We start from the raw sequence: 55,394 nt of genomic DNA on the forward strand, positions 1-55,394 counted from the left end.
CTGCGCGATTCCCCCTACGACGAACAGGATGCCGCCTGCAGCGTTGAACTCCAGGCTGCCAGGACCAAGGGTAAGGTGCAACACGCCAGCTATGGCGGTGGCAGCGGCTGCCACATAGTACAACGCGCTAGAGTAGGCCATGTTAGTTACCGGATATTTCAGAATGCGCTACGGCGGTATATTAAAGCCACATACGCACGCACAAAAATATCTGCCGTTCAAAGGCTATTGCTAGATACTATAGCTAATCTTGACGATTATTGAAATAAAAATAAAAACTAGCGACAAGTCCAAGCGTGAAAACCAAGGGGAACCATAATGCTTAATATAGAAAAGTTGCGAGAGCTCACTCGTATTGGATGCACGAAACATCGGCCTGCGCAACATCGAGGTCGCCGATACCAAGATATGCTCAATTGACGGCGAGAACGGGAAGCTGATTTACCGCGGATTTGACATACTTGACCTTGTAAACCATTCCACCTTTGAAGAAACGTCTTACCTCCTGCTTTTTGGCGAGCTCCCAAGCCCGGAGCAGCTGACAGACTTTGGCCGCAGGCTGCGCGAGGCGCGCGGCATACCCGAGCCGATGATAAAGAGCATGAAAAACCGTCCCAAGAGGGCGCAACCGATGGACGTGCTCCAGTCGTGCGTTGCCGAGCTTGCAGACTATGACCTCAACATCGATGATTTCTCAAAGGAGGCGCACACGAGGCGCGCCATTACGCTCATTGCAAAGATCCCCTCAATCGTTGCGGCATGGAACCGCGTACGGACCGGCCAGCACGTGGTCGACCCGATGGAAGAGGGCTCTCACGCAGCCAATTTCCTCTACATGCTGAGAGGCGTCGAGCCGTCGGCTGAGGAGGCCAAGGTGATGGACATCTGCTTCATACTGCACGCCGAGCACAGCTTTAACGCATCCACTTTTGCGGCACGCGAGATATCGTCTACGAGGGCCAGCATGTACGCGGCAATAAGCGGCGCGGTGGGCGCGCTGTCCGGCGAACTGCACGGCGGCGCAAACGTGCAGGTCATGAAGATGCTTTTAGAGATAGGCGACCCGGCAAACGTGGAAAAATGGGTTGCAAGCCGCCTGTCGTCGGGAGGCAGAATAATGGGCATGGGCCACGCAGTGTACCGCACCACGGATCCCCGCGCCGACATCCTCTCAAGGCTCTCAAAGGCGATTTCAAAGGAAAAGAACAACAAGTGGTTCGAGATAACCGAGCGTGCCGAAAAGGCGACAAAGAAATGGATGCTTGAAAACAAAGGACAGGCAATCTATCCAAACGTGGACCTCTACAGCGCCTCAATATACTACAGCATGGGAATCCCGATGGACCTCAACACACCGATATTTGCAATATCCAGGATATCAGGCTGGGCGTCGCACGTCATCGAGGAAAAGTTTGCAGAGGCGGCACCCAAGCCGGCGCTCTACCGGCCAAAGGCAGTGTACATCGGCCGGTACTGCGGCCCTATGGGCTGCGAGTACGTCCCGCTTTCAGAGCGCAAACAACAGCAGCAGGTCGCCTAGTTGCCGGCAACAGACCTTGCCTTCATCCACTCTCTTGCCCTGCGCTCTGCCATGTGCTTTTTCAGGATGATAAGCGCCATCTCGTAGAACGTGACGCCGTTTCTGCGCGACTGCATGTCTATCCATTTCAGGCCTTCTGCAAGCTCGGGATCTCCCTCGGCGCTGACTACGAGGTCGTCAACAATCTTCATAAAGTTCTCGTCGTCGGCTTCGCTTGCAATCATGTCAGTAATGTCAGGTAGCCGGATAGCGTTTTGATGCCGCAGTTCAAGCAGTATTGACACACTGCACATATTATTTTGACACAAGCAGAAAAGCGAATAATCGAGCAAATGTTTGCAGAATACCGAAAATCATGCTCGATTTTGAAAATTTCGCATTGCGCCTTCAAATACTTAAATAAGCCCCCGGTTTGATTTGTATGTCAAATGGTTTCTGGGAATGAGGCGAGGGGCCCCGATGGAGGCTCTTGCTAATTGAGAATAAAGTTTGGTTTTACGCAGGGTCTCAACGTTGCAAGGCTTGGCCTTGACGAGACCCAGATCCTCACAGCAGCGCAGATGGCAGACAGGCTGGACTATGACTCGGTGTGGGCGATGGACCACTCTAACGTGCCGCAGTGGAAGAACGCAGTGGTAAACGACGCCTGGCTCATGCTTGCAGCGATAGGCGCGGTGACAAGAAACGTCGAGCTTGGGACGTGCGTCACCGACGCAATACGCAGGCACCCGTCCGCAATAGCGCTGTCGACGATTACGCTTGACAGGATAACAAACGGCAGGGGCGTGCTTGGCATCGGCGCCGGCGAGGCCCAGAACGTCGTCGACTTTGGAATCGAGTTTTCCAAGCCGGTCACGAAATTCAGGGAGCAGCTTGAAGTCATTGAAAAGCTCTTCGAGTCAGACCCGGACAACCGCGTCAACTACGAGGGCCAGTACTACAAGCTCGTAAACGCCTGCCTGCAGGCTGCAAGCGTCAGAAAGCCAAGGCCGCCCGTGTACATTGCCGCAGGCGCGCCAAAGACGCTTGAGCTGTGCGCCACGTACGGCGACGGATGGATCCCGATCGGCTACACGCCAGAATTGTTCAAGGCGCACGCCAGCATCATCAAGGATCACGCAAAGAGGCTCGGCCGCGACCTTTCAGGCTTCCAGTTTGCAAACGACGTCGACATTTACTTCTCCGAAGACGGCGAGGAGGCATGGAACAAGATGAAAAATGCAGTAAAGGTCAGCCTCTACAAGCCGGAGCTGCTAAAAGTGCACAACATCCCCCAGTCGTCCGAGTTTGACTTTCGCAAGTATTTCACAGAATACACGATGGACAAGCCGGAACTGATGGAGGCGATGAAAAAGGCAGCATTGCAGATCCCAGACAGCGTCGCCCGCACCGCCATAGGCGTCGGTTCACCCGATGACGTGATAGAGATGCTGGAGCGCTTTATCAAGGCAGGCACGAACCACTTTATCATCAGGTTCTGGGGAGACGGCTACTTTAAGAACATCGAGATGTTTGGCAAGAAGGTCATCCCCTACTTCCGCGACCAGGCACGCAAGTAGCTACGAAAAAGAGTCGAGCGATACCGTCGCTCCTCTCTTGCTCTTCTTTTCATCATCATCGTTGTTTTCTACAGGTTCTGCGTCAAAGCCCATCTTTTTCAAAGACGTGGCAAACTCTTCTGCAAAGCCGTGAAAAGTATAGACCTTGTCAGGGGCGCACGCCTTGACGGCTTGTACAAGCTCCGAGTAGTCGCAGTGGTCGCTCATTGGAAACGCATAGTCAAGGCCCATCCTGTAGCGGTAGCCCGCGTCAAGGGCCCATCCGGAAAAGCCGACCGTGACTGCGCCGTACTTGCGCTTCATTTCCTGTACGAACGCGCTTCTCCCTGACATCAAAGGGGCAACCATTATCCACGGCTTGCTCTTTGAGAGGAGGCCGCGCTCTTCTGCCTCGGTGTGCGAGATCGCGTTTTTCAGGTCGACGCCAAGGTCCAGGTACACAGAGTTCATCTTGGCAACTGAATCATGGACGTACACTGGGTCCCAGTGGCCAAACAGCTTGGTCAGCAATTGCGCCTTGCCAAGTGCGTACCCCATCAGGATGACAGGTATCCCCATGTCATACATTTCAGATATGACCTTGTTGGTCCTGTGCGTGACTTCTTCGACTGCGGGAAACTTGTAGCCGGGCCGGCCAAAAGTGGACTCGATTATCAGCGTGCTTGCGTGAGGCATCTTCGCCGGCTTCATGAACGCCCGCTCGCGAATCGAAAGGTCGCCGGTGTAATAGACGTCCTTGTCGTTTATCAAAAGTCCGCGTGAGCCAAGTATGTGGCCCGTGTCGACAAGCGTAAAGCCGTCGTGTTCTTCTTCGCCTTCGATGCTGTAGCCCCTTGCCCCTGCAAGAAGCGACGTTTCTTTTGAGACAATGAGGCGGGATTTGCTTTTCTTGCCCTTTCTGTGCATGTGGTCGATGTGGGCGTGGGAGACAAACGCATAGTCGCAGTCCGATGCGCGCGACGGGTCAAGCGCAATTGTGGTGCCATCCTTCTGGCGCACAGTTATTCCCGACTTGCCGTGAAATATCGAAGAAGGCATCCCGAGCTGTCATGCCTAGATTGAATTGCTATTTTAACATTTATCTAGAGACGTTTAAGAATGGGCCGCGCCGACGCATATTTGCTTGACGACTAACCTCGGCATACTCATCTCCGGCAGGGGAAGCAATATGGACGCCATTCTGGCAGCGATAAAGGCGGGGAGGATACCAAGCGCCAGGCCGCGAATCGTAATTTCAAACAAGCCCGATGCAGCAGGGTTAAAGACTGCATCGGAAAAGTACGGCGTACCTACAAAGGTCATACCATCAGAAGGACTGAAGGGATGGGACTATGACAAAAAACTGGTCGCCGCCCTTGAGGAAGCGGGCGTCACGCCGGAGAACGGCCTTGTGTGCCTTGCAGGGTTTATGCGCATAATCAGCCCCGAGTTTGTCAGGCATTTCAAGATGCGGATACTGAACATCCACCCCGCGCTCCTGCCGTCTTTTCCCGGCCTGCACGCGCAGAGGCAGGCAGTAGACTATGGAGTAAAAGTATCAGGGTGCACGGTGCATTTCGTGGACGAAGGCGTCGACTCGGGCCCTGTCATACTGCAGAGGACGGTGCCGGTGATGGAAGGCGACACCGAAGAGACGCTGAGCGCAAGGATACTGGAGCAGGAGCACCAGGCATACCAGGAGGCTGTCAGGCTGTTTGCAGAAGGGCGCCTGAAGGTGGAAGGCCGCAAGGTACGCGTGCTATGAGCTATTGTTGTTTTTCCTGATGGTTACCATTATTGCGCCTGCCAAGGCTGCACCTATCACCGAAAACGCAAGGTAAGGGCTTGCAGGACCAAACGCGTCTGACGACAGGCCGACCCCCACGGGCCCCACGGTCCACCCTGCGCCAAAGAGCGCCTCGTAGATTCCAAGCTTGGTCCCCATCTTTTCCACCGGCGCGTTCTTGGTCACGAAATTGAACGTGACAGGATAGAATATGCTGGTTGCGACGCCGGCAAGCACGAGCGCTATTGCAAACGACCACACCGACGCAAAGGCAAACGAGATAGCCATGCTGGCGGCCATCACCGCAACGGCTGCGGCAAGCGCGGCCCTGCCCCTGCCTGCCATGAGCCGTACAAACGGCAGGGTCGCAAACCGGGCCATCCCAAACACGAAAAACAAGAGCTCGATATTCTGGTCGGTGATGGACGCGGCCTTCATGTACGCAGGGTATATCGCTATCAGGACGCCAAACGTGACGGCGTAATAGAGCACGACGGCGCTTACCGTAGGCATCGATGCCACTTCGTGCTTCAAGTCGCCAAGCCGGAGAAGCCTGTGCCTTTCGACCTGTACGGGCCGGCCGTGCCTAAGCAAGAAAAACGAGGGGACAAGCGCAAGCGATATCGCCAGCGCCGATAGCTCAAACAGGACGCGGTAATCGAAATGCTCCAGGACCACCTTTCCAATCAGAGGTCCGGTCATAAAGCCTCCCACCCATGCTGCCGTAAAGAGCGCTATCCACTTGACGCGCTTGTCGGAAGGCGCGGTAGTGGATATTATCGCCTCGGCCGACGGCCAGAAAAACGCGTGGGCAATCCCGGAGAGGCCCCGGAACGCAGTCGCGCCAGCCACAGATGTGACCTCTGACAGCATGAATATCGCAAAGGCGTTTAGCGAAACGCCCAGAATGAGCAGGTATGCCTTGTTGGTCCTGTCAAGCAGCATCCCGCCAAAGAGCGGCACCACCATGTATGGCAAATAGTTGGCAAGGCCGATGACTCCCACCTCGGAAAAGTTGGCGCCAAGCTCCTCCTTGGCAAACACCGGCACTATCGGCGAGTGCATCCCGTACGCAATGCCCACGATTGCGGCGCAGGCTGCGACAAAGAGGATTGGCTTCATTTGGGCGATCACCGCCGCGTTATTATTTGTAGGCGGCCACCATGATGGCGCCGTCCAGCATTCCCTTGTCAAAAACCACCTTTGAAAATTTCTCGGCAAGCATCGCTTCAAGCTCTGAATTTTTTGGCCACCGCAGAAACGTGCCGTACAGCGTCGTAAATTTCAGCCCTGGCTTGCCGGCGGCCATGTACGCAAAAATCCCAAGGAAGTGCTTCAGGTAGGTGGCGACCATCCAGCGCTTGAATGCGCCGTCCGGCTTGCCAAGGTCGACGATTATGAGCCGGCCTCCCGGCACAAGGACGCGGTGCATCTCGGCTATTGCCTTTCTCAGGTCGATTGCGTCCCGGAGCGAATAGCCGCACAGGACCGCGTCAAAAGTGTCGTCCTGAAACGGCATGTGCTCAAATATGCCCGATGAAAGCGACGGCCTGTACGCGCCTGCAAAAAACGTGCGCGTGTTTGCAAGCATCTCTGGCAGCGGGTCGTACATCACAATCCTTGCGTTTCCGCCTGCTTCTGCAAGAGCGACCCTTGACATGTTGCCAAAGCCCGAGCCGGCGTCAAGCACGAGGTTTTCTGGCATAACCCTCCCCTTTATCGCATGGTGGCGGTATTCCTCGTCCTTGCCAAGCGAAATCACGCGGTTGACCTTGTTGTACACCGGGACTATGGAGCGTAGCACTTCAATGACTTCAGGCCAGTACTGGCTCCCAAGCCCTGACAAATTGCAGCAGAGATGCGGGATGTTATTATTGTATATAGCGGAAGGCAATTTAGCCAGGAGCAACAAGACGCAGGCGTGGCAAACAACAGCAGCTATCGCTGCCCGAAATGCAGCTCGCCCCATTCGGTGGGCGCAGACAGGATATTTGACGGGCGGCTGATGTTCCGGTGCGCAAGGTGCAAGATCTGCGCAATTGTACAGTCTTCCACAAGCACCGACGAGTCGTACCTGGAGTTCCTTGACAAGTGCGAAGACGGCGGCGGAGCGGCCACGACCGACGACCTCCGGCTCTTGATGGAGCAAGAGAAGATAATCAGGCCAAAGAAGGAGATAGACGCGTTTCTTGCAGGGCTGGAAGGCAAGGACCCGCTTTTAGAAGAGGTGCTGCGCTCTGACCGGGACTATGTAGTTGATTTCAGGTCACTTGAGGAGCCACCGCCGGAGTACGGGAATGACGTCAATAGTATGCCAGTCGACGAGGGCATTATCAGCGTCCTAAAGGCAAAGGGCATTGAAAAATTGTACAAATTCCAGGAGGAGGCCATAAAAAAGATCCTGCAGGGAAACGACGTCGTCATCACGGCGCCCACCGCCTCCGGCAAGACGGAGGCTTTTTGCATACCCATCCTGCAAAAGATAGCGGAGGAAGTCTCGCGCTTTGGGTCGCTCCGTGCTGGCGAGCGCGGAAAGATAATGGCGATTTTCGTGTACCCGACAAAGGCCCTTGGCCGCGACCAGATGCCCAAGATAACCGAGCTTGCCGAGCCACTTGGCGTGCGCGCGGCTGTCCTTGACGGCGACACACCAGACACAGAGCGCGCAAGGGTCCTTGAATCTCCGCCTGACATCATCGTCACCAACTTTGACGTCATACACTACCACATGATGCACAGGACGAAATTCTCAAGAGCGTTAAGGACGGCCAAGTTCCTTGTAGTTGACGAGGCGCACGTCTACACCGGCGTCTTTGGGGCAAACGTGCACCACATCATCGCAAGGCTAGAGCGGCTTGCTAGCAGCAAGATGCAGATAGCCGCCGCGTCTGCAACGCTTCCAAACGCGGCTGACTTTTGCAAGGCGCTCTTTGGCAGGGAGATGCAGGCAATCAAGGGAAGGGGAAGGCGGGGCAGGGTCAACCTTGCAATAATATTTCCGTCCCTGCGGTCGCACCGCTCCCTTGCACTTGACATTTTAAAGGAAGCAGCAGCAAAGGGCAAACACAGGACAATTGCGTTTTCAAACTCACACCTTGGCTCCGAACTGCTGGCGTTTTACGCGGCAAGGCAGGGCGTGTCGATAAGGGTGCACAGGGCCGGCCTGACTGCGTCTGCAAGGGCAGGCGTGGAGGAGATGTTCAAGTCCGGCAAGCTGTCCGCGATATCTGCCACCCCTACTCTGGAACTTGGGATTGACATTGGCGACGTCGACGCCATCGTCTCAAACATCGTCCCCGTCAACCGCCTCGTGCAGAGGATAGGAAGGGCCGCGCGTAGGGGCCAGGAGGGGTACGCGTTTTTGGCGCTTGGAAACGACCCCATAAGCCAGTACTACAAGTCGCACCCCGACGATTACCTGTCCGACCAGGAATTTGCTTACACCGACCCGGAAAACCCGTTTGTAAAAGAGTTTCAAATATTGGCTATGGCGTGCGACAGGCCCGTATCGATGGCCGAGTCAAAAGGCGCGTGGGACACCGTGCAAAAGCTCGTCTCAAGGGGGCTTTTGAGCCTCGAAAAAGAGCGCTTTGTGCCCGATTTCAAAAAGGCGATGGCAGTTTTAAACAGCTACAGCATACGCGGGATTGGAAGCAGGGTCGACATCAAGCTTGCAGGCAAAATAATCGGCGACAGGTCGCTACCGCAGGCACTTGAAGAGCTGCACCAGGACGCCATCTACTTTCTTGCAGGCAGGCGCTACCGCGTCAAAGCTTTGCACTTTGAGCGCGACAGGCAGCCGTACGCGGAACTAGAAGCAATACCGTACGACTATCCGTACTACACCAAGGCGCTCACCGACGAGTGGCCGTCGATACTTGAAGTGCACGAGCGAAAGAAGGTGTTTGGAATCGAAGTCGCATACTGCTCTTTGAAGATACAAAAGAGAGTGCTTGGCTACGCCAACGTCGAGATAGGCCAGGAAGCGGCACAGGGCAAGACAAAGGTGATGTTTGACCAGCCGCTCGAATACGAATTTTTTACTAAAGGGTTTGTGTTCCGCGCGCCAAGGCCGGAAGAGACGATGTCAAAGGCGGATGACGAAGAGTACGTGGAAATGAGCGCGTTCCACGCGTCAGAGCACGTCATAATAGAGGGGAGCGCCATGATAACGGGGGGCGCGTCGCAGGACCTTGGCGGCATCTCGCTTGGGTCGTCAGGCCTCATATTCGTGTACGACGGAAGCATTGGCGGAAACGGCGCAAGCAAGGTGCTGTATGACCGGCTGGACAAGGCGCTTGGCAGGGCGCTCCGCATACTGTCAGAATGCCCATGCACGAGCGAGAGCGGCTGTCCCAGGTGCACCTACTCGTACAGGTGCGGCAACAACAACGAATACCTGCACAAGGCGGCCGCCATCGAGGTCATGAACCGCGCGGTGGAAGGCGAGGCAACCAAAATAGGGGATGACGAGGAAATACAGGGCGACCGTGCCCTGGTTTAGGTAAACGTTTAAGAATAGATAAGCGCGCTTCTTCAATAAATTACACATGGAAGAGGTCGCTGCAGCAGCACCACAGCCGCAGGTGCGCATAAGGTGGAGTTCGCTTGTCCACAGGGGCGTCGCCTTTCCTCCCGAGCACCAGCCAAGGGGCATAACCATTTCCATAATGGGAGAAAAGATCGCGCTCAACACGGACCAAGAGGAGCTTGTGTACGCGTGGGCGAAAAAGAAGGACACGCACTACGTGCAGGACCCCGTGTTCCAGTCCAACTTTTTGCTTGACCTAAAGCCGATGCTCCCTGAAAAGTTCAGGAAGATGGACCTGAAAATTTCCGACTTTGATTTCTCGCAGGCATACAGGCTTGCCGACGAGGAAAAGGCGATAAAAGAGCGCGAAAAAGAGCGCATAAAGAACCTGCCAAGGGAGGAAAAGAAAAAGATGGCAGAAGCAAAGAAAGCCGAGCGGGAGCGCCTAAAGGCGCTGTACGGCAAGGCAATAGTCGACGGCCAGGAGGTAGACATTGCCAACTGGCTTGTCGAGCCGCCGGGCCTGTTCATGGGCAGGGGCCAGCACCCGCTCCGTGGCCGGTGGAAGCCCCGCGTCAGGCCGCAGGATGTCACGCTGAACCTTGGCGAGGACGCGCCGGTGCCAGAAGGCGAGTGGAAGGAAATCGTCCACGACCACACGTCTACGTGGCTTGCGACCTGGATGGAAAACCTCACTGAAAAGCGCAAATACGTATGGCTCCATGATTCTTCGGAACTGCGGCAGGGAAACGACAAGGCCAAGTACGACAAGGCGCTAAAGCTGGCGCAGCAGCTTGGCAAGGTCGAAAAGGAGATAATGCGCAAGATGAAGGGCTCAAACGACAGGGCCGCCACAGCCGCGTATCTCATCTTCAAGCTTGCCATGAGGGTCGGAGACGAAAAGGACCCCGACGAGGCCGACACGGTGGGCGCAAGCACGCTCCGGGTCGAGCACATAAAGTTCCCGCAGGCAAACGGCAAGCAGTACATCGAGTTCAACTTCCTCGGCAAGGACAGCGTGCCGTGGCAAAAGACGCTTGAGGTCAACTCTGACGACACGAGGGCGCTCTACGACAACCTGCGCAGCTTCATGAAGGACAAGAAACCTGACCAGCAGATATTTGACGACATCAACTCTCGCAAGGTAAACGCGTTCTTCCAGACCGTGATGCCGGGCCTGACGGCCAAGGTGTTCAGGACGTGCATCGCAACAAAGGTGGTGCAGCAGGCGCTTGTCAACCCGCCTATCAAGGTGGACAGGAACTCGCAAGAGTCAGACAAGGTGTACGTAGCAAAGTCCGCAAACCTTAAAGCGGCAATAGAGTGCAACCACAAAAAGGGAGTCGACCCAAAGAACCCGGCGGCAAAAAAAGCCGCAGAAAAGTTTGAAGAATCCATTGCAAAGAGGAAGGAGGCGATAGCCGAGCTTGAAAAGCAGGTGACGGCAGCAAACTGGAAGACAGAGATCCAGGAAAAGCGCCTGAAGGAGCGGCTTGCCAAGTTGAAAATGCAATTGAAGCTTCAGCAGGAGACCCGCGACTATAACCTTGGAACTTCTTTGCGCAACTACATCGACCCCCGCGTCATGAGGGCGTGGCTCAACTATGTCGAGCTTGACTGGACCAAGGTGTACACGGCGACCTTGCAGCGCAAGTTCAAGTGGGTAGAAGGATACAAGGAAAAGAATTACGCCAGATTCTATCCCTGAGTGGTGGTCAGAAGACTTATATCATTACTTCATGCTTTTTAAAGCCGGACAATTGTTATAATGAGAGATTCTTGTCCTTGGAGACCACCTATAGGATTTTCCATTCCAAGGATATTCGCGATCATGACGATCGCGGCCATCCTTGCTAGCGCAAGCACGGGCGGAGGAGGAGTAGCCAGTGCGCAAGTGCCGCCATCTTCATCATCACCATCGCCAGCTTATACCCACGACTCGATATTCATGGCGCTTTTTGCAAACGGCGACGCGCTGGTAGAGTACGACATACAGATAGCAAACGCTAATGCCACCACCACCAATCCTCCCGGCAAGATAAAAATCAAGCTTTTTGGCACCAACATAAACGAGCTCATCGTCACCGACCTTGATGACAGGATCCTACCGACCAAGATGCTGACGTCCGGCGAGGTAGAAATAACGCCGGGGAACGCTACGGGAGCTAGGATAAGCTATCTTACACCTGACTTGGTCAACAAGGTAGGGAGGACATGGACGTTTACCCTTCAAGCTCCAATAGAGGTGGCAGTAAAGATGCCCGCAGACAGCGTCCCCATCGACTATGGCGGCAACGTGCCGACGCTCAGCCCCATCGGGAGCCAGACCCTGCTTACATTCAAGGCAGGAACCATCCACTTCAGCTACCTCGTTGGCACGCTTGGAACGGAGGATCAGGCAGACATCACGATCAAGTTTGCCGATGCGGCCATCAAACAGGCAAAGGCAAGCTACCAGGGCATAATGCTTCCAGAGGAAGAAACGCTCCTCGCCAACGCGGTGGCGGCAAAGAACGCCGGCAAGTTTGGAGACGCCATCAAGCTGGCAACGCAGGCAAGTGATCAGGTCCAGCGAGTGATACCCGATTATACGGCGGCGCAATCAGAGATTTCGCGCGCCGGCGCGCAGATATCGCAGGCATCAAGCCAGGGCCGCGATACTTCCCGTGCGACAGCGCTCCTTGACCAGGCCAACTCGGAGTTCTCGCAGGGCAAGTATTCGGAGGCAATTTCTACAGCCACCCAGGCTGTCGCGGCATTAAACGGCGGATCGCCGCAGCAGTTTTCGACAACGCTGCTCATGATAATAGCAGGGGTGGTAGTTGCCGGGGGCGGCGCGGGCGCGTACCTGTTCTTCTTCCGAAAAAGGATGCGCAAGCCGGCGCCAGCCTCCTCTACAACGACAATGTTTCAAGATCCAGATCCCAACGGCTCTGGCGCGCAGTCCGCGCTGGAGCCGCAGCAGCAAGAAGAAGAGGGGGAGGAGGGAAGAGAAGAGCCGGAAGAAACCGATGCTATTTCAACGCAGGCAAACGCGCCCCCGTTCGAGTCTGCAAGGGCACTTGCAGGCATACCCGAGTCGCAGACAGACACCGGCCTGCTTGCAAGAATAGTCTCAAAGATAATCGAAGAAAAGCCTCACCTGAGGCCCGAAGACCGCGACGTGCTTGGGTTCCTTGCTGAAAAGGAAGGCGCGGCATTTGAGAGCGAAGTGCGCACAAGGTTCAGCCTGCCCAAGACGACCGTCTGGAGGCTGGTAAAGCGGCTAGAACGCGAGGAGCTTGTCGAGATAAGAAAGGCAGGCGGCCAGAACCTCATAAAGCTCAGGTTTGAGGGAAGGCAGGCATAGTAATGGTGCGTATAGATATATACATCATTATCGCGCGTTTTTCAAAAAATTTCCACGCCACGCTTAAATAAAACAGGGCAGACAACTACCTATGAGTTCAGGCCCCGACATCACGTCGCTTCTTTCCCTGCCCATAGAGAATTTCATCAACATGAACGTCGTCATAATGGAAGGCGACAGGTACGTGGACCAGGCCCTTGAAAAGATGAAGGAAAGGGGAGTGCGAAGCGTCCTCGTTTCCCACCAGGGCGAGGTCGTCGGCATCGTCAGCAAGACAGACATTCTGTTCAAGGTCATGTCGCAGGGCAGAAACCCCGGCAAGGTAAAACTGCGAGAGATAATGACAAGCCCGGTGCTTGCAGTGGGCCCGCACAGCACGGTGCAAGAGACGCTTGCCATGATGGACAAGCACGTCGTCCGGCAGTTGATAGTCACGGCACAGTCGGCGGTGCTTGGCATGGTATACCGCGACGACATTTTTGAGCGCATACACCTGTCTACAATGTCAACCGCTGATGCGGCATTGAAGGGGACGCCGGTGTGCATCATAAACCCAAAGGCCATTGCGTACATCAAGGACCTGAGCGCCGCGGCAGTCGTGTGCCCGTACTGCGAATTGCCTTTTGACTCTAAAGACGCGCTGTCAAAGCACATCGACAGGCTGCATACTGGCTCTGGAGTGCTTGAAGGCGACGTCCGCAGAACGTTTGAATAGTTAATATAAGCAGGGCGAAAAACCCAGAACCGCAGTACGCTTTTGTGCTGAGCGCGCGTGCCGGGGTAGCTCAGCTTGGTTAGAGCGTACGACTCATAATCGTAAGGTCGCGGGCTCAAATCCCGCCTCCGGCACTACTACCTATATTCTTTAAAAAGGACATTGTTACTGATGAGTCATAACATATTATTTTTAGACCAGAGATATCGACAATCATTTAAGAACGATCAAAGATACTTACCCATGGAAGGCACGAAAAAAAGGATTACCGTTCTTTTATCGTCGACCATTCTTGCAGCAGGACTTGTTGTTGTTGTTGCAATAGGCTCGGGATTCTCTGGCGCACTAGCTACTACTATGACAGCAACTCCCTCGGCTCCACCGGTAAACTTGAAGACCGATAACGAATCGGTAGACATCACTGTAGACTGGTCCCCACAAGAAATACAGCAGGGAAGTGCTACCGAATTTAGCATCAACTTTCAGGATCCTTCTTCAGGCGCGTCATTAGAGCATGTTAATTATAACCTCGAAGTAAAGGACGCGGACGGCAATACGGTTGAATCGCTAACGGATCTTCATTCACACACAGGAAAAGACACCCAAACGGTAACGTTTGACAATTCAGGCGATTTTCAGCTCGCGATAACAGTGATCGGAACCGGGTTGACCATGCCGTTTGACACGAGCAAAAGCGGCACTGCAGAGACACCCATAACAGTAGCAGCAGGCACATCTTAATTTTTTGTTGTTCCCGCCTACTGCATGTATCTATATCTGGCCACTACTGACTAGGCGGCATCAATAGTTCTAACGAGATACACGGAGATGCGATAAAGAGAAAAGAATCGCATTTGTCTTTGCGAGGTCTCACAGGCTAAGTAATTCTGCTTCCGGCACTTTTTTGCAAGGATTATATACGGTGCATAAAAAGTAGTCAGCCAGTGCCGTCGTAGCTCAGCCTGGGAGAGCACTCCGCTGAAGACGGAGCCGTCGTGAGCTCAAATCTCACCGACGGCACTCTTTTACTCATTCTTCTTGGTAATGTCCTTGACGAGCCTGGCAACATTATCCACGATCTTGCCCGATGCTGCAAGGTGGTTCTCTGCCTGAAATATTGCAGCTATTTCTTTTCTTGAAAGGTGCTTGCCGATGCTCTCGTCTTTTGACACTGCGTCAAGGAACTGCTCGCCCGACTCTATTGCCGCAAAGGCCACGCGCTGGATGTCCCGGTACGCATCAAAGCGCGCAACGCCCTTTTTCACGAGCGCTTCAAGGACAAACTCGGCGTAGATCTGCCCTTTTGTCATGTCAAGGTTTGCGACCACGCGCTCCTTGTTCACCTTTAGTTCTGCCACCACCTTGGCCGTCGCGTTCAGCATCTCGTCAAGCAGGATGGCGGCCATCGGGAGCGTGAAGCGCTCGTTTGCCGAGTTGGACAGGTCGCGCTCGTGCCAGAGCGGTATGTTGTCCATCGACACAGAGACAAGCGACTTTAGCATCCTTGCAAGGGAAGATACGCGCTCGCTCTTTATCGGGTTGCGCTTGACGGGAACTGCGCTGGAGCCCATCTGGCCCTTTTTGAAAGGCTCGGCAACCTCGGCAATTTCTGTGCGCTGCAGGTTGCGTATCTCTATTGCCATCTTGTCAAGCGTCGACCCAATGAGGGCCATCAGAAACTGCATCTCCGAATAGCGCTCCCTTGGGATCACCTGCGTCGCGGCGTCTACCGGCCAGAGGCCAAGGTCGCCTGCAACCAGCCTCTCCACTTCAAGGGCCCGGTCTCCCATCAGCGACCCGGTGCCAACGACGCCGCGGGTCTTGCAGAGGAGAAAGCGCTTTTTGCCCTCCTCGATGCGCTCTATGTGGCGCGCCATCTCTGACGCCCACACTGCAAATTTCAGCCCAAACGAGATGATGCTTGCGTGCTGGCCGTGCGTGCGCCCCACTGCCGGCACGTCGCGGAACTCGACTGCCCTGTCTGCAAGCGACTGAGCAAGTTTTGCCACCTTGCCCTCGATGATTGAAAACGCATCGCGCATCTGCATGCACGTTGACGTGTCAACGACATCGTTGCTGGTAAGCCCATAGTGCACCCACGGCCTGGCGCTTGCCGGAACCTGTTCGCTTATCGCTTCCACCATGGCCGCAGTGTCGTGCTCGCTTTTTGCCTCCAGTTCTGCAACGCGCTCAAGCGTGATTTTGCCGGATTTTGCGGCCCTGCCAATCTCTTTTGCCGCATCTTCGGGCACCATCTTTATCCTGGCCTGAACCTGGGCGACTGCAGCTTCAAAGTCCAGCTGGTACTGGAGGCGCTGCTCGTCGCTGAAAATTGCACGCATCTCCTTGCTACCGTAGCGTCCCGAGTCTATGGGCAGTATTGGCACAAAAGAGGGGCATGCGGCGCTGAAAATAAATCTTGCACCGGGGCTTGAGGCGTGACTACAAGTCATTAATACTTGCCAGCGCATACGAAAGGATGGGTGGAAAAATGCCAGTAGTAATGATCATGACGTGGGAAGGGGTAAAGAAGGAAGATTACGAGGCCCTCAGAAAAACAGTCAACTGGGAAGGAAACGTCCCGCAGGGAGCCATGTTTCACGTCTCTGCTTTTGACGGCAAGGGCATCAGGGTCACGGACGTGTGGGAAAACGAGCAGGACTTTAAGAAATTCGTAGACAGCAGGCTGATGCCAGAGGCAAAAAAGATGGGCCTAAAGAGCGAACCCAAGGTCGAGATCCTACCAGTACACGCGGTGTTTGCACCAGCGTACAAGCGTGCAGCAACATAGAAGCGCTTATAATAACTCCGGCAGCAATTTTGTAGCAGATTGCCAGAAATTGCTACAAGGACTGGCCTCAAGGTCAGAAAGGTCAGCGAAAAGGAATTCCGCATTGACCCGGATTCCGGACGCGGCATGAAGGTGCCGGTCAGCATTTACGCTAACGATTCGCTCATTGCCAAGATGGTGACCGACAGGACCATCGACCAGGCGGCAAACGTCGCCACCCTGCCAGGCGTAAGAAAGCACGTCGTTGTGTTGCCGGACGGCCACGAAGGCTATGGCTTTCCGGTGGGAGGCGTGGCCGCAACCGACGTCGAAGATGGCGTTATCAGCCCCGGAGGCGTGGGCTATGACATCAACTGCGGCGTGAGGCTCTTGCGCACAAGCCTCACGGAAAACGACGTGAGGCCGCGCCTGAAGGACCTCGTAAACGACCTGTTCAAGTCCATTCCTTCCGGCGTTGGAAGCGAAGGCGCCGTGAGGCTGACAAAGTCAGAACTGGACGAGCTCCTAGTTGAAGGGGTCGGCTGGGCGGTGAGGCACGGCTATGGCACAAGCCACGACGCCGAAGTGTGCGAGGAATCCGGCACGATGAAGGGCGCCGACCCCGGAAGCGTGTCTGACACTGCAAGAAAGAGGGGCGCGCCACAGCTTGGCTCGCTTGGCTCTGGCAACCATTTCCTGGAACTGCAAAAGGTTGACAGGATCTTTGACGAGCGCGCCGCAAAGGCGATGGGCATCGAAAAGCAAGGGCAGCTGACGGTGCTGGTGCACTGCGGCTCCCGGGGCTTTGGCCACCAGATCTGCACCGACTATTTGCGCGTGTCCGAGTCTGCGCTGCGCAAGTACAACATCTCGCTTCCAGACAGGGAGCTTGCGTGCGTGCCAAACAACTCCAAAGAGGGCGAAAGTTATAGAAAGGCAATGTTCTCTGCCCTCAACTTTGCATGGGCCAACCGCCAGATGATAACCCACTGGACCAGAAAGACGTTTGAGAGATTTTTCGGCATGTCAGAGGACGGATTAAAGATGGACCTTGTGTACGACGTGTCTCACAACATCGCAAAAGTAGAGCGCCACAGGATTGACGGCGAGGGTACCCGCGAGGTAGTCGTGCACCGCAAGGGCGCAACGAGGGCGTTTCCGTCTGGCATGGAGCAGGTTCCGGATAAGTACCGCGCGCTTGGGCAGCCGGTGATAATACCGGGCTCGATGGGGACTGCCAGCTGGATACTGCTTGGAGGCAAGAACTCGCTTGACCTCAGCTTTGGCTCGACTGCGCACGGCGCAGGCAGGACCATGTCAAGGTCTGCCGCAAAGCGCAGCTACACGCCAGAAGGCGTCCGGGGTAACCTGGAGTCAAAGGGCATCTACCTCAAGGCGCTTACAAAGGACGGCATGGTGGAGGAGACGCCAGAGGCGTACAAGGACGTCGACGCAGTTGCAGACGTGTCAGACGCCCTTGGCATCGCGACAAAGGTAGTAAGGCTTGTGCCCATCGGGGTGATAAAGGGTTGAGCGGCAGCGGCGACAACGACCCGGACATCGAAATCATAAAGGCGCGCAAGATGAAGGAGATGCGCGAAAAGGCCGCGGCCTTTGAAAAGGCAAAGAACGCGCCAATAGCAGAAGAAAAAAAGAAAATGAAGACGCCAAGGGAAATAGTATTTTCATATCTTTATGACAGGGGTGACGAAGTGCTAAATGCCGCCTATGCGCAGTTCCCGGCGCAGACAGAAGCCATCGTGGTAAAAATATCAGAGCTGATACTTGCCGGAGAGCTCCAATCCCGGATTTCCGGAGGAGAACTGCTGTCGTTGTTCAGGTCGGTCGGCCTGCGAGTCAGAATTGACACTTCAATAAAAGTGGAAAAGGACGGCAAATTGATATCGTTTTCAGACAGGCTGAAGCAGGATAATGAGTGATAATAATAATCCCCTTGGCACGTTCATCCTTGATTTTCAGACCACCACGTTTGAGCCTGACGCCAAGATAGCAAACGACGTGCTTTCTGGACTGCAGGCGCGCTGCGAGCTGGAAAACCAGTACGCGATAGACCCGCCGATGGAGCGCGCCGGCTGGTCGTTTGCCAAGGTTTTCATGTCCGGGCAGTTTGTCGAAAAAATCCGCGACAGGCACGGCTACGAGATTGAAAGGTCAAAGGGAAGAAAGTTTGACGACCGGTTCGTCGCGTGGCTCGCAAGCGAGTTGAAAAAACGTGGCTGCGGGGCGAACATAAAACTCGCCCCTGAAATGAAAGGGCTCTAGACCCTTCTGCCCCTTCTTCCACCGGGCTTTCTCGTCGTGTCGTGCGGGATTGGAGTCACGTCGTCAATCCTGCCGATGCGAAATCCAGCCCTTGCAAGGGCCCTGATTGCTGCCTGTGCGCCCGGGCCGGGTATCCTTGGGCCGACGCCGCCAACCGCCCTTACGCGGATGTGCAGCGCGTTGATGCCCTTGCCCTTTGCAACTTCTGCAGCTGCGACTGCTGACTTCATGGCTGCGTACGGCGACGACTCGTACCTGTCGGCGGTAACGTGGCGTCCGCCAGAGCTGAATGAAATGGTTTCACTGCCGCTCAGGTCGGTGATATGCACAAGAGTGTTATTGTAACTGCTAAAGATGTGGGCTACTCCCCACCTTGTCTGCGTAACTTCGTCTTGCTCAGACATACTGGTAGATAGTTTCGTCTTTTTAGAGGGTTAAAAATGTTGTCAGCGTCGTCCCTTCTACAGCCGGCCCACTTTCAGATAGATGGGCCAGACCACCTTCCTCTTGGCGTGCTCCTTTCCCCATGCCGCTTCTAGTTCAGGATATATCATTTCCAGGGGGTCTGACTTGTTTTCCTCGATGTATTTTTGCGTGCCTGACCAGCTATACAGGTAGCCTATCAGGTTATGTATGTCCCATTCAAGCTCTATTTGGAAATTCGGTGCCTTTATCTGTGGGAACGGAAAGGGTATGTCTTTGTACCTGTTTTCCACGTACCGGACCTCTGCCGGCCAGTACCGGCCTAGTACGTCCCTGTAGAATGTCTGCGTTATCCTGTCCACCTCAGGGCTGACAGAGTGCAGCCCGTACGCCCACGCGGCGATTACTGTGCCCTTTTTTGCGACCCGCCTGACCTCCCGGTAAAAGTCGTCAAAGCGGAACCAGTGGAGCGCGACTGCGACCGTAATCAGGTCAACGCTTGCATCCGCAAGGTCTGGCTTTTCAGCAGGAAACACTGCAAAGCGGACGTTTGGGCCTGCCCGCGCGTTTTCAATCTGTTTCTTGCTTGCGTCGCTTGCAACCACGCTATCAAAGTATCCTGCAAGGAATGCGGCAGCCTGCCCATTGCCTGTCGCGCAGTCCCACGCCAGCTCCCTGTGCTCTACAAGCCCTGCAAGGAATTCAAAGAGAGCCTTTGGATACGTGGGCCTTGATGCGGCATACTCTTTGGACTGCCTGGAGAACAGATCCTTAAAATCGACCAAAGATAGTGCGCGTATACATTTGGCAGGACCGGCTAATTAACCGGTCGCCGCAGGCTTTTTGCCGAGCTTGGCCTTGTCAAAGATAAAGAACCTGTTGTACCACCACAGCCCTGCCGCCATGGCAAGGTAGGCAATGACATAGAACGCGTTTATCATGAACAGGTCGCCGTCAAAGTTCTGCACCTGCGCAATTCCAAGCAGGGTGTCGGCCACTCCAAGGGCCATCCACCCGATAAAGATCCACGGGATCGAAGTAAGGTATCCCTTGCCCGAATTGAGGACGATGAGTATCGCTGGCATGAAAAGCGCGGTGTCAAGGAGCGGGTAGGCTATGCTTATGGCGATGGCAAGCTCGGCTCCTTCGCCCTGCAACTCTGACACGCCGGCAAGCTCTGTTATGCATAGCCCCACGAATACCGACATGCCTGCTATCACTGCCGCCACTTTGTATTTTCCAACGCCCCGGCCGTAGAACCGGGCCATGCTAAAGAGGTGGAACCCTATTGGGCCGTAGGCTGACAGCCACAGCGCGTCGGCGATGGACGGAAACGGCCTTTCTATCTGCAGGACAAGTTCGTAGTATCCCCACGTAGATTCTGCCGCGACCCACAGCACAAGCCCTGCGGCAAGCGCGAGGTACGCCCTGCCAAAAATCCCGGTAACGTTCTGCCTTGCCACTACGATTATAGAAATTACTGCCGCGGCTCCTACCGTCAGTATCCTTGAAAGGTCGCTTGTGACAACTATGGCATCTGACTGCGACGTGGCAAGGACTATTATGTTGATGGCTATAATCGCGCCAACCAGCGCAACCACTAGGTTCTTGCGGCCGCGCTTGATTTCCGTTATCTCTTTTCTTATCTCTTCCAACTAATTCATTCCTCCTCCCTCTTTTCCTTCCGCTGCCGCAGCCACTCCCCCTCCTTCTGCGCCGAGCCACCTGCTTATCTTGTCAAAGCTCTTCTTTGACTTTTCGAGGTCCTTTGCGCCATGGTTCTTTTCCAGGTCCGCCCAGGTCATGTCCAGTATCATGTCGGCGTGAGGCCCCACTATTTCCCGCAGGTTTGAATAGAGCGAGTCGATGTCAACCGTCCGCGGGTTAGAGAACACGCCCCGGCCGTCCATGTGCCACATTATCGTCTGGTATATTGAGGAGCCAAGGGACATGAGCTCCTTGTCAAAGGCGCGCCTCAGTATGACGCTGCGGTCATTCTCCATCGAAGAATGCAGACCTGCTCCTCACCATCCAGCTTTTTTGGACCTTGGCATCTACACGCTTCACACCTAACAGTGATATAGAAACTTGTACAAGTATATATCGTTATTTTGCCAAGATTGAGAGATATCCCATAGACAGGGCTGTACGAGCCCTACAGTCGGGAACACAGGATACACGTTGCCAAAGTTGCTGCCAAGGGCCAATAACAACAACCTTCTTTAGGTGCTCCTGGTGTCTGATATGTCATCAGGCTTTGCAGAGGAGAACAAGCGATTTTGCAGAGAACGTCCCGCTCTTGATCTGCTTTATTGGCCCCGATGGCAGGATAACAGACGCAAACAGCTATTTCGTGCAGGCGACGGGGTTTTCCAAGGATGAGCTGACGGGGATGCAGGTCTTTGACATTGTCACTCAAAGGGCCGGGACGATAAAAGAGACAATCGCCACCATTATCAGCAGCAGGCAGGCAAGCGTCAAGGAAATAGACGTTTTGGTAAGGAGAAAAGACGGCACCGAGTTTCCCGGGATACTTGCGGCATCAGCGTTGCCACAGCAGGATAACAGTAGCAGCGAGAGCAAGGTCATCGGCGTGGCTGTGACGGAAAGCTCCCAGCTTGCTCGTGCAAAGGAAGAGGCAGAAGCTGCAAACAAAGAGCTCAGGAGAAAAGAGAGCCTCAAAGACGAGTTCATAGCAATTGCATCGCACGAGTTGCGCACACCCATCCAGCCGATCCTGGGGCTTGCGCTCCTTGCAAAAAAAGGTCAGATAAGTCAGGAAGAGGCGTGGGATTCGGTCTTGAAGGAGGCGCGCAGGCTGACGCAGCTTGCAAACGACATACTGGACGTCAGCAGGATAGAAAACGGCACCCTGAGGTACAACTTTGCAAGGGCCAACGTCTCTGAGATAATCGAGTATGTTGTAAACGCGCTAAGGACAAGCGAGCTTGGCAAAGACATCGACTTTTCCATAGTCATGGACGAGAGTGCACGCGCGGCCTACTGCGACCTTGACAGGCAGCGCATTACCCAGGTGCTCATGAACGTTATCGGCAACGCTGCCAAATTTACGATAAAAGGCAGGGTCAACATCGAGGCCAGAGCCGACGTGAAAAATTCCCGGTACGACATCATGGTGAGCGACACAGGAGGCGGCATACCAGAAGCCGTGCTGCCGCACATGTTCAAGAAATTCATCACAAAGAGCGTCGGCGAGGGGGAAAAACATGGAAGCGGCCTAGGCCTGTTCATAAGCAGGGCGATAATAGCTGCCCACAACGGCGCAATATACCTCTACAACAACGACGAAAATGGAGCGACGTTTGTCATCAGGTTGCCGTTTGAGCAGCCCGCCGCGCGGCGGGCTTTATCTTCTCCTCCTCCCGGCGGCTAGCCGGCAATCCCGCGGCCTTTCTGGATAGCCCTCAGCCCTTCGTACAGGCCAAGCAGCTGGTCGTGGGTGGCGTTCATTTTGCGAAGCTCCCCGACGTTGACGTTTAGCTGCTCAAGGCCCTTCCAGATGCTGGTATCTTCAACAAGCGATACAAGATCGTCTATCTCAAACGGCTTTTGCATCATTTCCACGACCCTGCTAAGCGTCTTTACCGAATCTTGCAGGGTTTCAAGGACATAAGCAGACACAAAGATTATCCTCTGCTTTGGTACCAGCGCCAGTATCTCGCGGGCAACTTCCATCCCGTCCTTCTTTGGCATCCTATAGTCCAAAAGGACCACGTCAAAAGGAGCGGCATTATGGCCGCTGGTTTGCTCTAGATGACGGCTGTACTCCTCAAGGCACTCTACTCCATTATGGGTGACTATTACCTCGTGGCCTCGCTCTTCAAAAGAGATCTTGTAAACCTTCGCAATATTGGGCTCATCTTCGGCTACGAGGATTTTCAATATTATTTCTCTAATATATGCAGTTAATTAAGGTATAGCAATAATAGTAATTGCTCACTAATTTTGGCAATTTTATTCCGCTAGCTATTCAAAGAAAGCTCAATTACGGCTGCCCATTTAAGGCTAATTCTTGTTTTAAATATTCTTTTTATATTAAAAACTCATGCTACTATATTCTTTATTAGATCTAGTAAATATCCTCTATAAAAAGGCAAAAGTTTAGATAGCTAACGACAAATGTCACTATTTCTAATCCACTTTCACATACTTTTCTCAAAAAATATCAATCGAAGCTTTTATTTTTATCAATTTCCATTAAAGGGGATATAGTAATGCAGAAGGGAGTCGGTGAAGAGAGGCAACAGGGATTGAGCAGTAAAAAGCCCAGCCTAAAGCATTTGTCCCGAAAACAGAAAGTTGCAGATTCGGCACCTTCTGGGAAAAACTATCTTGATTTTTCACAAATCTCTGCCTTGGATATCAAGGCAAAGAAGCTATGCACATTACAAGGCAAGGATTTCATTGAAGGTCTTGATGAACTTTCAAGGTTTCTAGCTGCCGTAGACCCGGCTCAATCCGCATTATTTCAGGCCATTGATCAGAAAGGCCAAGATTTTGCTACATATTTCTTTGCGGCATATTCAGATACAAGAAATGTAAGAGTCTCTTTGAGAATCTATAATACAATAAAATCGCTCGTCCGTTACATCGTACTAATGGACAGGTACTACGAGATTGGAAACAGAAAATACAAACGAATGGCCGATGAATTGCTCAGATCAGTCAAAGCAGACAGTGAAGGTTATCTAAAATACGCCATACATTTTTCATTCGCGCAGTGCTGGCCTTTTTGGGATTCTGAAAAGATGATGAAAGAAAGGATGCTAAATGGCTTTAATTTTTCATATAAAGAGATTCGCTATCATAATATGTTTAAATCATCAGATGCTCCTACGATCTACGGCCGAGTTCTTGATAGCGAGCTTAAAAATTACAATCCTAATGTTTCGCTAGTACTACATTACAACCAGGCATTACAGGACATCCAAGACGATCTTGATGACCTAGAAGAAGACCTCTACGACAAGTTGCCCAATATCTTCATACTTGGAACAGTTGAATCAATCCCATTCTCGACCCTCGCCGCAAACCCGGATTCGATAAGAGAGGCAGTAGTGAAGAGCAAGAGCCTTGACAAGATCCTTGAACTTGCAAGAGAGTATGAGAGTTCGGTAGAAGGCATTTTACTTCCATCCCAATACAATTTCCTGAAGGACCTAGCTCACGGCTATGCGAAAAAGTTGTACGAGTCAATTCGCGTCTGCAAGGAAAAATATGGGATGCTCCAAGTTGCTGATACGACAGTACATTAGCTACCTGGCAGACAATGCCAGAAAATACAGGACATTCAACAAGCAGCTTGTTGTAGGCGAGCTGGCAGGCATTGCCGCAGGCCTTTTGGTGGCAGAGCTGGCAATAGCCATAGCGCTTGACGAGGCCGGCGTTTCAATAGCGTCGTCCGCCGCCGACTATCTCGCCGCGCTGGCAGGTTTTTTGGCCATATTCTATTTTGACAGCCGCAAGGAGTTTATGCAGTTTGGCAGGGGCAAGAGGGTGCAAAAGGTTTGCGTCATGGCCCTCCGGCTGTGGCCTTCAGTCGCTGCGGCAGACATTGTCTTTATCTTTGTAAGGCCCTACGTCCAGTACCTGCTCCTTGGCGCAAACATCGAGGCAGGCGTAACATCCGTCATCGCGCATTTCGTCGCTTTTGCCGCATTCAACCTGACTGCGATATTTTCAAGGAGCATTATGGACTTTTGGCAGTCGACAAAGAAGCAACGACAGCAGCAACCTAGTTAGCTAGCTAAAGTATTTCTCCACCAGCTTTTGCATCTTGTCCCTGTTCATCTGCTCGCCTTTTATGACCTCAGGATGCTTTTCGTGGAGGTGCCTTAATGCAAATCTCACCTCGTCGCCGCAGAGCTTGCATTTTGCCTTGCCAAACACTGCTAATGTTGACTATGTGATAGATAAAAAAGCTAGCTAGCTGAAATGGAGGTAGCCCCGGTTTTCAAGTGGCCGCTCCCCGGCAGTGACCTTGCCCGTGCCCTTTATCACGCAACCGATGACGTGCAGGTCGCAGCCTGCCTTTTTTGCAGCCGCCTTTGCCCGTGGCAGGAGGGACTTGGGCATCGTAGCGACTATCTCGTACTCTTCGCCTCCATGGAACACCAGCTCGTGCGCGTCAAGGTTGTTTGCGCCTGCAAATTCCTGTACGCCATCAGCCCTTGCCGCATCATAGTCGACTTTTATGTCGACTCCGCTCTGGATTGCGATTTCATAGAGAGAAGCTGCAAGGCCGTCGCTTGAGTCAATCGATGACGAGAAATACCGCGCAAGCGCGGTTCCAAACGCCTGCCTCGGCTTTGGCTCAAGTGCCGAGTCGACCGCCGCCGCCCTAAAGGCGCCCTGCGCCCTTGCTCCCCTTAGCAAAACAGCAAGCCCGGACGCAGGGTAGCCGAACTTGCCAGAAGCGACAACGGCATCGCCGGGTTTTGCGCCGCTCCTCTTTGGCATTTTGTCGTTGACTGTCATCGTCATCATGCCTATCATGCTGCAGTCAATGACAAGGTCTCTTGCGGCATTCGTGTCGCCTCCCACTATTTTCACGCCAAACTCCCTGGATGCGATCTGGAATCCCCTTGCCAGCTCCTCGACGTAGGTTCTGGTAATCCCTGCAGGAAGGCCAAGAGAAATCATTGCCGCCACCGGCCTTGCACCCTTGGCCGCAAGGTCGCTTGCGCACGATACTATGCTCTTTCTTGCCACCTGCCACGGCCTCATCTGCGGCGGCACGTCGGTGCTTGCAACAAGCATGTCGGCCTTGAAAACGAGGTTCCTGCTGCCGTCTATGGCCGCCACATCGTCAAGGTCGGCTATGCCTAGCGCCTGCGAGAATATGCTGATTATTTCCTTCTCATCTAGCTGCTTGGTCATGATAGATGCGCTGGACCTTTTCGCTCATCTTTTTGTACAGAGCCTGTGCCTTTTGGGCACGCGACTCGACAGACACCCGGATTGCGTGCTCGGTGTTTGACGAGCGCACCAGCACCCACGAGTCCTCGTCGATTATCCCCTTGACGCCGTCGCCGGTTATCAGCTGCGAACACTCTGCCTTTAGCGCATCGGGCAATTTCTCAATGACCCTTGCGTGAAGCGACGAATCAGCCGCTATCTTGGACCGCACCTGCACAAACTGCGACGCAAAAGACAGGCAGTCGTCCATAGCTTTTCTGTCAAGCGTGGCTATGGTTGCAGCAGCCAAAAGCCCGTCGCGGCACATGTTGAACTTGGGCATGATAAAGCCGGCGCTGCTCCCTTCTCCCCCGGCCTCGGCACCAGTTTCAAGCATCTTGTTCACCACGTTTGCCTCGCCCACCTTGGAATGCTCGACAGTCCCACCGCGCTCTCTGACGTACTTGGCGACGGCGACGCTCGTGTCGATGCTTGTCACGAATTTTTTTGCGCCCAGCTCTGCCGCGCGGGCAACGCACAGTAGAAGGGTTGCGTCAGGGTTGAGTTTTTCGCCCTTTTCGTTTACGACCACGAGCCTGTCGCCGTCAAGGTCAAGCGCAAAGCCGAGTGCCAGCTTGTTTGCAGTCACGAGCGCCCGCAGGTCGGCAAGATCGTCTGCAGTCGGGTCGGGACCCCGCGATGAAACGCCGGGGATGCTGTTTATGCTCTGGAACTTTATGCCAAGTCTTTTGAACAGTTTTTCAGAGTAGCCGCATGACGCCCCGCCGCCGGCGTCGATTCCAACAGCAACCTGCGCGCCGGTAGTGCCGGCATCATCAACGAGCGCGGCAACGTCGTCGACATAGCTTGCAGTTGCAGGGTACTCTCTGCCCGTGTTTTGGCTCACAGAGGGATTTGAAGCAAGCATCATTTGTTCCAGCTCTTTTTCAAACAGCCCGCGGCCTTCGATGATGAATTTCAGACCGTTCCATTCAAGCGGGTTGTGCGACGCCGTGATGATTATTCCGGCGCCGTATTTTCGGGCCTCCCGAAATGCAGCAGGCGTGGACGCAACTCCCAGGTTATACACGTCTATGCCGGCAGCCATCAGGCTTGCCGAGACTACTTGTGAAAGGATTGGGCCGGAGGGTCGGGTGTCCCTTGCCACTATGCATTTTCTTGATTTTACGAGGCTGGCAAAGCGCCCCGCAAACAGGGCGGCTTGCTGCAGCGTCAGGTCGTCACTACCATAGATTCCCCTTGCCCCGGAGATCGATACCTTCAATGCAACACAGGGATTCGCTCGCAGATATTTAAGCTGGCGCCAAGGATTAGGATGGCGAGCGCACATCTTGCTGCGAACGGGCGACACCAGCGAACTTGGCCGCTTCATTGTTTGGTATATAAATTGAAATTCTTTCTGAAGCCTTATCTGATCAAAGCCATCGGATTCTTCCATGAAAGAACTGGATATCATCATACCCCATGAGCAACTGAACGAAGTGAACAGCGTCCTGCACAAGCACAAAGTCGGAGGCATGTATTTTACCCAGATTACAGGGCGAGGCCGCGCCAAGAGAGAGGAAGTAGAGGTTCTGGTGGGGCCTGATCAATACAAGACGGGAAAGAGATATGTCCCAGAATTTGGCGGCAGGACGATGATTACGATAGTGGTGCCGGATCAGATGGAAAAACCAATCGTTGACGATATTATCTCCAAGATTAGTACTGGAGAGGCAAGCGATGGCAAGATTTTTGTAAAAAGCATCACGGAGGCCTATGATATAGGAACAAAGACAGCAGGAGAAAAAGCAGCTCTCTAGGTACGACAAGTTCTCTGCGATATTTGAAGCGAGAACATTTTGCTATTGAATAGTTTCGATTTTGCCGATGTCGACTAATATTATTATTTATTTATCATCATTCACCACCACCGTCTCTAGGCAAAACGCCACAAGAGTTGGTCAAGAGTTGAAAAATAACAGCGTGTGTACGCACAAAAACAAGAGATACTTGCGTATGTACGACCACGTTAAATTTTTCCCCGTTACAGGCACACACCAGGTGCAGGAGGAATGATTATAATAGCGATGCCAGAGTCAATGAGAACGAGCGCCCTAGTAGCTCAGCCTGGCAGAGCGAGGGTTTCGTAAACCCTAGGTCGTGGGTCCGAATCCCACCTAGGGCTTTGCTTCTTGTCTCGCCTCATAGTAAGGGTTATATCCAGAAATCGGCTGCGCTACTCACTCGGTGTTGACGTTCCACCCTGCTTTGGGCTGGCAGCCGCCACAATGTCATCAACATGCAGTATCATGCATGCTGCTTCAGTAGCGGCATTGATGACCTGTTCCTTCACCTTCAACGGTTCATAGATTCCTTTTGCCGCCATGTCTGCGACCTTTCCATTGATGACGTCTATTCCAAACCTCGGCTTTGCCGAACTCGCCTTTGCCCTGAGCTGGACTTGCGTATCCAGAGGGTCCATTCCAGCATTCTCTGCCAGGACCATAGCGACCCTTTCGACGCTGTCTGCAAATTTCTCGGCTGCCAGCTGCGGCCTGCCCGAAAGCGAACCAGACCACTCTCTAAGTCTTTGTGACACAACCCCTTCAGGCGCACCAGCTCCAACCAGAACATAGGGATACTCCAGGACGTCCTTTACCACCATTATTGCATCGTGTACCGACCTTTCAGCTTCGTCTATCACCCTTTGCGATCCTCCTCTTACCAGGATTGAGACAGCCTTGGGATTCTTGCAACCTTCGATGAAAACCCATTTGTCAGATTCTATCTTTCGCTCTTGTACCAGTTGTGCATGGCCCAGATCATCTGCGGCAAGGTCCTCGACGTTTGCCAGCACTTTCCCTCCTGTCGATTTTGCCAGATTGTTCATGTCGCTTTCTTTTGCCCTCCTGACTGCAAGTATCCCTGCTTTGGCCAAATAGTGCTGCGCCATGTCATCTATCCCCTTCTGGCATACCACGACATTTGCTCCTGCAGAAGAAATCTTGTCTACCATAGATTTCAGCACGCTGTTTTCTTCGTCGAGAAACTTTTGCATCTGCTCGGGTGATTCGATGCTTATTTTTGCATCAAATTCGGTCTTTTCTATCTCCAGAGGACAATTGAGCAGGGCTATGCGAGCATTTTCTATTCTCTTTGGCATTTCGCCGTGAACCACCTCTTTGTCCAGAATAATGCCTTTGACGAGTTTCGTGTCCCTTATTGAGCCTCCAGCCTTTTTCTCCACCTTGATACTGTCGATGTCAACCTTCAAATGATTATCACCACTGCTGCCATGGTTCCCGGCCTTTTCTGCCACAGCCAATACCGCATCTACCACCAACCTTGAAAGGTGCCCTTCATCGAACGAGACCAGCTTTGAAGCCATTGCAGTCTGGGCAATTTTGACCAGAGAATCCTTGTCTTCGATATTGACCTTGTCGGCCACCTCTCTAAGAATTGCGACTGCCCTTTCTGCAGCCCTGTCATAGCCTTCGATTATTACGGTTGGATGCACATCTTTAGCTATTAGCTCTTCTGCATTTTCTAGCAGCGCCCCCGCAAGAACCACTGTCGAGGTTGTTCCATCTCCGACCTCGCTATCAGTCGCCTTGCTGATCTCCACCATCATCTTTGCCGCCGGATGTTGAATGTCTATTTCCTTCAAAATAGTCGCACCGTCATTTGTTATCGTGACGTCGCCAAGCGTATCGACAAGCATCTTGTCCATGCCACGCGGGCCCAGGCTTGTGCGCACAATTTCAGCTATTGTCTTGGCTGCGGTGATGTTGTTTCGCTGTGCCTGATAACCCCTAGTTTCACTCGTTCCTTCCTTCAAAAGGACAACAGGTATCGTATTCTCCTGCACTGACATAGTTTATTTCACCTATGTTAGTATAATAGAATATTACATAGCCAATGATTTACGGCTTTTGGTATTTGTGTGTGGCAGCCTGTAATAATTATGAACATGATTTAATATTTGATACTCGTATATTGTAATAATGGAAGACGAGGTCTTCAAGTCAAGGGCAATTGAGAATGCGATAGGCATACTGCGGGAGAACAAAAAGAAACAGAATTCCAAAGAACTGGACTTTGTCATTGACATTCTGCGAGAAAGAAAACGGCAAGCAAAGTTAGAAAAAGAAGAAAAAATCGGCATGGCATGATATATGATACAAAGGAAGCCGCCAAGTATGAAACTTGGCTACGTCAATATAGGCTTCTGCCTGCTTGCGCCACGCCGTTCGCTAATCTTATCTTCTAGTTTGACGTATAGATAGACACACAAAATGAACAATTCCTCATGGGTACGCAAGTATGATTACCTCTGTGAAGAATGCGGAATGGCTTTTGCGTCCTTTCAAGAGTATCTTGAACATCACAAGCTTCACCATCCTAAGTCGATAGGCACGGCAATAACATGAAAGAGACGATGATAGGCTATACTGCTGCTGGAAACAAATTTCCGGTAGCTGCGTCTGACTGTCAATATTTTTTTGTTGATGCCACAGAAATAAGAAAATACTACATCCTTGCCTGATGTTACCCTTATCCTTAATAATTCAGATGACGTATAGTACTACCCTTGCCAACAGCATTTGATGATGATGGACTCGGCCTAATCTTGAAGGGTTACGATTTGGCCCCAAATGCTGCCCTAGAAACAATGATTGCGATCTATACGCTTGACGTAGCGCAAACGATTCTTGATGAGCACCCCGAAATTGTAGACAAATGGCTTGAAAAAATACACAATGAGCACCTGGAAAGAATAAGATCTTGCGAATTTGAGCAAGACCCAGTCGCTTGCTTTAATGTTTCGTCATACGATGAATTTGAAAGGCATTTCCAGAGCTGGCAAGACGGCGGGATGATAGCAATACACCTGCCAAAAAATAGGACGGTCTACCTGAGCAAGAAACCATTGTTTTCTGTCCAGGTAGCTGAAAAGCCGTCAATTGAGCGCCACGTGTGTGAAAAATGTCTGGCAGTCTTTGGAAGCATTGATGAACTTGAAAAGCACTATGAAAAAGAGCACGATGCCGCCACTCCATCCCCGACTGAAAGAGGCAAGGTATACACAATCAAAACCGAATCGGATGTCGATGAATACTATTCTCAGAACCCCATATGGTGGTAAAAAAGGGAGAGTTTTCTGAGATACATCGCGTGTATGTGCACATATACATATTTGCCACAGCTTCACATAATTAGTAGTAGTAGCGGCTATCAAGGTCCGTTTCGACTAGAAGAGGCCAGAATGAAACAGCTTCTAGCCTTTTTGTACATATCCTACGAATTTTCAGGATCTAATTATAGAACCCGGTTAGACCCCTGAAATACCTGTAGAGGTTATCATCCAAGACCGCTTGGAATAACAGCAATCATACCATTTTGGATATTTTATATCATCGGGGCATCGTCATGGTCATTTTGCAGGCACTGGGTCTTGTGGCCGCGTACGCTGTAAAGACACAGTCAAGATTGGTCCAAAGAAAACGAAAATACGCACATACATATATGTAAAAAATCGAGAAAGGCGCCGTACGCATATACGATTTCATGCTTGCATCAGGAGGGCTTTAATTATCGGACCTGGCAAAACTAGAAAGTGCATGGCGCGCAATGACATCTGCTAACGCGACAGACGATGACAAAGAGATAAGCAAGCTCATATCCTTTGGAGTGGACGCGGAATTTGCCAAGACCCTTCCCCGGGCTGCCCGGCGCCAGATATTAAAAGGCATCTTGGGCCTTCAGGGACCATAAAAGAAACAGGTCCTAGGCTTCTGTCACGCGCACGCGCGTTTCGATATCCGCAGGCAGGCCAGCTACTCTGTAGCGTGCATATTCTTCATAGGTAGGAGGATTTTGGCGCTTGAATTCTATCTTTTGGCCTTCAGAGACATTAAAGTACAGGATATGCCCGTCGTATCTTTCTGCCAAGTATTTTGGAATATAGAATTTGTCCTGGTCTACACGCCCTTTTTGGGTTACAATATAATGTCTTCCTATTTCCTGGACTTCGCCAAGGTCCACATCTTTGGTTACGCCTCGGGCTTCCTTGCCCTTCAGCTCGTTCCAGTCGACAAAATTGGTTATGTCCGTCATGAATTCACTCCGTCTTTATCATATTAATGAGGTACGCTGAAAGCAAGAAAAAGCAGAGAAAACATCCACAGAATTGCAGGCAAAGAAGGGTGTCCTGCTTGAAAAAAATACGCGACTGGTTCAGGGGCGATGATTCTTCATGACCTCTGCCAGCTTGTCTACAAAAGCCGCAAGCTCGTCATCTGTAAAGTTGAGCTTTTTGATAAAAGCGGTGTCCACTCCAAAGGATCCAAGGCGTTCATAAAGCGTCTCGCGCGTCAAATCTTCTTTTGCACCAAGATTTTGTCATCATCATGATACGGCTCATGTGTCAAGGCTAAAGGTTGCATACCCTGCATCATTTTATGACTTGTCGAGCTTTTGTCAAGAGGCATCCTTCATTTCCCAGAGCTAGCCTCTATAGAATCGTCATATGACGATGTATGGTAGCTATGCTTACATGCTAGTCCCATGCCATCATGACCAGATGGTGCTCGGGGTTATCATAGATTCTGAAAAAATGGCCGACGCAATTTTAGTTAAATTACAGACGATTTTTGGCGCCCGTGTATTTGATACGCTGGCTGCAACGATAGTGGAGGATCACCTAGGTGGCGAAATGGACATGCGCACGGCAATGATACAAAGACCAGACCTTTTTGAAAGCGCGTTCATTGAAATACTGGGCGGAATTGGAGAGAAGATTTTGGCAAAGGCGTGCTACGAAGTACAGACACAATTTCATGTTGATGAAAAAGTAGCAACAGTAGCAGCAGTAACATTGCCACCCATCCAAAAGCGCGAGACTTTGCAGGGCTGACGGCAGCCGTACAGCAAATCTAGAGCATAGTAGAACCCGGGCGCAGAAACCAGCTTTTCTAATCCTTATGTCACTATCACATAATGATTTACAACGTCATCATCACAAAAAATGATTTTTATCGCTTTTTATAATTTGTAAAATCACAAATCGGTTAAAACATGATTATTATTGTTGTTTCTTTGCAGAGCAGGCCGCTCCTCCTTGAACCCAAGTCCAGAGGCCATTTCACCGGAAGCGCTACCGGCTACTTTTTTGCGACCTGCCCCTGGCATTATTGACGCATTTCGCGCTTATATTCTCAACAACAGGGGGATGCGGATTGTGCCTTTTTTGCGTACGGGGGCAACCTCTTCCGCAGACAGGCATCGTCTCTGCCGTCATAATCCAAAGAGCGCCTTGGCGCCTTCTACGACGTACTGTATGGCTATGGCCGCGACGAACACCGCGAAAACCCGCGTGACTATCAAAGAGCCGCGCCTGCCCAGGATCCTGTATATCCTGTCAGAGTACCGCAGGGTCGCGTAGGTCGCGGCTATTGCAAAAACGATTGAAAGCACGGTTGCCACCAGGCCGGTTGTTTCAAGCGAGATTATGACGGCAGTTATGGCGCCGGGCCCGGCAAGCAGAGGAAATGCAAGCGGCACCACTCCAGTGTCTCCTGTCGTGTCCGAGCCGATGAACCTCCACCCTCCAGTCAAAAGCTCTATTGCCAGGATGAACAGGAGGACTCCGCCGGCGACCATAAAGCTTGAGATCGAGATCCCAAATATGCCAAAGATCTGTGTGCCAGCAAGCGCAAAAACAAAGAGCAGGCCTGCTGCCGTGATTACGACGGTCTTGGAAACCTCGGCCCTTCCGGCCTTCTCCATTTGCCGGGTCAGCGACATAAAGATGGGCACGATCCCAATCGGGTCAATCACTACAAGCAGCGTAATAGTGGACCGGACAAGATCCTGGAGAAAATGCTCGGGCGAATAAAGAAATTCCACCATTTGATAAAAGCAGCAGAGGATCATTCGCTGTCGCACGATATATTACATATGCCCTCGCTCTCTGCCTTTCCGGCAGCAGTTGTACATACGCGCGCCAAAAGCCTGCAGTGCAGTAAAATAATCAGCGCCGCTTCTGTCTTGCCTTTCCTTTTCCGGATATTTTCAGGTAGCCTCGGCTGCCATCCTTTTCGTATTCGATGCTGACAGATTCCGCCTTGACTATCGATAGGGGCGCAACTTTATTCCTGCCAGTGACATACCCGATAAAGAATGCCGCAGCGGTGGGATAGCCGCCGTTGTAAACCTTGTCAAAGACATTGGCTTCGTGGAACAGCTTGACATCTTTTCTGGAAAGTGGGATGCGCTTCACAGCCATAGCAATTTGCCATATCGCAATACTGACCTTTAAACACCACGCACGCGAGTGCATAATAATATTAAAATCGTGGCTCTGCCGGGAGTACCATGGATCTCTGGAAATGGGTCCGGCAGAGCCACGCAGGTATATGTATATACTACTGCTGTCGACTCGGCAAGTTTTACGGCCAAGCTCCAGCCTAAAACCAGTCGGTTTACAATGCAAGCAAATGCAATAGTGTAGGCAGTAGCAGCCGTGTGATGGCAAGCGACACTACGACGCACAAGAAAAAAAGAATATGCGCCAGCCTAGGTGTTATCTACTTCGTGTATCAGGTTTTTCATTATGATGTCGGTGCCATAGTCACCAAGAACATCGCGGATTGCCATGCTGACCCTGGATACAGGGTACTTGGTGTCGCTTGAAAACCTGAATCCACTACGCTCAAGGTAGCGAAAAATGACCTGCATCACTTCATCGCCCAGCACATCACGCGAGCGCGAAAGCCCGGCCCGCAGTGACGATCCCCCAATTAACTCGTCCTGTTCCATCAAATATGACAGTGTTGATCCATCACGCAATTATTTTACTGAGTCGCCCAATACACAAAGAGATGTTGGGAGATTATACCTAATTGCGCGGGAGGTTTAGCAAAATGTCCCAGAGGCATCCTTCAGAGGCATATTGCGCGCGTTCCAAATGACGCGCAAACGGAAAAATGGAGAAGCAAAGCGATAATGATGATGATGAATAACACACGCAAAGGTGGGGGCGCAGGCGAGGGAACTTGGGAGAAATCCACCTGAATTAACCTGCAGCCCCCTGCTTGATTCAATATTACAATTTACTCTTATTGATAATAACATTATACCTAAATTGTGCGTGCTAAATGATGTTTTGCGACACGACAATGCACAGTTTAACTGCGAAGGACCGTCATCGCAGATCTTTTAGCGACACGTACTTGAGGCCGTAGATCAGGACGGCGGCGCCGGCGGCTGTGAGTATCCAGCCATAGATGAAGAACGGAAACGGCGCAGAGGCGCACAACGCGGCATTGCCGTGATTGTTTGCGATACAACTTTCGTACGCGCTCTGGTCAAAAAGCGACTTTAGTATCAGGACTTTGGAAACAACCACCAGAATTATCCCAACAATTATCATTATCTTGTGCAATATGCTACTCTAGCCGATCTCGAAAAATACAGAGAGCTTTGTTAATGCTTTGGTTTTAAAAAAGTTGGAGGAAGGAGACGCCCTATCTGCGCTCCTTTGCAACGGTGCCGTATATCGGATCGGTGCCGAAGTGGCTGTCTACCTTGTCAGGACCTATAGTCAGTGCGATTACCGAGTCGTCCATTATCTTGATGGACACCGGGACATCCTGTACGGGACCATTCTTCATGGTAACCGTGGCCGTGCCTTCGATGGTGTAGGTGTTGTTTTCAAAGGTAAACTTGGTTGCTTTCAGGTCTGTCACGTTGTGCTGGTGCATGGCGCTTCCGTTAAGCTGGACCATGTCGAACTTGGCTATGAAATAGAGGTTCGGGATTGCCATGCCGCCTCCGGTTGGCGCTGTTACGTTTCCTGGTGCTGTAACATTCCCTGGAGCTGTCAAGTTTCCGCCTGGAGCTGGAGGCGCTGGAGGAGTTGCTTGGTCTAGATTTCCTTCAAAAGCTGTCGGGGTCGTGTTTCCGCCGGTCTGATTTCCGCCAGTCATGTTACCTCCCGGTGCTGTCAAGTTTCCGCCTGGAGCTGTAACATTTCCGCCTGGAGCTGTAACATTTCCGCCTGGAGCTGTTACGTTACCTCCCGGTGCTGTCACGTTTCCGCCTGGAACTGCTGGGCCGGTTGCGTTTATCCTCAGCATCCATATTCCAGCCTGTATCCACGTGGGTTGGCCGTTTTCAACCTGTATACTTGCAATCCTGCCGGTGAGTCTTTCGCCTTGTTTTGGTATGGTGCCCGTCTGATTTCCGGCAGCAGAGCCTATCTGATTTCCAGCGGCTGTCTGGTTGCCTGTCGTTGCGTTCGGTGGTTGTGTTGTTATCATCGTCTGGTTTCCGGTCGTCAAGCCGGTCTGGTTTCCACCAGCAGCAGAGCCTGTCTGGTTGCCTGAAGTCTGGTTTCCAAGGGGATTCTGTGCATAGCTTTTAGTCGCCGCAAAAGAAGCGACTACGAGCGCTGAGACAAGCACTGCAGCTACCGCTGCAGAAATTACCTGGGCATGTCTGTTCATCGGGAAGTACACGCAGTTATGATATTTACGCAAAATGGAATGAAGCTCCTCGAATCTTATCTACCATAACTTGTTCTCTTTTCTCTGTATGCCTGACAAAGAGGTCGGCGAGAGTCAGGACGCATACCAGAAGAACATGAAGGTAGTAGCGGTATGTATACTGGTGATGGGAGTTTCCATAGCCATCGTCGTAGTGATGTACCTTGCGTTTGGGCACATTGGATCAACCTTTTCGACGGGAGTGATGAGCAATCAGCAGGACAAGCTTAGAATGCAGTACGACCTTCCGCCTTGCAAGCCCGTTCCAAAGAGTCTGGCAGAAGTCCCGCCATCGCTTCGCAACGAGACAGGTCTGTGTGGTTCCACCCCCTGACCGCTGCAAGATAGTTCAATATAGGGCGACGTACGCAAGCATGTTGTCGTGACTGTCAAGGAAAACCTAAAGCTTCTGGCTTTTATGGTAGGTGCCGCGCTGTTTTTTGCAGTCACCCTGCTTGGTTCGTTCTTTGGCGTTATTGTCTTTATCAACAGCGCCGGCCTGCCCAGCGATCAGGCGCTCAGCTTTTTCATGGTGGGGCTGGTTCCGCCCTCGGTGGCGACGTTTGTGTTGTTCACCAAGGGACTTGGCAGGTTCATGTAAAGACAGAGATAGAAAGGCTGTAAAGCAACCCTTTCCAACTAAACAGAGCGATGTCGTCGCAAAATAACAATAACAACTACATTGCAGAGCTTGTAGACAGCCTCCATGGCCTGATAGAGTCTAGGCAGGCGCCGGCAGACGTGGCAATAGCAGGGCTGATATCGACTGCGGGTGAGATTGCCCTTGGCATGGCAGTGGCGCGCCCCGAACACAAGGAGGCGTACCTCAAGGCGTTCAACAGCGCAGTCGAGCAGGTGAGGAGACAGCTTCGCAAAGAGCTAAAGTCAAGGGGATTATTGTCTTAGCAGCTTTGTAAACAAAAAATCAAGGCGGAAGATCTGCAAGCTTGCCGCTGCTGCCCTTGGATTTTCCAGCAGCCGTTGAAGCACTAGCAGTATCTTTCTCTTTTTCTTTTTCTTTCTTCGTATCAGCCTTGGATTTCTCAGTTGCGCTACCACTGCTACCAGTACTGATGTCGCTGCCTTTCCCTTTTTCAGCCGTTTGGCTGCTGCTACTGCTGTTCTTTTCCCGAACTGACCTTATCGCCTCTTCGCATGTGGACCTTATGTCATCGTAGGCCGTCACTGTAAGCACCTCTTCAAGCAACGGAAGCGCCTCTTCGCCTCGGGCTGATAGGTTCTTTATTGCGGTCTTTTTCTCCACGGGGTCGCGAGCCCATTTCGCAGTTTCCTTTAGCTCCCACAGACTCTCTGACAATTGTTGTTGAGCCATATTATTATCGCAATCCTATATAGTGCAAAACTTGTATTTACGCAACGCTGCTTGCCGGGCAAGCAAAGATTATAGCCACACGCCCTTACCCCACCGCTGTGCAGGAGTACGTCGCCCTTGGCGTGTTTGCGGTGGTATACGTCCTCATAATCGGCCGGCGCAGGTTTGGGGTGCCGATATGGGCCGCGATGCTCATCGGCGCGGCGCTGATGGTCGGCCTGCAGGTGACAGGGATTTCTGACGCGTTCAGGGCGGTAAACCTGGAAGTCATTGCTTTCCTCTTTGGCATGTTCAGCATAGTCTCGGCGCTGGAAAGGGCAGGCGTGCTTAGGATGATAGCAGTCAGGATGCTTGCGCGTGCAAAGACGCCGTCGCAACTCCTGATGATTTTTGTGGTGGGAATGGGAGTGCTTGCGGCATTTTTGGTAAACGACACGATTGCGCTCCTTGGGATACCGCTTGCCGTCCACGTGGCAAGGCACGCCAAGATCAAGCCCACCATACTCCTCTTGACGCTTGCATTCGGGATAACGGTTGGGAGCGTCATGACCCCGATAGGCAACCCCCAGAACCTGCTGATAGCCATTGATAGCGGCATGCAGTTTCCGTTCGTCACGTTCCTGCTCTACCTGAGCGTGCCTACAGTGGCAAACCTGTTTGTCACGTACCTGATACTAAAGGCATATTTCAGAAAAGAGCTTCCAAAGATGCTGGAGCACGCGCCGGCGGCGGAGGAGGAAGCAGAGATTGTAAAAGAAGAGGAGGGTGACGGCGCCATCCACTATAACCCCCGGCAGGCAAGGCTTGCCATTTACGTAACGGTTGCAACGCTTGCAGGGTTTGTCATATCCGAGTTCCTGCACGTGCTCAAGGTGGCAGACTTTGGGCTGAGCGTGGTGGCGATGCTTGGCGCGGCTGCGCTGTACGCGCTTTCAAGCGAGCGCACGCAGATCCTGAGAAAGGTGGACTATTCTGTGCTCGTGTTCTTTGCGGCAATGTTTGTAGTCACGTCGGCAATGTGGCAGTCAGGCGCAATATCGATAATCACGGGATGGCTCCCGGATCCAAGCCCGGCCGACAAGGCGCAGAGCCTTGGCGTGATAACGGCGGCAAGCCTTTCGCTGAGCCAGGTGCTCAGCAACGTCCCCTTTGTGGCGCTGTACGACTTTGTCATGACTGAAAACGGGTTTGGAGGCGAGCACGTGGCGCAGTGGCTGATGCTAGCCGCGGCGAGCACAATAGCCGGCAACCTTACGATACTTGGCGCGGCGAGCAACGTCATTGTCATTGAAGCGGCAGAGTCAAGGGGCGTTCGCGCGTTTTCCTTTTTCGAGTTTGCCAAGATCGGAAGCGTGATAACCGCGGCAAACATTGCGATATACTATGCATTCATTGTGCTGATAGTGCGCTAGGGCACGAGGACCGCCCGTGCCTCTACCTCCGAGTGTTTCAGCCTCGCAAGCACGTCGTTTGCCTCGGCAAGCTTGTGCGTCTCTATCACGACTTCAAGCGACCCGCCGGCGGCAAGTGCCACAAGGTCTGCCATGTCCTGCCGCGAGCCTATCACGGTCCCGCGAATGGTCTTTTCTTCAAACGCGGAAAAGTGCGGTATCTCGCCTACGACTCCGACCACTACAAGCCCGCCCTTTTTGACCGACTTTATCGCCGCGTCTATGGCCTTCTCTGACGGGGCAAACACGATTGCGCTGTCCAATAATCCTTCTTCCTTTTTCAGGTTCTTGAGGAACTGGTCGGTAGAATCTTGGTACGCAACCGTGCTGTCTGCGCCCAGCTTCTTGGCAAGGTCAAGGTGCTTTTTTGCACGGGATATGCCGACCACCCTTGCGCCTTCCATCTTGGCCATCTGTATGGCAAGGTGCCCGACTCCCCCGATCCCGAAAATGCCTACAGACCTGCCTCTTGCCGGCTCGCTTGCCTTGACTGCCTTGTACGCGGTTATGCCGGGGCAGAACAGCGGGGCCGCGTGCGCAGAGTCTATGCTGTCAGGTATCGCAGTGACAAACTCTTCGTCCGCAACGATGTACTCCGCGTACCCGCCCTGCACGCTTTCGCCCGTTATCTCTGCGTCGTCGCACAGGTGCTCCTTGCCTGAATTACAATAGCCGCATTTGAGGCACGAGCTAAACAACGGCTGGATGCCGACCCTGTCACCTTCTTTGACCTTCCTTGCGCCATCGGCTTTTTTCACGACGCCTACCACCTCATGCCCGGGAACAACTGGCAGGACCGACGGCGATCCTTCGTCCTTCCAGTCGCCCTCTATCATGTGCAGGTTTGACCGGCAGACGCCGCACGTCTCTATCTCCAGGAGCACTTCGCCTCTCTTTTTCGGCTTTGGAACCGGTATCGACTTTAGCTTCAATGGTTTTGTCTCGATTGGCGCGCACCTGTCAAGCACCATCGCCTTCATCGTCATCGTGCCTTCTTCTGCCATGCCGCTCACACTATTCTCCCTTGCCGTTTATCTTTTTTATTCCACCGCCGTCGCTGCTGCAGCACAGCAGGTACGCAATCAGCGTGCCGGCGTTTTCCACCTTGCGCTTGCGTATCATGTCCCGGAGGCTTGCAATCTTCACTATTTCCACGTCAATGTCCTCGGTGCTGTCGTGGTCGGTCTTGCCACCTGCAAGGCCAGCCGCAAAAAAGACGTGCACCACCTGCCGCGACTTGCTGACTGACGGGTGGTAGTCGTAGACGTGCTCTACTCTTTTTGCACTGTATCCCGTCTCCTCGCGCAGCTCCCTTTTTGCAGTCGCAAGGGGGCTTTCGCCCTTTTCCACGTGGCCGGCCGGAAACTCTAGCAGCACCTTGCCAAGAGGGTAGCGGTACTGCTTTATCATGACAAGAGTCTTTTTGTCAAGGAACGGGACGACTATCACGACATCTGACGAGCGATAGTGCGTATAAGACAGGGTCCTGCCCTTTGGCGTCTGCACGGTGTCCTGAAAGAGCTCCATGTAGACGGTCTTGCCGTTCCTTGCCTCAAACACCTTTTTCCGGCCAAGGCGCTTCCAGCCCTTCTTCTCCTCTTCTTTCTTTTCCAAATACGCGCTTCCTCTATAGCTGGCATGGGGCTGAATTATAATATAATATGATAGGTGTTCTACTCCCAGAACGGCCTGCTTTTGTGGTGCTCCTTAAATTCCGCCTCTGACAACTAATTCTATATATGGAAGGCGGCGATAGCGACGAGATTGAGCGCAAGCTGCAGGGGAGGACCCTGCAGGTGTACCTGTACCTTTTGAAAAAGGGCGAGCCGGGAGGGATAAGGGAGATCCAGCGCGACCTGGGCCTCTCAAGCCCAAGCGTGGCCGACTACCAGGTGGAAAAGCTGGTGGGCATGGGCCTTGCCGCAAAGGACGGCTACGGCAGAGTGCATGTCACCCGCAAGGTGAAGGTCAGGGCGCTTGAATCGTACGTGAACTTTGGGAGGTTTTCAGTCCCAAGGCTTGCGTTCTATGCTTCCGTGTTTTCAGCAGTCGCCGTCCTGTACGTGATGTTCAATTTGTCGTCGTGGAGCGTATACGGCGTAGCCGTGCCGCTTGCGGCAGCTGGCGTGCTGTGGCTTGAGGCGTGGAGGATGTGGAGGTTCAGCCTGCTTGAAAGGGCAGACAGGGCAGAAAGCAGAAGAATAAAGAATGCAAAGGGTGTGCTCCCGCTGATTGTCCCCGGCATGGTTGCGCTTGCAGTATTTGCAACAGGCGGCGCGTTTTTGTTCCAGTACGTGCAAGAGCTGCCTTCGGTGCAGGTTGTTCAAAACTATATCACCCCCGATGCAGGCGCAGCCCAGCAGCAGGCGACGACGATAGAAGAGTCGATCACATTATCAAAAGAAAAGGTTGCCGCAGCCGGCCAGAGCGCGTTTGCGGCATCCAGTCTTGCCCCTTCCATACTGCCACTTGCTGGAGCCACGGTCATCGGCTTTCTTGGTTACCTGCTTGTAAAGTACCGCTGCGAAGGCCGTGTTCGGATGCCAGAACAGGTGCTGCATGACGCGTCCGGAACGCAGGATTATCCAGAGCGCTTCCGATAACTATTGCATGGACACAACCGCAACAAATTACTACACGGCCCTGCTGGCCGCAGCAGGGGTAGCCTTGGCGCTGGCGGCAGGAACGGTGCAGCAGTCGCACGCACAGTACGGCGTCAGTGGCAACCCTACTGCAGGTGCAACGCCGGACCAGCTTGCAGAATGCGAAAAATACAACATTGACAGAATAGAGTGCAACGAGCAGACAATACTTGCGGCAAGAAAGTGGGCAATAACCCATGAAAATCCAAACGGCTCTGGCACCCCCATGCTGTCAATAGGAGGCAACGAGACGCTGCTGTACGTCGGCGCGCTGGGCGCGATCTTTGGCGGAGTCGCAGCGGCCTTTTTCGTAAAAGGCAAAAAGACAACATCAGCAACATCCTGACTCCTCCCTTTCTTTTTTCTCTCAAGAGCGACAGGCACCACGATTATTTCTTGAAGGAAGAAAAAACAGGCAAGAACTGTCCTCTCACACCATGATTAATTAAAATACCATTTTTGTCAATAAGACAGGAAAGAAAGAGATGGTTTTTGAAGGAATACCAGCTGGCTACGAGGTGCGTTTTCTGGTTGGAATCGGGATTTCCCTTGCAGCCGGCTTTGCCATTGGCGCAGAGAGGGAGTCAAGGAACAAGGCCGCGGGGATAAGCACGCACTGCCTTGTTATCGGCGGGTCGATGATTTTCACCCTTCTTTCGTCGCTTGTGGACCCCAACTCATCGTCAAGGATTGCGGCGCAGATAATCTCAGGCATAGGTTTTCTCGGGGCAGGGCTCATCCTAAAGAGCGAGCTTGATGGCAAGATAACAAACCTGACGACTGCAGCGGCGGTGTGGTTTGCGGCCTCGATAGGAATGGCCATCGGCTACGAATACTACTTTCTTGCAATAGTGGCAACTGCCTTTGCAGTCGGCGTGCCGCGAATACCGCACATTTCAAGGATGATAAAGAAAGGAGAAGAGACATAGGCCCCCTCTTCTTCTTGCTCCCGCCGCGTGTACGCGCGTATGTGTATGTATTGTTTTCCTGGCAACAACGACAACAATGCGGATTGACTTTCCTGCTGTGGCAGCGGCGGCCGCCAGGACGGCCCACAACCGTTAGTCAAACATGTCCTTGCTAAAAGAAGCTTGCAGACGTGTCCAGCTTCTTCTTGCCTTGACGGGTACACTTTAGCTCCAATTCCTTTCCTAGCTTGAAGTTGGCGACTATAAGCTCCTTGTTAAGCCGCTCGCCACCCTTGGAAATCATTCCTGCCGCAAAATTGATCTCCATTATATGGAAGTCGGAGTACAGAGCCCTGATCTCGGGTTTATTATAACATGTCAGTATGAGCTTGGACTTGGCCGTTCGCATCCAGTCTGCCAATTCTTTATGTTCCTCGATTCTGCGCATATTGTGCTGATAGTTGCAATTGTTATCCGGGTAAGGAGGGTCCAGGTACATGACAGTCCGGGAATCATCATACCTGTCCACCAGCTGCCTCCAGTCAAGGTTCTCGATAAGCACGGTCTTTAATCTGTCATGGATAGGCTCGATTCTGGAACGTAGCGTCTTTAGCGCGCCTACCAACCGGTTCCCGCCACCTCCGTCTGATATGCTGGTTTGGAACCGCGGATAGTCAAGTTCCCCTCCCCATCCGGCCATTATCAAATAATAGAACCTGTGCGCTCGCGCTACGGGATCAAGAGTTTCCGGGGCGATGTTCTTGAGGCGGTCAAATTCGGCCCTGCTGACAAGTTCGAGGTCAAAACTTTTTACAAACTCCTCAGGTTGCTCTTTCACAATCCTGAAAAAGTTGACCACGTCTTGATCAATGTCGTTGTACACTTCCACGCGGCTTGGCGGTTTTCTGAAAAGGACCCAGGCCGCTCCCGCAAAGACTTCCACATAGCAGTGATGCGGAGGAATAACGTTAACGATCAGGTCACGCGCCTTGTACTTGCCACCAACCCACTTTATCGGACTGTTAACAGGCTTCCAGGGCTTGGTGGCGGCAGAATCCATTATGTCGTCCATACATCATCACCACCATCTATGTAAGGCTTTAACCGTGTTATTTCTCAACGTTATCTCAAAAGGGTATTTCTTCAGGGATTTTACATAGTTTGTCGGGCGTCCAGCAAAAATCATAATAACCGACACGTGTGGTGCATAAACTGTGCCAAAGGGCAAGGAGGAAAAGGCCGAGCGGATAATGGAGGCGGCGCTGGCAGTGCTCTCAAAAAACGGCTACGAAAACACTACCATCAACGAAGTTGCAGATGCCGCCAAGGTCAGCAGGGGCCTCCTGCATTACTACTTCAAGGACAAGGAGGACATGGTTTCAAAGTCTCTTGCGTTTGGCTTTGGGCCGATGTGGGACTCGTCTGTAGGCAGCCTGTCAGGTGCCAAGTCGCCGGAGGAGCTGGTCGACGGCATGATAGAGATCCTGAAAAGAAACGTGCAGGAAAATTCCGACTTTACCGCCCTGCTCTTTGAGATGTGGGTCAGCAGCAGAAGGAGCGCCAAGATAGACAAGGTCTTTAAAGACGGCCTTGATGAGGCGATAAACAGGCTAAAGGCCCTTTTGGAATTTGCGTCTTCGGTGGGCGTCATAAAGGTAGACGCATCAGAGGCAGAGGGAATTGTGAGGATGCTCTTTGCCATCTACCAGGGCATGGCCATGCAGCTCATCCTCAACCCGGAAAAGGTAAAAGACAAACGGATGTGGACGCCCATAAGAAGGGTGCTGCTTGCCGCGTTCAAGGGCTAAAAACATTTTATAATAATCAAGGCTGCGTGACAACAGACATCAAACATATGCGCGCCAGCGAGGTCAAGAACGCCGGTTTTGTGGGCAAGGAAGTAACGATAAGGGGCTGGGTCCACCGCCTGCGCAAGCAAAAGGAAAACTCGTTCATACTTCTCAGGGACGACAGGGGCGCAGTGATACAGTGCGTCCTGCCGACTGACAAGGTTGCAAACCTCACGATAGAGTCGTCCGTACAAATCACTGGCACTGTGAGCCAGGACCCCCGGGCGCCGGAGGGCGGCTTTGAGATAAAGGGAAAAGAACTGAAAATATTCAACATCGCAGAGGAGTACCCCATAGGCGAGTACCAGAGCGACGAGCTGCTGCTTGACAAACGCCACCTCGCGCTCCGGACGCGGAAGATGATAGCAATAGCCAAGGTGCGCGCATCTGTTCTCCATTACGGCCGGCGGTGGTTCGTGGAAAACGGCTGGATGGAGGTGACGGCGCCGACCATTGTAAAGGGAGCGGTGGAAGGAGGCTCGACGCTTTTCAAGTTGCGATACTTTGACCAGGACGCGTACCTCTCGCAGAGCGCGCAGCTGTACCTGGAGGCGATGATATTTTCCCTTGGCCCGGTGTGGAGCCTGACGCCGTCGTTCCGGGCTGAAAAGTCAAGGACGGTCAGGCACCTGGCAGAGTTTTCGCACCTGGAGGCAGAGGCTCCGTGGGTCACGCTTGAGGACATCCTGAAGGTGGAGGAGCAGCTCGTCTCGTACGTGATACAGAACACCCTCAAAGAGCGTGCGGAAGAGCTGGAATTTCTAAAGCGCGATGTTTCCGGCCTCAAAAAAGTCGAGCCTCCGTTTGAGCGCCTGCCATACGGCCGAGCAATAGAGATTTTGCGCTCAAAAGGATTTGAAGTCACGGAGGATGACGGGACAAGGCGCGGCATCCAGTTTGGCGACGACCTGTCGATAGATTCAGAGCGCGAGCTGACCAAGGACGCTGACAAGCCGGTGTTTGTGGTCGGCTACCCCATTTCCGTCAAGCCGTTTTATGTCAAGGAAGACCCGGAGCACCCGGGCGTCGGGCTGACTGCAGACATGCTTGCGCCAAGTGGCTTTGGCGAGATAACAAGTGGCGGCCAGAGGGAAGACAGCATCGACTCTATCACAAGCAGGATGCTAAAAGAGGGGTTAAAGCCGGAGGCGTACGAGTGGTATCTCGACCTGCGCAGGTACGGGTCGGTGCCGCACGGCGGCTTTGGACTTGGCATCGAGCGCCTCGTGCGTTGGATAACAAACGCGGAGGACATCAAGGACACGGTGCTTTTCCCAAGGACGATGTCGCGAGTAGAGCCGTGACCAAGGCTTAAGTATCCGGCAGCGCACACACAAGCTCAAGGTTGAAAGCGCAGCCGCTTGAACGCCAGCACAAGGCCCTGCTCATCATAGCAAGCGTCATAGTCAAGACGTTTCTTATGGTGCTAGTGGCCACGCAGGTAATGTGCGGGAGCACGGACCCAAGGGCGCTATTTTCTTGCGGTACAAATGCGGCCTATGTCGGCACAAGCGCAGCGGCCGTTGCGATAATGGGCTTTGTCTTTGGCCACTACATTGTGAGGCTAAAGTCGTTTAACAAGATATTTGCCAACATGATGGGCGCCGACTTTATCGTGACTGCAATGTACTTTGGAGTGGCGTTTACTGCGCCAAACGTGGTAGCGACAAAGACGATGATCTGGCTCTTTGGAACGTGGATACTTGGAATGCTCCTTGCGCCCTTTAACAGCGAAAAGACGTTTCTGAAAAAAGTGGCGCAGTACGGAGGCATCGTCGCGCTTGGCGCCTTGTTTTCGCTAGAACTTATCCCGGGCTTTGCAGAGCTTGGGCAGTCCTACACGGCAGGGATGATGGTGTCAAGCATCCTGTCGGTGTTTGGCGGCGGAAGGCAGAAAGCCTAGGCGTCCGCCTTTTTCTTGCGGACGGTTGCTGTCGCCCTCTTTTTAGTGGTCGTCGACTTTTTCGCCTTTGCCCTTATCTTCTTTGCCGTTGATGCAGTCTCGGCAAGCTTGTCCTGTGGCAGCGGCGCTTCTACTACCACTGCCTTGGGTAACGGCTTGGCCAGATGAATTTCAATGTACGAGACGCGCTTTGGCATTCCTTCTATGACTATCTCCTCTGTGCCTATCGAGACAGAACGAGTCTCAAGTTCTGCAACGTCTTTTTTGACCATCTCGGCCACGTTTACCGCCGTCACAATGCTCATGCTGCCCTTTGCCCTCACGACCAGCTCGCCAAACGTGCCGATCCTGAAAAGCGCGGGCGCGATGTAGTCAAGCGCGTTCTTTTTGCCTACGATGAGAACGTGTGGAGGTATCGTGTTGTCGGCAGATCTTGTCTGTGTGGTGATGGTCGCTGTTGTTGGTAATGATGTTGTTGTTGTTGACTCTTGGACTACAGAGGTCATCATATTATATATGCACCCTCGGGGTCTCCTCGTATGGTTTAGAGCCCCAGTGTCAAGAGATGTTGCCCCTTTTGTCTACTTTTGGGCCCGGCGAAGCATTATTAAATTGAATCTGCGAAAATCAGGACTGTTCATCGTTGTCTCCCTCGCAAGCAAGAGAGCCGTTCCTAGAAGCCGCTAAAAAGAGGAGGCTGCTGTTTGACGGCGCCATGGGCACAGAGATACAAAAGCTCAGCCCAAGGCCAGAGGACTTTCCGAACGGCAAGGACGGCTTTAACGACGGCCTCGTACTCACAAGGCCAGAGTGGATAAAAAATATCCACCGCAGCTACCTAAAAGCAGGCGCCGACTGCATCGAGACAAACACGTTTGGCTCCAACAAGTTCAAGCTCGAAGAGTACGGCTATGGGGACCAGACGGTCAAGTTCAACAAAAAGGCGGCGCAGCTGGCCAGAGAAGTGGCAGACGAGTTTGAGGGTCGCTATGTCATCGGCTCGATGGGGCCTACGGGGTTTCTCCCAAGTTCCAACGATCCCGATCTTGGGCAAAAGCCCCTTGACGAAATACGCGAGGCGTTTGCGCTTCAGGCCGAAGGCCTCATACTGGGAGGCGTAGACGCACTGCTGATAGAGACGAGCCAGGACATACTTGAGGTAAAGCTTGCAATCGAGGCGTCCCACCAGGCCATGGAAAAGGTCGGCAAAAAGGTCCCGATAATTGCCAACGTGACGCTTGACCAGTACGGCAAGATGCTCCTTGGGACAAGCGTGCAGGCCGCATACACGACTGTGAGCGACATGGGAATCGACTTTTTTGGCCTCAACTGCTCAACCGGGCCGGCAGAGATGGAGCCAAGCGTCAAGTGGCTGGCAGAGCAGGACCTGCCGATACTGGTCATGCCAAACGCAGGTATGCCTCACAACGAGGGCGGAAAGGCGGTCTACAAGATGAAGCCCAAAGACGTTGCGCACAAGATGGAAGACTTTGTCAAAAGTTACGAAAACGTGCGCCTTATAGGAGGCTGCTGTGGCACGAACCCAAAACACATCGCAGAGCTCAGGCGCGTTCTTGAGATGACGCCGCCATCGTCATCGAAATAGCGGTGTATATCTTTATTATTTTATCAGGTCAAATTCGATGTAAAGGGTATTCTCTGTGGCCTGTAAATTCGGCGCCTTGGCCGCAAACTTGGACGTGGCCTGCCCAAGAGTTCTGGCCATGAGACAAGACCAGTTCTTGCCCATGTTATGCTGAATCACATAGACAGAGCGAAAATGATTGTGATTATTGTTGTTGTTCTTGCCCTCTTCATGCTGGTATTCAAAACCCGAGGCCCTCACCCACCTGTCTACAAGTTCCAAAATAGATTCTGCAGAGAGCTTTTTGCCGGTTATCATCAGAGTCGGCCCCGAAAGAGTTTGCGCATACCTATCTCCAATTTCTTCGATTTGTTCTCCGGTCAGAGAATCTACCAGCGCCCTGATTAGCGGCTTGCCCACGGGGATGTATCCAGCCTGGGGAGCATATGTGTGCCATTCTATATGAGACTTGACGATCTGGTTTACCAGCGTATTGAGATGGACTTGTTTGTGCTCAGCCTCACGCCTAAGTTGCTCAAGTACCACTTTATCAAAGCGGAATGTGGCAGATTCTGTGATTGGCGTCATGGCACCAAGTCATGTACCATCTCAATTGCATCTGATGTCTATTAACAATTGTGACCAGCAGGCGCCCAAATTGCACCCATTCTAGCACAAAACAAATCGGATTTTGAGTAAAAACGGTCTTTCCTTCTACCGATTTTCTCATAAAATTAAAGAAATGTCTGTGCGCGCGTGTATATCGTGCATATATGCATCACGCCACGTACACAACTATACACTACACACGCTTACGCAGACATTGTTCAGTTGTTGTATTGTTCTTCTTCCTTTATAGTTCCATCTCGTCTATCTGAACGCGGACCCGAAAGAGTTTGTCCTTGTTCTTGAAGGTGTAGATTGACTGGTTGTTTGCCGAGCTGTCGCCGCGGCCTACGACCTTTTCGGCCAGCCGTGCCCGCAGCTTGTCAACCTGGTACTCTGCGATCAAAAGATTGCCAACTATATTTTCCAGTTCTATATCTCGCTCCTTGGGCTCCTGCCCCTTGATCTGCAAAAAATATTCCCCTCCAGCCTAGAAGTGTGGGGCGTTTTCTATGTATTTTTTGCCGCCGATGCTGTAGTGGATCTCTTCAATGAAGCTTGCCTGATCGACTACTGGGCTGGAGTAGTTGGCGCTGCAGACTGGGACACCTTCGGATGCGTCCTCTTCTTCCTGTTTGAGGATTGTCTGGCTTGATACCATGGTTGTATAATTCGACAAACAACTATACAAGGTTATCTCCCATCGGAATGCAGAATCTGGCTCTGGAACAAACTTGGAGTAGCAAATATGCCCACAGAGACTTTTTGAGTCTCTGTACATAACGCAGATGTATAGATTTTACAAAATCCACACTTGCAAATTTTTCAACCAAGTTTTATAGGTGATTATTCTATGAGGCTTCTTGATGACCCGCAACATATTTCCAAGAAAGCGCAATGATGATAATCACGACGACAAAGGCATGAACACGCCAGCAGCAAAAAGGCAAGGGACACTGCGCCTCGTACTGGCAATAGCCGCCGCGTCGATGCTGGCAATGTTTGCATACACGGGCGCTACTCTGTCACAGGCGCAGCCGCAGCAGCAGACTGCCGAGGCAAGAACCCTTCTGAGCAAAGTCTTGCTGACAAAGACTATGGCGTCAAGCCAAGACCCCGCTCCGGGCCATGAGACCCACCAGTCTGCAGTGTTTTTGCCTCCACTTGGAGAAGACGTGATCTACAGTGGGACGCTCACGTGGGCAGCAAGCGACCTCGTAGAGCTGTTCACGTACCATCACTACGACGGGCCGGTGGATGGCAACTTGCCTCCCCTGTACACGGAGCAGTCCAACAACAAGACCTACGCCTCTCCACTGTTCTTTACTCCGCCGGATTCTGCCGCAGACCACGGCTCGATGAACGTGGCGGCAAACGCGATAGGGTTCCACAGCCTGAAAGGAACGGCGTTTACGGTGACTGCCACCTTTGACGGCTGGACGAAAAAGGTCGCGCTAGAGAAATTCAGTCCCGGCAACGCCACGGGCTATTTGGCGACAGCATCAAACGACAAAACCAAATCTTCAGCGTCGTTGATACCAGAGACGGCGGTCAACCCCAAAGACATGAACTACACTATCCTGTCAGAAAGCCAGATCAAAGAGGAGCTGACAAACAATACTGAATTGGACGGCTGGCGGCAAGTCGCAGACAATGGGAGCGGCAAGCTCCACAAGACTTTTCAGTTCAAGAACTTTGTGCAGGCTTTTCAGTTCATGTACCGCGTGGGGCTAGAGGCTGAAAAGATGAACCACCACCCTGACTGGACCAACAACTACAACACAGTGTCCGCCTACCTGTATACGTGGAGCGCTGGAAACAAGATAACAGATTACGACATCAAGCTGGCAGGCATCATGAAGAGAAGCCGCCGCCCTTGGGGCGACCAGCATGACTGCTGCAGAAACTGGCAACGCTACTACTACTGTAACAGCAGCAAAGGAGGTCATGATGTTTGGCTCTCCCCACGTCAGGGTGGACTACCTTTTCTCCACGGAACGGAGCGACGGCACGACCATCGGGCAGGAGCTGCTTGAAAAGACCCGGACGGAACTGGCCGAGCGCTTTGGCGGAGTCACGGTGCTCCCGCCTTTTAGTGGGACGACTATCCAGAACGGCACAAGGCACGACGGCGCAAGCAACGCAGGGTTTTTCGTAGTCGCCCCAAACACGCCTGAAAACATCAAGTGGTTCCTCGACTACAGAGAAACCATGAAGGAAAGGTTTGGAATTGACGGCATCTTTACCACGATATCGCCAAGCGTGATAGCATAGCGTACAGTATATGCCGCCGCAGGCAAGAGTGTAGAGAGAGTATATGCGCCCACTCTCTGTGGGATCCAAAACACATTTCAGGATTGAGGAGGAGAGAATAGCTTACAGGCAATGGCCAACATGCTGGACGATCCGTTTGCAGCGATTGCCGAAGACGTAGACATTCAAAAGTTCATAAAAATAACAAAGAAAAAAGAATCAAAGGTGCGTACAAAGCTAAGGCGCAGCCTCTTTGAGCAAAAGGGGATAAAGGCTCGCAAGTATACCCTGAATTCAGACTCTGCATGGAAGCGGTTTTCAGACTCGTGCTTTGCTCCCCGCAGGACGGACCACAACAGGGGCAGGACGTACACGCTCAACGAATGGATCGAAAAGCAAGGGTGGATAGTGGAAAACGAGAAAGGAAAGCACTTTACCAGCCTCAAGGACAAAGAAATCCTGTTCATCACCGCGTGGGACATCGAGAAAGACGTACGGATCATAATCGACGGGTTCCACAGGGCCTGCGCGATAAAGTACCTGAACCACTCCCCGGAAACCCTAGAGGAGCCGTTTGAAGTGCTTGAATGCTACGGCAACAACATGGAAGAGGTTTCACGCGAGCACAGGCTGTTTGACCGGTGACGGCAACAACAACAACAGCGGCGAAAGGCCATAGCAGAAAGAGAAGAAAAACAGAACCGCAAATATAGGCGTGAAAATAACTTGGGTGCGCTATTGAACAAGGTTCCACGGGTCAGCTCGGCTCTCAAGGCAGTCGATTTAAAGCAAGAGCCTGCGCCGCTCATCATAGGCGAGCGCCTCAACACGCTGGGCTCAAAAAAGGCCAAGGCGATGGTGCTAAAGGACGACTTTGACGGCCTCGCAAACCTTGCAAGGGAGCAGGTAGAAGACGGGGCGCACTGCCTTGACGTCTGCGTCGCAACGACAGAGCGGTCTGACGAGCTGGAATTCATGAAAAAGCTGGTCAAGCGCCTGAGCCTGGAGGTCGAGGCGCCGCTTGTGATAGACTCGACCGACCCAAAGGTCGTCGAAGCGGCAGTGGAGCAGATACCGGGCAGGCCGATAATAAACTCGATAAACCTTGAAGGCGACGGGTCGCGCTTTCACGCGCTTGCGCCCATCATGGCAAAGTACGGCCTGCCGGCCATAGCGATGTGCATCGGGCCAAATGGGATGGCCAAGACCGCCGACGAAAAAGTCGAGACTGCGCAATTGCTGTACGACACTGGCAAGAAATACGGGCTTGAACCCTGGCAGTTCATCTTTGACGTGCTCACGTTTACGATTGGAACAGGCGAGGCAGAATACGCGGATTCTGCAAAAAACACGCTTGAAGGGATAAGGCTTGTCAAGCAGAGGTTCCCAGCTGCGTTTACCACGCTTGGCCTCAGCAACGTCAGCTTTGGGCTGCCGGCAGGCTCCCGCAAGGTTGTAAACTCGGTGTTTTTGTACCACGCCCTAAAGGCGGGGCTTGACACCGTCATCATCAATGCCCGCGACATAATACCGTACCCTGAAATCGACGCCGAGCAGAGGAAACTTGCAGAGGATCTCATTTTCAACAAGCACCAGAACGCGCTTGCAGACCTCATCGCGTACTTTGAGGGCGAGAAGGCAAAGGTGGCGTCAGGTACAGCCAGCAAGCGTGTCGAAGTTGACCCGTCGTGGGACGCAGACAGGAAATGCCATTTCCGCATAGTAAACCGGCTGAAGGACGGAATCGAGGCGGACGTCGTGCAGGCAATAGCCGGCCGCGTACCGGGCGCCAGGGTTGCAGACGGCAAGATAACAGAGGCAGAGAAGGAGGCTGCGCACGAAGCGGCGGTGCAGACGCTAAACGACGTGTTGCTGCCGGCCATGAAGGAGGTGGGCGACAAGTTTGGCGCAGGCGAACTCATCCTGCCATTTGTGCTGAAATCGGCAGAGTGCATGAAGGCCGCTGTTGCCGAGCTTGAAAAATACCTGATAAAGCAGGAAGGCGTGAGCAAGGGCAAGCTGGTGCTGTGCACGGTGTACGGCGACGTGCACGACATTGGCAAGAACCTGGTCAAGACCATCTTCGCAAACAACGGCTACACGGTCTACGACCTTGGCAAGCAGGTCCCAATGCAAAAGATACTGGAAAAGATTGAAGAGGTCAAGCCAGACGCGGTCGGGCTTTCTGCGCTGCTAGTGTCGACTTCAAAGCAGATGCAGTATTTCGTGGAGCACGCCCGGCAGAACGGCATGGCCGTCCCGGTGCTTTGCGGAGGAGCCGCTATAAACAGCAACTACATCAACAGGATTGCCAAGGACGGAGGCATCTACGGCCCCGGCGTCTTTTACTGCAAGACCGCGTTTGACGGGCTGCGGGCTATGAACGCGCTCGTGTCAAAGGAGCAAAGGGCGCAGTTTGTAGGTGACTGGCGGCAAAAGCTAGAGAAATGGACGGAAAGAGAAGCCACTGCGGCTGAAACTGCCACCGAGCTGCCGCACAGCGGAATAAAGCCGGTAGAGCCTCCCGTTGCGCCGCACCTCAACAGGCAGGTGAGGCTTGGGCCGGCCGACCTTGATCTAAAAGAGATCTGGAAGCACATCAGCAAAAAGTCCCTCTTTGTTTTGCAGTGGGGCATGAGGGGCAAGGGTGCAAGCGAAGGCGGCGACCCAGAAAAATTGTTTGCAGAGTGGACAGGACGCGTCATTGACGAGTGCCTGTTTGAGCCAAGGGCAGTCTACGGGTATTTCCGCTGCCACAACCTGACTCTGGGCAAAAACGGCGCAGCAGGCAGGCTTGCAGTAGACTTTTCTGACAACAGGCAGGCTGTCTTTGAGTTCCCAAGGTCTTCCAAGGAAAAGCACCTGTGCCTTGCAGACTATTTCGGACAGGACGATGTCGCAGCGTTTCAGGCAGTCACCGTCGGCACAAAGGTCACGGAGGTCATCGACAGGTGGAACAAGCAGGACAGCTACGCAGACGCCTACTACCTGCACGGCCTTGCGGTAGAGACGGCAGAGGCCATGGCCGAGTGGGTCAACGCCCGCATACGAAAAGAGCTTGGCATCGGCGACAAGCGGGGCTTGCGCTACAGCTGGGGTTATCCAAGCTGCCCCGACGTGATGCAGCACCACCTCGTTTGGCAGATACTGGAGCCGGAAAAGTCAGGCATGACCCTGACGGAGTCAGGCCAGATTGTGCCGGACCAGTCCACAGCCGCAATCGTGGTCCACCACCCGCAGGCAGAGTATTTCATCCTGTAAAGAAAGAGCAAGCCGGAAAAATCTTCTCAATCCATATCTTGATAAGATTAAGAGTATTGAGGTTTATTCCCTAGAAAAGACGCATATCTGGATATATAATTGTCAGCTAATTAGTCTATAAAGAACGATAGGCCGGCATTATTTAATGTGTCCCATCAAACTAATTATGTTTGCGAATTGCTTGCGGACATTTTCTTACCACTAAAAAACATCATTGTTAAAGACTTGGACAGTTGGTCGATTTTTTGATATTCATCAATTTGCTTCCTTTGGATAGAAGTCACTTTGGTCGCCAGAGCTGCAAATTCTTCTTGTAGTTTAAGTGGAGGCAGCATTATTTCCAAGCTCTTGATCTCTTTGATGCCTAAGTCGGGAACACCTATTCCTCTAGTTTTCCTGTCTGCTTGAAGCTTTACGAATTGAGTGTTCAAAATATTCTTCAAAAATATTGGATGAATCAACTGTCGATCTGGCTTGAGTAGTGCTAAACTATAAGATATGCTGAATTCAGTATTGGTCTCGACTAGCCGTGCTATTCCATAATTGACTCCAATTCTTGTATAGAGAACATCACCTTGCTGAGGTCTACATCGCTGAATCAACCTCACGTGGTCATCTTTAGAAATGAACTTGACATCTGAAAAATCAATATAATCACCTTTTGTTAGGTTCATAACGGAAATGAACGGAATACCCTCATCTACTGCCTTCGGCATTTTATGAATGATATCTGTGATTTGTATGCATACATCCTGTATTAGGACTCTCTTCCACCCCAATGAATTGCTGAATAGATCACCGAACATTTTGAAGAAAATTGAGTCTACTAAATGAGAACATCTTGTATTTATCAGACGGCGTTTTGCTTGTAATCTGCATGCTTTCTCCAAAACAGAAGCAATCACTATTTGTTCAGGCAAAGGTGGAAGAGGAATCAATAATTTACGCAACGAAGTTCTTGAGACTTCCTTGAACGTAGTGCCATTCGCTAATTGTTCTATTTGTGGTTTAAGAGATCTTAACAAATGTAGTGCATAAAGGTTATCAATTGTATCTCTACAGATAAGCGTAGCAAATCCCTGATTTGTGACAACAGGAACCTCATTTATCGCACAGAAACCAATGGTTGCTCTGCTGGTCATCAGAACAGAACCGGAAGGTATTAGCTTTGCAGAAATCGCTTTGAGTCCTTTCTTGGT

At 52.4% G+C, this 55,394-nt stretch carries 66 protein-coding genes and 3 tRNA genes (2 of these 69 only partly in view); 38 read left to right on the forward strand and 31 right to left on the reverse strand.

Annotated features, from left to right (window positions below):
• Positions 1–141, reverse strand: the start of a protein-coding gene (locus NTE_RS17185) for a DUF7475 family protein (RefSeq protein WP_226987018.1). 1,062 nt of this gene lie to the left of the window's left edge; the window shows 141 of its 1,203 coding nt (coding positions 1–141); its start codon is at positions 139–141; the stop codon falls past the left edge of the window.
• Positions 142–355: 214 nt separating this feature from the next.
• Between NTE_RS17185 and NTE_RS13205 the strand changes: the two genes are divergently transcribed.
• On the forward strand, positions 356–1,540 hold the full coding sequence (locus NTE_RS13205) for a citrate/2-methylcitrate synthase (protein WP_148701439.1): 1,185 nt from the start codon (positions 356–358) through the stop codon (positions 1,538–1,540).
• On the opposite strand, the gene NTE_RS13210 is transcribed toward NTE_RS13205, so the two are convergent.
• Positions 1,537–1,764, reverse strand: a complete 228-nt coding sequence (locus NTE_RS13210; RefSeq protein WP_148701440.1) for a hypothetical protein — start codon at positions 1,762–1,764, stop codon at positions 1,537–1,539. The two genes, NTE_RS13205 and NTE_RS13210, sit on opposite strands and share 4 nt — an antisense overlap.
• A 252-nt stretch (positions 1,765–2,016) precedes the next feature.
• Between NTE_RS13210 and NTE_RS13215 the strand changes: the two genes are divergently transcribed.
• A complete protein-coding gene (locus NTE_RS13215) occupies positions 2,017–3,099 on the forward strand; it encodes an LLM class flavin-dependent oxidoreductase (RefSeq protein ID WP_148701441.1) in 1,083 nt (360 codons plus the stop codon).
• Here NTE_RS13215 and NTE_RS13220 read toward each other — a convergent pair whose 3' ends face one another.
• Entirely contained in the window at positions 3,100–4,137 is a 1,038-nt protein-coding gene (locus tag NTE_RS13220; RefSeq protein ID WP_148701442.1) for an exonuclease, read from the reverse strand.
• Between the two features lie 85 nt (positions 4,138–4,222).
• Here NTE_RS13220 and purN point away from each other — a divergent pair, with 85 nt between their 5' ends.
• On the forward strand, positions 4,223–4,843 hold the full coding sequence (gene purN, locus NTE_RS13225) for a phosphoribosylglycinamide formyltransferase (protein ID WP_148701443.1): 621 nt from the start codon (positions 4,223–4,225) through the stop codon (positions 4,841–4,843).
• Here purN and NTE_RS13230 read toward each other — a convergent pair.
• Together NTE_RS13230 and NTE_RS13235 are read right to left on the reverse strand one after the other, a co-directional pair.
• Entirely contained in the window at positions 4,838–6,058 is a 1,221-nt protein-coding gene (locus NTE_RS13230) for an MFS transporter (protein WP_226987019.1), read from the reverse strand. The genes purN and NTE_RS13230 overlap by 6 nt on opposite strands.
• Positions 6,009–6,758 (reverse strand): class I SAM-dependent methyltransferase, encoded by a 750-nt coding sequence (locus tag NTE_RS13235; RefSeq protein ID WP_226987020.1) that lies wholly within the window; start codon positions 6,756–6,758, stop codon positions 6,009–6,011. The genes NTE_RS13230 and NTE_RS13235 overlap by 50 nt, the downstream gene beginning before the upstream one ends.
• A 27-nt stretch (positions 6,759–6,785) precedes the next feature.
• Here NTE_RS13235 and NTE_RS13240 point away from each other — a divergent pair, with 27 nt between their 5' ends.
• From NTE_RS13240 to NTE_RS13270, 7 genes are all read left to right on the forward strand, one after another.
• Complete coding sequence (locus NTE_RS13240) at positions 6,786–9,368, forward strand: DEAD/DEAH box helicase (RefSeq protein ID WP_226987021.1); 2,583 nt, start codon at positions 6,786–6,788, stop codon at positions 9,366–9,368.
• A gap of 46 nt (positions 9,369–9,414) precedes the next feature.
• Positions 9,415–11,103, forward strand: coding sequence for a DNA topoisomerase I (locus NTE_RS13245; RefSeq protein ID WP_226987022.1), 1,689 nt, complete (start codon positions 9,415–9,417; stop codon positions 11,101–11,103).
• A 123-nt stretch (positions 11,104–11,226) separates the two neighbouring features.
• Positions 11,227–12,744, forward strand: coding sequence for a helix-turn-helix transcriptional regulator (locus NTE_RS13250; protein WP_148701447.1), 1,518 nt, complete (start codon positions 11,227–11,229; stop codon positions 12,742–12,744).
• 91 nt (positions 12,745–12,835) lie between these two features.
• Positions 12,836–13,459, forward strand: coding sequence for a CBS domain-containing protein (locus tag NTE_RS13255; RefSeq protein WP_148701448.1), 624 nt, complete (start codon positions 12,836–12,838; stop codon positions 13,457–13,459).
• 59 nt (positions 13,460–13,518) lie between these two features.
• Positions 13,519–13,593 (forward strand) — tRNA-Met (locus NTE_RS13260).
• 109 nt (positions 13,594–13,702) lie between these two features.
• Positions 13,703–14,200: a hypothetical protein gene (locus tag NTE_RS13265; RefSeq protein ID WP_148701449.1), complete on the forward strand. Its 498-nt coding sequence runs from the start codon at positions 13,703–13,705 to the stop codon at positions 14,198–14,200.
• Positions 14,201–14,405: 205 nt separating this feature from the next.
• A tRNA-Phe gene (locus NTE_RS13270) sits at positions 14,406–14,479 on the forward strand.
• 5 nt (positions 14,480–14,484) lie between these two features.
• On the opposite strand, the gene purB is transcribed toward NTE_RS13270, so the two are convergent.
• Positions 14,485–15,846: an adenylosuccinate lyase gene (purB, locus tag NTE_RS13275; RefSeq protein ID WP_148701450.1), complete on the reverse strand. Its 1,362-nt coding sequence runs from the start codon at positions 15,844–15,846 to the stop codon at positions 14,485–14,487.
• Between the two features lie 104 nt (positions 15,847–15,950).
• Here purB and NTE_RS13280 point away from each other — a divergent pair, with 104 nt between their 5' ends.
• From NTE_RS13280 to NTE_RS13295, 4 genes are all read left to right on the forward strand, one after another.
• Positions 15,951–16,250: a hypothetical protein gene (locus tag NTE_RS13280; protein WP_148701451.1), complete on the forward strand. Its 300-nt coding sequence runs from the start codon at positions 15,951–15,953 to the stop codon at positions 16,248–16,250.
• A gap of 126 nt (positions 16,251–16,376) precedes the next feature.
• Positions 16,377–17,762 carry an RtcB family protein gene (locus NTE_RS13285; RefSeq protein WP_148702181.1) on the forward strand — a complete coding sequence of 462 codons (1,386 nt, stop codon included), beginning with the start codon at positions 16,377–16,379 and terminating at the stop codon, positions 17,760–17,762.
• Entirely contained in the window at positions 17,759–18,169 is a 411-nt protein-coding gene (locus tag NTE_RS13290) for a DNA-binding protein (protein WP_148701452.1), read from the forward strand. The genes NTE_RS13285 and NTE_RS13290 overlap by 4 nt, the downstream gene beginning before the upstream one ends.
• Positions 18,162–18,512 carry a hypothetical protein gene (locus NTE_RS13295; RefSeq protein WP_148701453.1) on the forward strand — a complete coding sequence of 117 codons (351 nt, stop codon included), beginning with the start codon at positions 18,162–18,164 and terminating at the stop codon, positions 18,510–18,512. The genes NTE_RS13290 and NTE_RS13295 overlap by 8 nt, the downstream gene beginning before the upstream one ends.
• Here the strand turns inward: NTE_RS13295 and NTE_RS13300 are convergent.
• From NTE_RS13300 to NTE_RS13315, 4 genes are read right to left on the reverse strand one after another with little or no spacing between them, the layout of a single operon-like run.
• Positions 18,509–18,916: a 30S ribosomal protein S11 gene (locus NTE_RS13300; RefSeq protein WP_075054699.1), complete on the reverse strand. Its 408-nt coding sequence runs from the start codon at positions 18,914–18,916 to the stop codon at positions 18,509–18,511. The two genes, NTE_RS13295 and NTE_RS13300, sit on opposite strands and share 4 nt — an antisense overlap.
• Positions 18,917–18,973: 57 nt before the next feature.
• Positions 18,974–19,720 (reverse strand): class I SAM-dependent methyltransferase, encoded by a 747-nt coding sequence (locus tag NTE_RS13305; RefSeq protein ID WP_148701454.1) that lies wholly within the window; start codon positions 19,718–19,720, stop codon positions 18,974–18,976.
• Between the two features lie 36 nt (positions 19,721–19,756).
• On the reverse strand, positions 19,757–20,590 hold the full coding sequence (locus NTE_RS13310; protein ID WP_148701455.1) for a hypothetical protein: 834 nt from the start codon (positions 20,588–20,590) through the stop codon (positions 19,757–19,759).
• Positions 20,591–20,938, reverse strand: a complete 348-nt coding sequence (locus tag NTE_RS13315; RefSeq protein WP_148701456.1) for a hypothetical protein — start codon at positions 20,936–20,938, stop codon at positions 20,591–20,593.
• 254 nt (positions 20,939–21,192) lie between these two features.
• On the opposite strand from NTE_RS13315, the gene NTE_RS13320 reads away from it, so the two are divergent.
• Positions 21,193–22,329 (forward strand): PAS domain-containing sensor histidine kinase, encoded by a 1,137-nt coding sequence (locus NTE_RS13320; protein WP_148701457.1) that lies wholly within the window; start codon positions 21,193–21,195, stop codon positions 22,327–22,329.
• Here NTE_RS13320 and NTE_RS13325 read toward each other — a convergent pair.
• The gene (locus NTE_RS13325) at positions 22,326–22,838 is read right to left on the reverse strand and encodes a response regulator (protein ID WP_148701458.1); all 513 of its coding nucleotides are present in this window, start codon (positions 22,836–22,838) and stop codon (positions 22,326–22,328) included. The genes NTE_RS13320 and NTE_RS13325 overlap by 4 nt on opposite strands.
• A gap of 332 nt (positions 22,839–23,170) precedes the next feature.
• On the opposite strand from NTE_RS13325, the gene NTE_RS13330 reads away from it, so the two are divergent.
• The gene (locus tag NTE_RS13330) at positions 23,171–24,211 is read left to right on the forward strand and encodes a hypothetical protein (protein WP_148701459.1); all 1,041 of its coding nucleotides are present in this window, start codon (positions 23,171–23,173) and stop codon (positions 24,209–24,211) included.
• Positions 24,189–24,698, forward strand: coding sequence for a hypothetical protein (locus NTE_RS13335; RefSeq protein ID WP_148701460.1), 510 nt, complete (start codon positions 24,189–24,191; stop codon positions 24,696–24,698). Before NTE_RS13330 ends, NTE_RS13335 begins: the two co-directional genes overlap by 23 nt.
• Here the strand turns inward: NTE_RS13335 and NTE_RS16755 are convergent, their stop codons facing one another.
• The 3 genes from NTE_RS16755 to NTE_RS13345 are packed head-to-tail and all read right to left on the reverse strand — an operon-like array spanning position 24,699 to position 27,138.
• A complete protein-coding gene (locus tag NTE_RS16755; RefSeq protein WP_158385569.1) occupies positions 24,699–24,845 on the reverse strand; it encodes a hypothetical protein in 147 nt (48 codons plus the stop codon).
• A 36-nt stretch (positions 24,846–24,881) separates the two neighbouring features.
• Entirely contained in the window at positions 24,882–25,835 is a 954-nt protein-coding gene (gene thiL, locus NTE_RS13340) for a thiamine-phosphate kinase (RefSeq protein WP_148701461.1), read from the reverse strand.
• Positions 25,816–27,138, reverse strand: a complete 1,323-nt coding sequence (locus NTE_RS13345) for a phosphohexomutase domain-containing protein (RefSeq protein ID WP_148701462.1) — start codon at positions 27,136–27,138, stop codon at positions 25,816–25,818. Before NTE_RS13345 ends, thiL begins: the two co-directional genes overlap by 20 nt.
• A gap of 172 nt (positions 27,139–27,310) precedes the next feature.
• Between NTE_RS13345 and NTE_RS13350 the strand changes: the two genes are divergently transcribed.
• Positions 27,311–27,676 (forward strand): P-II family nitrogen regulator, encoded by a 366-nt coding sequence (locus NTE_RS13350; protein WP_148701463.1) that lies wholly within the window; start codon positions 27,311–27,313, stop codon positions 27,674–27,676.
• 291 nt (positions 27,677–27,967) lie between these two features.
• A tRNA-Thr gene (locus tag NTE_RS13355) sits at positions 27,968–28,041 on the forward strand.
• Between the two features lie 51 nt (positions 28,042–28,092).
• Here NTE_RS13355 and thsB read toward each other — a convergent pair.
• Complete coding sequence (gene thsB, locus NTE_RS13360; RefSeq protein ID WP_148701464.1) at positions 28,093–29,730, reverse strand: thermosome subunit beta; 1,638 nt, start codon at positions 29,728–29,730, stop codon at positions 28,093–28,095.
• Between the two features lie 130 nt (positions 29,731–29,860).
• Between thsB and NTE_RS16760 the strand changes: the two genes are divergently transcribed.
• From NTE_RS16760 to NTE_RS16765, 3 genes are all read left to right on the forward strand, one after another.
• Entirely contained in the window at positions 29,861–30,028 is a 168-nt protein-coding gene (locus NTE_RS16760; RefSeq protein ID WP_158385571.1) for a hypothetical protein, read from the forward strand.
• Positions 30,029–30,447: 419 nt separating this feature from the next.
• Complete coding sequence (locus NTE_RS13365; RefSeq protein ID WP_148701465.1) at positions 30,448–31,002, forward strand: hypothetical protein; 555 nt, start codon at positions 30,448–30,450, stop codon at positions 31,000–31,002.
• 485 nt (positions 31,003–31,487) lie between these two features.
• Positions 31,488–31,631, forward strand: a complete 144-nt coding sequence (locus tag NTE_RS16765; RefSeq protein WP_158385573.1) for a hypothetical protein — start codon at positions 31,488–31,490, stop codon at positions 31,629–31,631.
• Between the two features lie 12 nt (positions 31,632–31,643).
• On the opposite strand, the gene NTE_RS13370 is transcribed toward NTE_RS16765, so the two are convergent.
• Positions 31,644–31,973: a hypothetical protein gene (locus NTE_RS13370; RefSeq protein ID WP_148701466.1), complete on the reverse strand. Its 330-nt coding sequence runs from the start codon at positions 31,971–31,973 to the stop codon at positions 31,644–31,646.
• Positions 31,974–32,093: 120 nt separating this feature from the next.
• Positions 32,094–32,234, reverse strand: coding sequence for a hypothetical protein (locus NTE_RS16770; protein WP_158385575.1), 141 nt, complete (start codon positions 32,232–32,234; stop codon positions 32,094–32,096).
• A gap of 151 nt (positions 32,235–32,385) precedes the next feature.
• Here NTE_RS16770 and NTE_RS13375 point away from each other — a divergent pair, with 151 nt between their 5' ends.
• The gene (locus NTE_RS13375) at positions 32,386–32,772 is read left to right on the forward strand and encodes a hypothetical protein (RefSeq protein WP_148701467.1); all 387 of its coding nucleotides are present in this window, start codon (positions 32,386–32,388) and stop codon (positions 32,770–32,772) included.
• 380 nt (positions 32,773–33,152) lie between these two features.
• Here NTE_RS13375 and NTE_RS13380 read toward each other — a convergent pair whose 3' ends face one another.
• From NTE_RS13380 to NTE_RS13400, 5 genes are all read right to left on the reverse strand, one after another.
• Entirely contained in the window at positions 33,153–33,767 is a 615-nt protein-coding gene (locus tag NTE_RS13380; protein ID WP_158385579.1) for a MarC family protein, read from the reverse strand.
• Positions 33,768–33,888: 121 nt separating this feature from the next.
• A complete protein-coding gene (locus NTE_RS13385) occupies positions 33,889–34,143 on the reverse strand; it encodes a hypothetical protein (protein ID WP_148701469.1) in 255 nt (84 codons plus the stop codon).
• Positions 34,144–34,433: 290 nt separating this feature from the next.
• Positions 34,434–34,679, reverse strand: a complete 246-nt coding sequence (locus tag NTE_RS13390; protein ID WP_148701470.1) for a hypothetical protein — start codon at positions 34,677–34,679, stop codon at positions 34,434–34,436.
• Positions 34,680–35,061: 382 nt separating this feature from the next.
• Positions 35,062–35,301, reverse strand: a complete 240-nt coding sequence (locus NTE_RS13395) for a hypothetical protein (protein WP_148701471.1) — start codon at positions 35,299–35,301, stop codon at positions 35,062–35,064.
• An 82-nt stretch (positions 35,302–35,383) separates the two neighbouring features.
• Positions 35,384–36,364 carry a hypothetical protein gene (locus tag NTE_RS13400; RefSeq protein WP_148701472.1) on the reverse strand — a complete coding sequence of 327 codons (981 nt, stop codon included), beginning with the start codon at positions 36,362–36,364 and terminating at the stop codon, positions 35,384–35,386.
• 88 nt (positions 36,365–36,452) lie between these two features.
• Here NTE_RS13400 and NTE_RS13405 point away from each other — a divergent pair, with 88 nt between their 5' ends.
• From NTE_RS13405 to NTE_RS13415, 3 genes are read left to right on the forward strand one after another with little or no spacing between them, the layout of a single operon-like run.
• Complete coding sequence (locus tag NTE_RS13405; RefSeq protein WP_148701473.1) at positions 36,453–36,737, forward strand: hypothetical protein; 285 nt, start codon at positions 36,453–36,455, stop codon at positions 36,735–36,737.
• Between the two features lie 48 nt (positions 36,738–36,785).
• Positions 36,786–37,004 (forward strand): hypothetical protein, encoded by a 219-nt coding sequence (locus NTE_RS13410; protein WP_148701474.1) that lies wholly within the window; start codon positions 36,786–36,788, stop codon positions 37,002–37,004.
• Between the two features lie 50 nt (positions 37,005–37,054).
• On the forward strand, positions 37,055–37,309 hold the full coding sequence (locus tag NTE_RS13415) for a hypothetical protein (RefSeq protein WP_148701475.1): 255 nt from the start codon (positions 37,055–37,057) through the stop codon (positions 37,307–37,309).
• Between the two features lie 19 nt (positions 37,310–37,328).
• On the opposite strand, the gene NTE_RS13420 is transcribed toward NTE_RS13415, so the two are convergent.
• On the reverse strand, positions 37,329–37,721 hold the full coding sequence (locus NTE_RS13420) for a hypothetical protein (protein ID WP_148701476.1): 393 nt from the start codon (positions 37,719–37,721) through the stop codon (positions 37,329–37,331).
• Positions 37,722–37,834: 113 nt separating this feature from the next.
• On the opposite strand from NTE_RS13420, the gene NTE_RS13425 reads away from it, so the two are divergent.
• Positions 37,835–39,148 (forward strand): ArsB/NhaD family transporter, encoded by a 1,314-nt coding sequence (locus tag NTE_RS13425; protein ID WP_158385583.1) that lies wholly within the window; start codon positions 37,835–37,837, stop codon positions 39,146–39,148.
• Here NTE_RS13425 and NTE_RS13430 read toward each other — a convergent pair.
• Positions 39,145–40,191: an alcohol dehydrogenase catalytic domain-containing protein gene (locus tag NTE_RS13430; protein WP_148701478.1), complete on the reverse strand. Its 1,047-nt coding sequence runs from the start codon at positions 40,189–40,191 to the stop codon at positions 39,145–39,147. The genes NTE_RS13425 and NTE_RS13430 overlap by 4 nt on opposite strands.
• Positions 40,192–40,201: 10 nt before the next feature.
• Positions 40,202–40,801, reverse strand: coding sequence for an NUDIX hydrolase (locus tag NTE_RS13435; RefSeq protein ID WP_148701479.1), 600 nt, complete (start codon positions 40,799–40,801; stop codon positions 40,202–40,204).
• 125 nt (positions 40,802–40,926) lie between these two features.
• Between NTE_RS13435 and NTE_RS13440 the strand changes: the two genes are divergently transcribed.
• The 3 genes from NTE_RS13440 to NTE_RS13450 all read left to right on the forward strand — a co-directional run bounded on the left by NTE_RS13440 (position 40,927) and on the right by NTE_RS13450 (position 42,758).
• Positions 40,927–41,790, forward strand: coding sequence for a hypothetical protein (locus NTE_RS13440; protein WP_148701480.1), 864 nt, complete (start codon positions 40,927–40,929; stop codon positions 41,788–41,790).
• Positions 41,747–42,175: a hypothetical protein gene (locus NTE_RS13445; RefSeq protein ID WP_148701481.1), complete on the forward strand. Its 429-nt coding sequence runs from the start codon at positions 41,747–41,749 to the stop codon at positions 42,173–42,175. Before NTE_RS13440 ends, NTE_RS13445 begins: the two co-directional genes overlap by 44 nt.
• A gap of 139 nt (positions 42,176–42,314) precedes the next feature.
• The gene (locus tag NTE_RS13450; protein ID WP_148701482.1) at positions 42,315–42,758 is read left to right on the forward strand and encodes an MgtC/SapB family protein; all 444 of its coding nucleotides are present in this window, start codon (positions 42,315–42,317) and stop codon (positions 42,756–42,758) included.
• Positions 42,759–42,909: 151 nt separating this feature from the next.
• On the opposite strand, the gene NTE_RS13455 is transcribed toward NTE_RS13450, so the two are convergent.
• Positions 42,910–43,809: a DNA adenine methylase gene (locus NTE_RS13455; RefSeq protein WP_226987024.1), complete on the reverse strand. Its 900-nt coding sequence runs from the start codon at positions 43,807–43,809 to the stop codon at positions 42,910–42,912.
• 142 nt (positions 43,810–43,951) lie between these two features.
• Between NTE_RS13455 and NTE_RS13460 the strand changes: the two genes are divergently transcribed.
• From NTE_RS13460 to NTE_RS13470, 3 genes are read left to right on the forward strand one after another with little or no spacing between them, the layout of a single operon-like run.
• A complete protein-coding gene (locus NTE_RS13460) occupies positions 43,952–44,545 on the forward strand; it encodes a TetR/AcrR family transcriptional regulator (RefSeq protein WP_148701483.1) in 594 nt (197 codons plus the stop codon).
• A gap of 47 nt (positions 44,546–44,592) precedes the next feature.
• Positions 44,593–45,891, forward strand: a complete 1,299-nt coding sequence (asnS, locus tag NTE_RS13465) for an asparagine--tRNA ligase (RefSeq protein WP_148701484.1) — start codon at positions 44,593–44,595, stop codon at positions 45,889–45,891.
• A 41-nt stretch (positions 45,892–45,932) separates the two neighbouring features.
• Positions 45,933–46,490 carry a hypothetical protein gene (locus NTE_RS13470; protein ID WP_148701485.1) on the forward strand — a complete coding sequence of 186 codons (558 nt, stop codon included), beginning with the start codon at positions 45,933–45,935 and terminating at the stop codon, positions 46,488–46,490.
• Here the strand turns inward: NTE_RS13470 and NTE_RS13475 are convergent.
• Positions 46,487–46,999 carry a hypothetical protein gene (locus NTE_RS13475; protein WP_148701486.1) on the reverse strand — a complete coding sequence of 171 codons (513 nt, stop codon included), beginning with the start codon at positions 46,997–46,999 and terminating at the stop codon, positions 46,487–46,489. The two genes, NTE_RS13470 and NTE_RS13475, sit on opposite strands and share 4 nt — an antisense overlap.
• Positions 47,000–47,133: 134 nt before the next feature.
• On the opposite strand from NTE_RS13475, the gene NTE_RS13480 reads away from it, so the two are divergent.
• The gene (locus NTE_RS13480) at positions 47,134–48,096 is read left to right on the forward strand and encodes a homocysteine S-methyltransferase family protein (protein ID WP_226987025.1); all 963 of its coding nucleotides are present in this window, start codon (positions 47,134–47,136) and stop codon (positions 48,094–48,096) included.
• Between the two features lie 15 nt (positions 48,097–48,111).
• Here the strand turns inward: NTE_RS13480 and NTE_RS13485 are convergent, their stop codons facing one another.
• The 3 genes from NTE_RS13485 to NTE_RS16970 form a co-directional block, all read right to left on the reverse strand.
• Positions 48,112–48,663 (reverse strand): hypothetical protein, encoded by a 552-nt coding sequence (locus tag NTE_RS13485; RefSeq protein ID WP_148701487.1) that lies wholly within the window; start codon positions 48,661–48,663, stop codon positions 48,112–48,114.
• 265 nt (positions 48,664–48,928) lie between these two features.
• On the reverse strand, positions 48,929–49,153 hold the full coding sequence (locus tag NTE_RS13490) for a hypothetical protein (protein WP_148701488.1): 225 nt from the start codon (positions 49,151–49,153) through the stop codon (positions 48,929–48,931).
• Positions 49,154–49,171: 18 nt separating this feature from the next.
• Positions 49,172–49,342: a hypothetical protein gene (locus NTE_RS16970; RefSeq protein ID WP_193354076.1), complete on the reverse strand. Its 171-nt coding sequence runs from the start codon at positions 49,340–49,342 to the stop codon at positions 49,172–49,174.
• Positions 49,343–49,547: 205 nt separating this feature from the next.
• Between NTE_RS16970 and NTE_RS17190 the strand changes: the two genes are divergently transcribed.
• The 4 genes from NTE_RS17190 (at position 49,548) to NTE_RS13510 (ending at position 54,195) form a co-directional block, all read left to right on the forward strand.
• Positions 49,548–50,717: a 4a-hydroxytetrahydrobiopterin dehydratase gene (locus NTE_RS17190; RefSeq protein ID WP_226987026.1), complete on the forward strand. Its 1,170-nt coding sequence runs from the start codon at positions 49,548–49,550 to the stop codon at positions 50,715–50,717.
• Complete coding sequence (locus NTE_RS13500; RefSeq protein WP_148701489.1) at positions 50,629–50,955, forward strand: hypothetical protein; 327 nt, start codon at positions 50,629–50,631, stop codon at positions 50,953–50,955. Before NTE_RS17190 ends, NTE_RS13500 begins: the two co-directional genes overlap by 89 nt.
• Positions 50,956–51,066: 111 nt before the next feature.
• A complete protein-coding gene (locus tag NTE_RS13505; RefSeq protein WP_148701490.1) occupies positions 51,067–51,579 on the forward strand; it encodes a hypothetical protein in 513 nt (170 codons plus the stop codon).
• A gap of 93 nt (positions 51,580–51,672) precedes the next feature.
• On the forward strand, positions 51,673–54,195 hold the full coding sequence (locus tag NTE_RS13510) for a methionine synthase (RefSeq protein ID WP_148701491.1): 2,523 nt from the start codon (positions 51,673–51,675) through the stop codon (positions 54,193–54,195).
• Between the two features lie 164 nt (positions 54,196–54,359).
• Here the strand turns inward: NTE_RS13510 and NTE_RS13515 are convergent, their stop codons facing one another.
• On the reverse strand, positions 54,360–55,394 hold the 3' portion of the coding sequence (locus tag NTE_RS13515) for a restriction endonuclease subunit S (RefSeq protein WP_158385587.1). The gene runs 213 nt beyond the window's last position; only the last 1,035 of its 1,248 coding nucleotides appear in the window; its start codon lies beyond the right edge, outside the window — the gene reads right to left on this strand; the stop codon is at positions 54,360–54,362.

It is taken from the genome of Candidatus Nitrososphaera evergladensis SR1 (genome assembly GCF_000730285.1).
Taxonomy (GTDB): domain Archaea; phylum Thermoproteota; class Nitrososphaeria; order Nitrososphaerales; family Nitrososphaeraceae; genus Nitrososphaera; species Nitrososphaera evergladensis.

What these genes read in the sequence shown, in the direction of transcription:
- NTE_RS13210 (WP_148701440.1), bottom strand. Translation starts at nt 1,764, where the DNA reads ATGATTGCAAGCGAAGCCGACGACGAGAACTTTATGAAGATTGTTGAC.
- NTE_RS13220 (WP_148701442.1), bottom strand. Translation starts at nt 4,137, where the DNA reads ATGCCTTCTTCGATATTTCACGGCAAGTCGGGAATAACTGTGCGCCAG.
- NTE_RS13245 (WP_226987022.1), top strand. Translation starts at nt 9,415, where the DNA reads ATGGAAGAGGTCGCTGCAGCAGCACCACAGCCGCAGGTGCGCATAAGG.
- NTE_RS13250 (WP_148701447.1), top strand. Translation starts at nt 11,227, where the DNA reads ATGACGATCGCGGCCATCCTTGCTAGCGCAAGCACGGGCGGAGGAGGA.
- NTE_RS13255 (WP_148701448.1), top strand. Translation starts at nt 12,836, where the DNA reads ATGAGTTCAGGCCCCGACATCACGTCGCTTCTTTCCCTGCCCATAGAG.
- NTE_RS13265 (WP_148701449.1), top strand. Translation starts at nt 13,703, where the DNA reads ATGGAAGGCACGAAAAAAAGGATTACCGTTCTTTTATCGTCGACCATT.
- NTE_RS13280 (WP_148701451.1), top strand. Translation starts at nt 15,951, where the DNA reads ATGCCAGTAGTAATGATCATGACGTGGGAAGGGGTAAAGAAGGAAGAT.
- NTE_RS13285 (WP_148702181.1), top strand. Translation starts at nt 16,377, where the DNA reads ATGAAGGTGCCGGTCAGCATTTACGCTAACGATTCGCTCATTGCCAAG.
- NTE_RS13295 (WP_148701453.1), top strand. Translation starts at nt 18,162, where the DNA reads ATGAGTGATAATAATAATCCCCTTGGCACGTTCATCCTTGATTTTCAG.
- NTE_RS13300 (WP_075054699.1), bottom strand. Translation starts at nt 18,916, where the DNA reads ATGTCTGAGCAAGACGAAGTTACGCAGACAAGGTGGGGAGTAGCCCAC.
- NTE_RS13315 (WP_148701456.1), bottom strand. Translation starts at nt 20,938, where the DNA reads ATGGAGAATGACCGCAGCGTCATACTGAGGCGCGCCTTTGACAAGGAG.
- NTE_RS13330 (WP_148701459.1), top strand. Translation starts at nt 23,171, where the DNA reads ATGCAGAAGGGAGTCGGTGAAGAGAGGCAACAGGGATTGAGCAGTAAA.
- thiL (WP_148701461.1), bottom strand. Translation starts at nt 25,835, where the DNA reads ATGACCAAGCAGCTAGATGAGAAGGAAATAATCAGCATATTCTCGCAG.
- NTE_RS13350 (WP_148701463.1), top strand. Translation starts at nt 27,311, where the DNA reads ATGAAAGAACTGGATATCATCATACCCCATGAGCAACTGAACGAAGTG.
- thsB (WP_148701464.1), bottom strand. Translation starts at nt 29,730, where the DNA reads ATGTCAGTGCAGGAGAATACGATACCTGTTGTCCTTTTGAAGGAAGGA.
- NTE_RS16760 (WP_158385571.1), top strand. Translation starts at nt 29,861, where the DNA reads ATGGAAGACGAGGTCTTCAAGTCAAGGGCAATTGAGAATGCGATAGGC.
- NTE_RS16765 (WP_158385573.1), top strand. Translation starts at nt 31,488, where the DNA reads ATGACATCTGCTAACGCGACAGACGATGACAAAGAGATAAGCAAGCTC.
- NTE_RS13370 (WP_148701466.1), bottom strand. Translation starts at nt 31,973, where the DNA reads ATGACGGACATAACCAATTTTGTCGACTGGAACGAGCTGAAGGGCAAG.
- NTE_RS13375 (WP_148701467.1), top strand. Translation starts at nt 32,386, where the DNA reads ATGACGATGTATGGTAGCTATGCTTACATGCTAGTCCCATGCCATCAT.
- NTE_RS13380 (WP_158385579.1), bottom strand. Translation starts at nt 33,767, where the DNA reads ATGGTGGAATTTCTTTATTCGCCCGAGCATTTTCTCCAGGATCTTGTC.
- NTE_RS13385 (WP_148701469.1), bottom strand. Translation starts at nt 34,143, where the DNA reads ATGGCTGTGAAGCGCATCCCACTTTCCAGAAAAGATGTCAAGCTGTTC.
- NTE_RS13400 (WP_148701472.1), bottom strand. Translation starts at nt 36,364, where the DNA reads ATGAACAGACATGCCCAGGTAATTTCTGCAGCGGTAGCTGCAGTGCTT.
- NTE_RS13405 (WP_148701473.1), top strand. Translation starts at nt 36,453, where the DNA reads ATGCCTGACAAAGAGGTCGGCGAGAGTCAGGACGCATACCAGAAGAAC.
- NTE_RS13415 (WP_148701475.1), top strand. Translation starts at nt 37,055, where the DNA reads ATGTCGTCGCAAAATAACAATAACAACTACATTGCAGAGCTTGTAGAC.
- NTE_RS13430 (WP_148701478.1), bottom strand. Translation starts at nt 40,191, where the DNA reads ATGGCAGAAGAAGGCACGATGACGATGAAGGCGATGGTGCTTGACAGG.
- NTE_RS13440 (WP_148701480.1), top strand. Translation starts at nt 40,927, where the DNA reads ATGGAAGGCGGCGATAGCGACGAGATTGAGCGCAAGCTGCAGGGGAGG.
- NTE_RS13445 (WP_148701481.1), top strand. Translation starts at nt 41,747, where the DNA reads ATGACGCGTCCGGAACGCAGGATTATCCAGAGCGCTTCCGATAACTAT.
- NTE_RS13450 (WP_148701482.1), top strand. Translation starts at nt 42,315, where the DNA reads ATGGTTTTTGAAGGAATACCAGCTGGCTACGAGGTGCGTTTTCTGGTT.
- NTE_RS13455 (WP_226987024.1), bottom strand. Translation starts at nt 43,809, where the DNA reads ATGGACGACATAATGGATTCTGCCGCCACCAAGCCCTGGAAGCCTGTT.
- asnS (WP_148701484.1), top strand. Translation starts at nt 44,593, where the DNA reads ATGCGCGCCAGCGAGGTCAAGAACGCCGGTTTTGTGGGCAAGGAAGTA.
- NTE_RS13475 (WP_148701486.1), bottom strand. Translation starts at nt 46,999, where the DNA reads ATGATGACCTCTGTAGTCCAAGAGTCAACAACAACAACATCATTACCA.
- NTE_RS13485 (WP_148701487.1), bottom strand. Translation starts at nt 48,663, where the DNA reads ATGACGCCAATCACAGAATCTGCCACATTCCGCTTTGATAAAGTGGTA.
- NTE_RS16970 (WP_193354076.1), bottom strand. Translation starts at nt 49,342, where the DNA reads ATGGTATCAAGCCAGACAATCCTCAAACAGGAAGAAGAGGACGCATCC.
- NTE_RS17190 (WP_226987026.1), top strand. Translation starts at nt 49,548, where the DNA reads ATGACCCGCAACATATTTCCAAGAAAGCGCAATGATGATAATCACGAC.
- NTE_RS13500 (WP_148701489.1), top strand. Translation starts at nt 50,629, where the DNA reads ATGATGTTTGGCTCTCCCCACGTCAGGGTGGACTACCTTTTCTCCACG.
- NTE_RS13505 (WP_148701490.1), top strand. Translation starts at nt 51,067, where the DNA reads ATGGCCAACATGCTGGACGATCCGTTTGCAGCGATTGCCGAAGACGTA.